This window comes from Agrobacterium sp. ST15.16.024 (genome assembly GCF_027956545.1).
Lineage (GTDB): Bacteria > Pseudomonadota > Alphaproteobacteria > Rhizobiales > Rhizobiaceae > Agrobacterium > Agrobacterium cucumeris.
Window position 1 is genome coordinate 112,686 of sequence record NZ_JAQKGO010000003.1, and the last position, 57,426, is coordinate 170,111.

Genomic DNA, 57,426 nt, shown 5'->3' on the forward strand with positions numbered 1-57,426 from the left:
GAACCCACCGATACCATTATCCATGGCCATGGCGGCAATATGTTTGTCCGGGCAGATCGCGCCAGCCTTGATACGGTTCTCGCCGGCAAGCTCCACCTGGCCGAAACCCTTGGCAGACAGGCGGACGACGACGCCCGGAATACCACCATCACGTACCAGAAGGTTCGAGCCGACGCCGACCACGGTCAACGGCACGTCTTCCGGCAGAATTTTCAGAAAGGCAATCAGATCATCCGTGTCGTGCGGCTGGAACATGACTTCCGCCAGACCGCCGGCTCTGAACCACGTCACGCGGTCCATGGGCGCATCCGGTGTCAGACGTCCCCGCAATTCCTTTACCCCGTCGCCGAGCCTCCCCAGCAATTTTACCCCATCGACCTGTCTCATTCAGACTTTCCTGATATGCTCTTCAATTCCGAAGGCAGCACCGCTGCCCATTGCGTGATATTTCCAGCCCCCAAGAGAACCACGAAATCACCCGGTTTCGCAATGGCTGCAACCTGTGACGCAAGGTCCTCCCGCTTTTCGAGAAAACGGGCGTCGCGGTGGCCGGCGGCCTTGATGGCCGAAACCAGCGCTTCCGAACTTGCGCCTTCGATCGGATCTTCGCCCGCGGCATAGACCGGAGCAAGGATAATCGTGTCGGCATCGTTAAAGCAATGCGCGAAATCGTCAAACAGGCTGGAAAGGCGGCTATAGCGGTGCGGCTGGTGCACGGCGATGATGCGGCCCTTGCAGGCTTCCCGCGCAGCCGCCAGCACAGCCTTGATCTCAACCGGATGATGACCGTAGTCGTCGAAGACCTGCACGCCATTGGCTTCGCCCGTCAACGTGAAGCGACGCTTGACCCCGGCAAAGGAGGCAAGCCCCTTCTTGATGTCGGCTTCCGAAATACCCAGGCGATTGGCAACGGCAATCGCCGCCGTCGCATTCGACACATTGTGACGGCCGGGCATCGGCAGAACGAGATCCGTGAAAGAGAATATCTTGCCGGTGCGGCGACGGCGGATTTCCACATCGAAAATGGACCGCGTGCCGTCAATGCGTACATTCGAAAACCGCACATCCGCCTGAGGGTTTTCGCCATAGGTGATGACCTTGCGGTCCTCGATCCGGCCAACCAGCGCCTGAACCTCGGGATGGTCGAGACACATGACGCCGAAGCCGTAGAACGGCACATTCTCGACGAATTGCCGGAACGCGGCGCGCACGGCATCAAAATTGCCGTAATGGTCAAGATGTTCAGGATCGATATTGGTAATAACGGCCACATCGGCCGGAAGCTTCAGGAAGGTACCGTCGGATTCGTCGGCCTCCACCACCATCCACTCGCCCTCACCCATGCGGGCATTGGTGCCATAGGCATTGATGATGCCGCCATTGATGACGGTCGGATCGAGATTGCCGGCTTCCAGCAGGGTCGCGACCATGGAGGTCGTCGTGGTCTTGCCATGGGTGCCGCCAATGGCGATGGCATTGCGGAAACGCATCAGCTCGGCCAGCATTTCGGCACGGCGAACGATCGGCAGGTGCTTTTCCCGCGCCGAGATCAGCTCCGGATTGTTCTTCTTGATGGCGGTGGAAACAACCACGACTTCGGCGTCACCGAGATTGTCAGCCGTATGTCCGACGAACACCTCGATGCCCTTGTCGCGCAGGCGCTGCACATTGGCGCTGTCAGCCTGATCCGACCCCTGTACGCGATGACCGAGATTGTGAAGCACTTCGGCAATGCCGCTCATGCCGATCCCGCCTATGCCGATGAAATGGACAAGGCCTATGGCTTTCGGCATCTTCATGCCCCAACTCCTTCATTCTTCTTTTTAAATTCCTGTACGGACCGGCCTTCGGCAATCGCTTCCACCAGATCGGCCAGCACATCCGCCGCATGCGGTTTTCCGGTTGCCTTGGCAGCCGCTGCCGTCGTCGAAAGCCTATCCGGCTCCGAAAGTGCTGAAGACAGCAGGCTCGACAGTTTCTGCGGCGACAGTTCCGACTGTTTGATGACGCTTGCGCCGCCGGCAGCCGAAAGTGCGGCCGCATTGGCCGCCTGATCGTGATCGAGCGCGTGCGGATAGGGCACAAGGATCGACGGACGACCGATCACCGAAAGCTCCGACACCGTCGAAGCGCCGGAGCGGCTGATAACAAGATCGGCCTCAGCGATGCGCGAGGCCATGTCACCGAAGAAGGGCGAAACGTCAGCCTTCACACCGAGCTTCTGGTAGGAGGCTATCACGCTGTCCTTGTCTTCGGGTCGGGCCTGCTGGGTCACGACGACGCGCTTGCGCTGCTCGTCCTTCATCAGGCAGATCGCCGCCGGAACGGCGCTCGAAAAGAACTGCGCACCCTGGCTGCCGCCGAAAACCACCAGCTGGAAAGGCTCCCCCGTCTGCGACGGCGTATAGGGAATTTCCGAGGCCGCCAGCACGGCCGGGCGCACCGGATTGCCCGTCGCCACCGTCTTGTCGGAATATTGGCCGTTGGCGGGCGGCAGAAAACCGCCGGCAATTGCCTTGACGCGGGCAGCCAGCGCCTTGTTGGCGCGGCCCATCACCGCATTCTGCTCGTGAATGATTGAGGGAACGCCAAGCCCGGTGGATGCCAGAAGCGGCGGCACGGTGGGATAACCGCCGAAGCCGACAACCGCGACCGGCTTCAGTTTCGTAACCAGCCTACGCGCTGCGCGAAGACCCACCCACAGCTTCCAGAGCGAACGCACGACGGAAATCGGGTTTTTCGAGCCGATGGTGGCTGATGGCACGACATGGATTTCATCGGCCGGAAATTTGCCGGCATAACGCTCGGCGCGGCTGTCGGTGACGAGATGCACCTGATAACCGCGCGCCGTCAGCGTATGCGCGAGCGCCTCTGCCGGAAACACATGGCCGCCGGTTCCACCGGCGGCAAGAAGAACAATACCCTTGCTCATGATCGTTTACTCCGCTGGAACGCCGGAACCGACGCGGAAGAAGCTGCGCTCCTGCGCCCGCTTTTCAGGTCTGTGGCGTGTCAGCGCCAGAAGGAAGCCAGCCGTGACGCAGATCGCCATCATCGACGAACCACCATAGGAAATCAAAGGCAGCGTCATGCCCTTGGCGGGCATCAGCTCCAGATTAACGCCAATATTGATCATCGACTGCATGCCAATCTGCAGCACCAGACCAGCCACCGCGAAGCGGCAGAAATCATCCTTTTCCTTGAAGGCGTGCGACAGGCCGCGCAGCACGATGAAGGCGAAGATCGCAACGAGGAACATGCAGAACACGATGCCGAATTCTTCAGCCGCAACCGAGAAGATGAAGTCGGTATGGCTGTCGGGAATGATGCGCTTGACGATGCCTTCGCCCGGGCCGCGCCCGAACCAGTCGCCGCGAATGATCGCCTCACGCGCCGTATCCACCTGGAACGTATCGCCTTCGCCGGTCCAGAAGCGGTCGATACGGCCGGCGACGTGTGGCAACATCAGATAGGCGGAAATGATGCCGCCGACGCCGACGCCACCGAGCATGATGATCCAGAACCACGGCACGCCGGCCATGAAGAACATGCCGCCCCAGACAACCGAGGTCAGGATCGTCTGGCCGAAGTCCGGCTGGGCGATCAGGAGTGCCGCCACGATGCCGAAAGTGATGATGGCGAAGAGATTGCCGGGAATTTCAGGATGGCGCGCCCGTTCGGCGAACAGCCAGGCGCAGACGATCACAAAGGCAGGCTTCATGAATTCCGACGGCTGGATCGAGAAGGTGCCGATGGAAATCCACCGTCGTGCACCCTTGACCTCGATGCCGAAGAATAGCGCGAAGATCATCATCAACAGCGAAGCGATCAGCATGATGACCGCAACACGCCTGACCTGACGGGGCGACAGGAAGGAAAGGCCGACCATGATCGCCAGCGACGGCACCATGAACATCGCCTGACGTTCGACGAAGAAGAAGCTGTTGAGACCGATACGCTCGGCAACCGCAGGCGACGCCGCAAAGGACAGCATCAGGCCGATGCCCATCAGTGCGACGAACGCCGCCAGAAAGAAACGGTCGATAGTCCAGAACCACTCTGCGACCGGACCGCGATCAACTCGGCTTACCATGGCCTTCAGCCCCCTTTTCCAGAGTGAACGAGCATCGTCATGCCGTCGAGCGCCGCGACCTGCGCGACGAACGAATCACCTCTGATTTCAAAGTTCTTATATTGATCGAAGCTTGCGCAAGCCGGGGATAACATCACGACATTGCCGGCCGTCGCATCTTTTTCCGCATCGGCTGCCGCATGCTGCACTGCCTTGTCCAGCGTGCCGGATATTTCATAAGGCACGGCCTCGCCAAGCGTCGCGGCAAATTCCGCCGCCGCTTCACCGATCAGATAGGCTTTGGCGATGTGAGGAAACAGCGGCGACAGGCTGGTTATGCCTCCCGCCTTGGGAAGACCGCCGGCGATCCAGTAAATCCGCTCATAGCTCGAAAGCGCAGGTGCCGCGGCATCGGCATTGGTCGCCTTGCTGTCATTGACGAAGGTGACGTTACCGCGCCGGCCGACCGGCTGCATGCGATGCTTGAGGCCGGGGAACGACTTGAGACCGGCGCGAACCTCGTCTTCGGAAACCCCGACAGCAAGGCAGGCAGCGATTGCCGCCGCCGCGTTCTGCGCATTGTGGCTGCCACGAAGCGTCTGGATACCGTCGAGATCGACCAGCAGCGAAGACGTGCCGCCATGTGCCCGCAGGATGCGGCTGCCTTCTGCATAAAGACCTTCGGAAACGATGTTGCGCTTGGAAATGCGCTCCACCTTGACGCCGGCGCGCTCGATACGGTCGGCAATCAGCGTCGAATGGCTGTCATCCACGCCGACGATCGCAGTGTTGCTGCCAGCGACCAGCCGCTCCTTGACGTCGGCATAATGCTGCATGGTGCCATGCCGGTCGAGATGGTCAGGCGTCAGATTGAGCAGGATACCGGCAGTCGGATTGATCGTCGGTGCCAGATCGATCTGGTAGGACGAGCATTCGACCACGTAAAAACGTTGCGCTTTCGGCGGATCGAGGCTCAGCACCGCCGTGCCGATATTGCCGCCGAGCTGCGTATCGCGGCCGGAGGCCTTGAGAATATGGGCGATCAGCGCCGTCGTCGTGGATTTGCCGTTGGTGCCGGTAATCGCGATAAACGGGCAATCCGGCGCATGGGCACGACGTTCGCGAATGAAAAGCTCGATATCGCCGATGACCTCGACGCCCGCTGCTTTCGCAAGGTCTACAGACCAGTGCGGCTTTGGATGTGTCAGAGGCACGCCGGGCGCCAGCACGAAGGAAGAAAACGAGGGCCAGTCTATCGTTCGAAGGTCCGCCGTTACGATGCCCTCGGCCTCAGCCTTGGCAACGCTGTCAGGATTGTCGTCGAAAGCGACGACTTCCGCACCACCGGCAACCAGCGCCCTGGCCGTGACAAGACCTGAACCGCCAAGCCCGAAAAGGGCGACTTTCTTACCTTTGAACGACGTGACCGGGATCATCGCTCACCTCAGCTTCAGGGTGGCGAGGCCAAGCAGCGCGAGACCCACGGAGATGATCCAGAAACGGATGACCACCTGGCTTTCCGTCCAGCCTTTTTTCTCGAAATGGTGATGGATCGGCGCCATGAGGAAGACGCGCCGGCCGGTGCGCTTGAACCAGAAAACCTGGATGATGACCGACAGCGTCTCCATGACGAACAGGCCGCCGACGATGACCATGACGATCTCATGCTTGGTGGCAACTGCGATGGAGCCGATAAGACCACCAAGCGCCAGCGAACCCGTGTCGCCCATGAAGATGGCGGCGGGCGGCGCATTGAACCACAGGAAACCGAGGCCCGCGCCGATGACCGCACCGACGATGACCGCAAGTTCGCCGGTGCCGGGCACGAAATTGATCTGCAGGTAGTTGGCAAACACCGCGTTACCGGCGAGATAGGCAATCACGCCAAAGGTAGCGGCAGCGATCATGACCGGCACGATGGCGAGACCATCGAGGCCATCCGTCAGGTTCACCGCATTGCCGGCACCGACGATGACAAAAGCACCGAACAGCACGAAGAAGTAGCTCAGATTGATCACGAATTCCTTGAAGAAAGGAAAGGCGATGGAGCTGCCGAGCGTGCCGCCATGCGGTGCGGAGGCGAGCGCCATCTTCATCATGAAAAACACGGCAATCGCCGCAATCACGAATTCGATGCCGAGACGGGCCTTGCCGGAAAAACCCTTGTCGCTCTGCTTCGTCACCTTGAGATAATCGTCGTAAAAGCCGATTGCGCCGAAACCGAGCGTCACCATCAAAACGGCGACGACATAGACATTCGACAGGTCACCCCAGAGCAGCGAACCACCGAGAATACCCGCAAGGATCATCAGCCCGCCCATGGTCGGCGTACCGGCCTTCTTGAAATGGGTCTGCGGCCCATCGGCGCGGATCGGCTGGCCTTTGCCCTGGCGAACGCGCAGCGAGTTGATGATTGCCGGTCCGAACAGGAAGACGATCAACGCAGAGGTGAACATTGCGGCGCCCGCCCGCAAGGTGATGTACCGGAAGAGGTTGAAGACTTGAACTTTATCCGACAGTTCGACGAGCCAGATCAGCATATTTGCCCTTTCAAAAGGCTATTTCAGACTTGGCGTTCCGTCTCGGGGAATGCCGGATACTTGTCAAGCAGGGCGGCGACAATCTTGCCGAAACCAAGCCCCAGTGACGATTTTACCATGAGCGCGTCTCCCGGTTGCACCCATTGCAGGGCGAAATCGGTGAGTTCCGCCGTCGTCGGGAACCAGATGACGGTGACGCTGTCCGGCAACGCATCGCGAAGAGCGGCCATCGCCTCTCCCGCCAGCCAGACATGTTCGATACCCGCCGCAAGCAGCGGCCCGGCCAGCTCTTCATGCAGCTGCGCGGAAAATTCACCCATTTCCAGCATGTCGCCGAGAACTGCAACGCGTCGGCCGTGGCCCTGCGTTTCGGTTTCCGCCAGCACGGCAATCGCCGCCCGCATGGAAGCCGGGTTGGCATTATAGCTCTCGTCGATGAGCAGGAAGGAGCCGCCGTCGATCGTCAGGCGGTGGCGCTGGCCGCGCCCCTTCACCGCTTCGAGTGTTCCAAGCGCTTCAAAAGCACGGTCGAGATTGGCGCCGGTCACGGCAACAGCGCCAAGCACGGCCATGGCATTATCGGCGATGTGACGACCGGGAACGTTCAGGTGCAATTCGCTGGTCTCGCCGTTCAGGATCGCCCAGATGGTTGAACCCGACGGTGTGCTTTCGAAATCGGCTAGCCGGAAATCGGCTTTCGCATGCTGCCCGAAGGTCAGAACATGCTCTATGCCCTGCTCCTGTGCGACCTCTTCAAGCTGCTCGAACTGGGCATTGTCGCGGTTGAGGATGACGGAGCCGCCCTCCTCCAGACCTTCGAATATCTCCGCCTTGGCAGCAGCGATCTCTTCGATGTTCTTGAAATTGCCGAGATGGGCGGCAGCGATGGTGGTGATAATCGCCACATGCGGGCGCACCATCTTCACCAGCGGCCGGATTTCGCCGGAATGGTTCATGCCGATTTCGAACACACCAAATTCGGTATCGGCGGGCATGCGCGCCAGCGTCAGCGGCACGCCCCAATGGTTGTTGAAGGAAGCGACCGCCGCGTGAACCCGACCCGACGGCTCCAGAGCCTGCCGCAGCATCTCCTTCGTCGTCGTCTTGCCGACCGAGCCGGTCACCGCGATGATGCGCGCCGAGGTTCTTTCCCGTGCTGCAATGGCGAGCTTGCCGAGTGCGGCGAGAACATCCTCCACCACGATCATCGGCACGGTCAGCCGGCCGAGAGCCGGCAGCTTGCCTTCGGCCACCACCAGAAGACCGGCGCCATTGGCAACGGCAAAGCTGGTATAATCATGGCCGTCGACCCGATCACCCTTGATGGCGAAGAAGGCCTCTCCGGGTTTAACGGTCCGGCTGTCGATGGAAATGCCGGTGATTCCGGTCGGCAGGTTGCCCACCGGGCGTCCTGCCGTGATGGCGATCATGTCGGCGACTGTCCATAACCAGCTCAAATCTTCAATCCTTCCAGCGCAGCGCGCACCTGTTCATGATCGGAAAACGGCAGCGTCACAGAACCGACGATCTGCCCCTCTTCATGCCCCTTGCCCGCGACGATCAGCGTATCGCCATTTGAAAGCAGCGACACCGCATGGTGGATCGCCTGCGATCTGTCGCCGATTTCCATGGCACCCGGCGCCGCCGCCATGACCTCGGAACGGATCGTTGCGGCATCTTCCGAGCGCGGATTGTCATCGGTGACGATGACGATGTCAGAAAGCCGCGTTGCAACCTCACCCATGATCGAGCGCTTGCCCTTGTCACGGTCACCGCCACAGCCGAAGACGGTGATGATACGGCCGGAGGTGAAGGGTCTTACTGAGGTCAGCACATTTTCCAGCGCATCCGGCTTGTGGGCATAATCCACATAGGCAAGCGCCCCGTTTTTCGTCTGGCCTACGAGTTCCAGACGACCGGCCGCACCGATCAGCTTTTCAAGCGCCTTCATCGCCACAGTGGCGGAAACGCCCGTGGACATGGCGAGACCGGCTGCCACGAGCGCGTTGGCCACCTGAAAATCGCCGGCAAGCGGAATATCGACTTCGTGAATCACGCCGTCATGATGCACTTCGATCATCTGTTTATGACGGAAATGCTCCACCCGTTTCAGCGTCAGGTAATCGCCCTTGCGGCCAACAGTGCGAACATCAAGGCCCGCATCACCAGCGGCGCGGATGGCCTGCTGCGACCAGGGATCGTCAGCGAAGATCACTGCCGGTGCACCCTTTTTCATCAGCGTATCGAACAGCCGCATCTTCGCGGCCATATAGTCCTCAACGGTCGGATGATAATCCATATGATCGCGGCCGAGATTGGTGAAACCGGCCGCTGCAAGCTTCACGCCATCGAGGCGGCGCTGGTCAAGGCCGTGGCTCGAAGCCTCCATCGCCGCATGCGTTACGCCTTCGTCGGCAAGCTCGGCCAGAAGTGCATGCAATGTCACAGGGTCGGGTGTCGTCAGCGCGCCATAATCCTCGCGGCCGGGCGCAATGACACCCGTCGTGCCGATCTGTGCGGCGGCATGGCCGGCAAAGGCCCAGATCTGCCGCACGAAGGAGGCGACGGACGTCTTTCCAGCCGTGCCGGTCACAGCAACCATGGTTTCAGGCTGTTTTCCGTAGAACCGGGCAGCGGCAAGGGAGAGATAGAGACGCGGATCGGTGACAGCGAGAACCGGTACATCGGCCTCCACCGCATGTGCGGAAACGATCGCAACCGCACCCTTGGCGACCGCGTCCTTCACATAGGTCGCGCCATCCGCCTTGGTTCCCGCCACCGCCACGAACAGGCTGCCTGGCGCAGCCTTGCGGCTGTCTGCGGTTATTCCCCCGATTTCGATCGCCCCGATCTCAGACAGGAGCAATTCATTCAATTCCGGAAACGCGTTTCCGGATATATCTCGCAAATTCATCGACTGTGTCCGTCTTGTCCCCCCGGCGCGAATCGCCGGAACATCATAAGCTCTAACAATCAATAAGACACGAGCAAGGCCGAGCCATCCTTGCCGAACTTCGGCTTCACGCCCAGCACCGCTGCGGTGCGGGCGATGATATCGCGCACCATCGGCGCTGCGGAGGTGCCGGCGAGTGCTGCGCCATTGCCCTTGTCCGTCTTCGGTTCATCGATGAAGGTCAACACCACATATTGCGGGTCGTCGATCGGGAAAGCCGACAGGAAGGCGTTGAAGTTCTTGTCACGGACATAGCGGCCATTAACTACCTTGTCCGCCGTGCCGGTCTTGCCGCCGACATTGAAACCGTCGACGCGCGCATTGCGGCCCGATCCGTTCACACCATTCCACTCGAACAGGAAACGCATGTCCTTGCTGGTGGTGGGTTTCAGAACCTGCTTGGCCACCAGATCCGCCTGTTCGCGGGTGCGCGGCAGGAAGGTCGGCTCGATCAGCTTGCCGCCATTAACGAGCGCCGCGCCGGCAACCGCCGTCTGCAGCGGCGTCGTCGAAACACCGTGACCGAAGGAAATGGTGATGGAGTTGATCTTCTTCCATTCACGCGGCTGCGATGGCAGCGCCACTTCAGGCAATTCGGTCTGCATGCGGGTCAAAAGCCCGAGCTTCGTCAGAAACTCCTTGTGACCTTCAGTGCCGACAGTGTCGGCGATCTTGGCCGTACCGATGTTGGACGAAAACTGGAAGATTTCCGGCACCGACAAAACGCGGTTCTTGCCATGGAAGTCCTTGATGGTGAAACCGCCGATCCGGATCGGATAACGGGCATCGAAACTGTCACCCAGACGCACACGACCCGAATCGAGGCCCATGGCGATGGTGAAGGACTTGAAGGTCGATCCCATTTCGAACGTGCCGTTCGACATGCGGTTGAGCCAGCCCTCCTTCGCACCTTCGGCCGGGTTGTTCGGATCGTAATCCGGCACCGAGGCCATGGCGAGAACTTCACCCGTATGCACGTCCAGCACCACGGCGCCGGCGCCGATTGCCTGGAATTTGGCGATCGCGGAGGTTACGACCTCACGCACGATGGACTGCACGCGCAGATCGATCGAAAGTTTTACCGGCTCCAGCGGTTGATCGCTGGTCATGCCCAGTGCCGTCAGATCGGCAAGTCCCTGATTGTCGACATACCGCTCCATACCCGCCACGCCGCGATTGTCGATGTTCACATGACCGACGACATGGGCAGCCGTTGGCCCACCCGGATAGAACCGGCGTTTTTCCGGACGGAACCCCACACCGGGAATGCCGAGTGCGAGAATCTGGCTCTGCTGCTTGGGCGTCAACTGACGGCGCAGCCACTGGAAACGGGAATTGGAGGTGAGCTTCTGATAGGTGCCGCGCTGATCGAGATCAGGCAGAACGGTGCGCAGCTTCTCGATCGCCTCGTCGATATCGACGATGCGATGCGGCTCGGCAAACAGCGAGACGGTGCGGATGTCTGTGGCGAGAACCTCGCCATTGCGGTCGAGAAGGTCCGGGCGCGACGCCATCAACCGGTCTGCGGGCGCGATGCTCGAAACGGTTTCCTGTTCCGCCATGCCATATTGTACGAGACGCCCACCAACGACGGCATAAAAGGCCACGAAACCGAAAATGATCAGGCCAACCCGGCTTTTCGCCTGGGCAGCACGCTTCTTGCGGGCTCCCTCGAAAGCCGCATGATCGGTATAAACACCGGTGGTGCTGGCGGAAAAATGAGCCTTGCTCTTCAAAACCATGACGCGGGAGAGAAAAGACATCAGCGGTTCACCGATCCTGTTATCGTGTCATCCATGTCATCGGTTTCATCACCGGCGACGGCGGAGACGGCCGAAGCCGCTGGGGGACGGGAAACGCGGGCCCTCGGCGTCGGAACCGGGGCGCCATTGGCGGCTATCTGGCCTGCCGGCGGCGATTTCTTTTTGGTGGCTGCGCCAAGCGTCGCGCCCGGCTTGGAACCGTTGACGGCGGCGGCAATCACATCCTCGACGCTCATGCCTTCCGGCTCAGGCGGCTGCGGCAATTGCGAGCGCAGCATGGGCAGTTCACGCGGCTGCGCCAATTGCGTCGGCAGCGTCGGCGAAAGGCCAAGCTCGTCCTGATAGGCATTGACGAGGCGATGCAGACGATTCGGCTGCGTCAGGAGCGCCCAGTCGGCCCGCAACAGATCGATCGTATCCTTCTCGAGCTTGATTTCGGCCTCGAGCTTGCGGACCTCTTCGAGCTTCAGATCGGCCTTGTGTTTGATCGAATAGGTCACGACGGCCGCAGCAACCATGACCCCCATCAAGATGACATCGAAAGTGCGCAGCATATCAGCCTCCCATCTTTTCAAGGCTGGCGAGATCGGGAAGCTCGAAGATCGAAAAATCCGCCGCGCGCGCTGGCGCGGTCGTGCGCAGACCGGCCCGCAGCTTGGCTGAACGGGCACGCGGATTGAGCTCCGCCTCCGCGTCGCTGGCGGCGATCATCGGCTTGCCGATATTGTCGAAAATGGCCGGCTTGTCTTCGACCATCGGCAGATGCCGGGAACCGGCAGCCTTGCCGGAACGGTCGGAGAAGAATTTCTTGACGATGCGGTCTTCCAGCGAATGGAACGTGACGACAACCAGGCGACCACCGGGCTTCAGGGACCGCTCTGCAGCGAAAAGCGCCTGCGCCAACTCGCCGAGTTCATCATTGACGAAAACCCGAAGCGCCTGAAACACCCGAGTCGCGGGATGAATCTTGTCCTTCGCCTTGCGCGGCGTGACGATCTCGATGAGACCGGCGAGATCACGCGTGGTGCGGAAGGGCTCTTCCGCCCTCCTCTTCTCGATGGCGCGGGCAATGCGGCCCGGCTGCTTTTCCTCACCGAGAAAACCGAAAATACGAATCAGATCGCCGACCTTGGCACGATTGACGACATCCGCCGCCGAAACGCCGGACGCGGACATGCGCATATCAAGGGGACCGTTCTTCTGAAAGGAAAAGCCGCGCTCTGCCTCGTCGATCTGCATGGAGGAAACGCCGATATCAAGTACGACGCCGTCAAGGCCGCCCTCGGGCGCGTGCCTCGCCAGATCGGAAAATTGTGATTGAATGAGGTTTAACCTGCCGCCATTGGCGGCAACCATCGCCTGACCGCCAGCTATCGCGGTCGGATCGCGGTCGAGCGCGATGACATTGGCACCCTGATCGAGAATGGCCTGGGTGTAGCCGCCGGCACCAAAAGTGCCATCAAGGATGATCTTTCCGGATGCGGGTTCAAGCGCGGTGATAACTTCGCGAAGCAGGACAGGGATGTGACGCTGAGGTCCGCCATCGGCATCAGAAGATCGCCCACCAGAATTCGCCGCCATTCCGTGTCCCCGTCCTATGCGGGGCGAGCAGCCGAAAAACCGCGCCCCGCTCTTGCTTCCGCCTGCGCGCCCAAAAACGCCTGCGGTTGCCAAAGCTGAAAATGATCCGCCCGTCCGACGAAGGTGACCTCGGTGGATATGCCGGTAAATTCCCGCACGAAATCCGTCACCATCAACCGACCTTCCTGGTCGAGCTTCATGAAGACACCGCCGCCGTGAACCAGCAGCGACATCGCGTTCGCCTCCGGCGAGAAGGCATCCATCGATGCAATCTGCCGCTCGTAGCGCTCCAGCAAATCCGGACCGCCGATACTGATTGCCGGGAAAGCGAAATCCTGAAGGCAATAAAGCTCCTGGATACCGCGCCTCACCAGCACCGAACGAAACGGAGACGGAACCGAAACGCGCCCCTTGGCGTCGATCCTGTTCGTCACGTTCGATAAAAAGCGGTCCATTACTCAACTCGCCCAAACCGCAATCCGCCAGGCGAACCATCCGCCCCACAGACAACACCGGTACGCACGACACATCGCCAAGCGCCAGGGCAACATGCCCTGCAGCAGCCCCTTGCAGGCTCCTCACTCGTTTCAGCGATTGCGGGTCAAAAACACGACCCAGTGTGGTGTGTATTTGGGATATCATGGGACACTATGGGCGTCAATGGGAGAAGCCGGCACGATACCGACTTCGCATCGGAAATTCATAAGCCGTTAAGTTTAACGAATGGTTTACTTCGGGCGCACAGATGCGCTTTCACGGCACAAGAAAATGCGGTGAAATTGGCGTTTTTCTTTTTTGAAACAAGGAAATGGCTAGGCCGATGCCAAATACGCGCTTAATCCAGCCAATTGTCCAAATCGCGAGGGCCATAGACAATGGCGACAATGAAGATGCCGTAGGCCGTGGGTTCGTAAATGATAATGTAGCGCCCCTCGATCAAAATCCGCGCGGTGGGGCTCAACTCCGGTCGGCTTGCGCCCATGAAAGGATGGTCGGCGGCCAGCTCCACCTTGTCGAAGATTCGACGCAGCAATGCATCTGCAGCCGGTTCATTACGATGGGCAATATCACGCCAGATTTTGCGCAAATCTTCTTCAGCACCGAGGCTGAAAATATACTTAGCCACGCGAACGCGCTTCCGCTTTCAATTCGGCCAGAAACGCATCGGCCTTGATTTCGCGGCCTTCACCACTTGCCATACCGTCTTCATAAGCCTTCTTGAGGTGGGCAATTTCAATCTGGCGAATTTCCTCACGCTGCTCGAGCAAACGGAGGCTGTCGCGCATGACTTCACTGGCGCTGGCATAGCGCCCACTTTCCACCAGTGCGCGGACAAGACCTTCATAATGAGGACCAATATTGTAGCTGGATGGCATGGCAGCACCTTTCGTCAGACACATATTATCAGTTTTTGATAATCAGGCCAGCCAAAACCGAGGAAACAGACGAGGTCGCGCATCCTCGCCTCGCCACGCAAACCACATTACAAACACAGGAAAATTCGCCAGTTGGCCTGTAAGCCGGGTTCTGTATGGCCCCGGTTTGACCCGGAACGTGGCAGCCATTCATCTGGGACGGCATTTGCATGCCGCCTCTCGCAACCCACCCGGATGACGGACCCGGAAACCGGCTGTAAACGGGCTTTCGCCCATCCCGTGTCATCCCTATTCGGTCTTGCTCCCGGTGGGGTTTACCTTGCCACCACTGTCACCAGCGGCGCGGTGGGCTCTTACCCCACCCTTTCACCCTTACCATGCAAAGCATGGCGGTTTGCTCTCTGTGGCACTTTCCCTGGGGTCACCCCCGCCGGACGTTATCCGGCACCGTATTTCCGTGGAGCCCGGACTTTCCTCACCTTACCGTCTTTCGACATTGGTAAAGCGCGGCTGCCCGGCCAACTGGCATGGGCTGCATAACCATGTTCCGGAGCGAAAGCCACCGAAAAGCGTAATCAAGGATCAAAGAAATGCCGGCGTGAAATCCGTCGTGAAAGCACGATCGGCGATTTTTCCATCCCGCAGCAGTGCAGCACCCAGCCGCCCGATCTCATCGGAACTCTTCGCCGCGGTGCCATTGCCGCCGGTGAGAACCGCGATACGCGGTGAGGCGGTAAAACCGATGGCGGGATAACCACTCCGGGTTTTGGAGACGACGCAGGCGGCCATCGACACACGCGAAAGATCGACGGAAGGCACCAGCGTTTCGACGATGGCCGACAGATGATCCCGCACGCTTTCACGTCCGCCGGACCGGAACCATTCCCGGATTTCCGGGTCGCTGCCGACCGCCTTGTCGTCGGGATCACCGCCGATTTTCAGATAGAACTTGCCATCGGGATAACGCACCGGCGGCAGAAGATAGATATGTTTCGTGGTGTCGCGCGGCTCGTAGATCAGCGACGGCATAGCCGCATATTGCCCAAGATCGGCTTCATCAATCTCGAAGAAGGCGACGGTCCGCGCATAGACATTGAGCGCGACCGGCTGCGGCAGCAGGTCTTTCGTGATCGAGAAACCGCCGGCCGCCACCAGCACCCGGTCTGCGGTATAAACCGCACCGGAAGTCGTCCGCACCGATGCCCGGCCATCCTCTTCCCGCGTCGAGACGACGATATCGTCGATCAGCGTAACGCCGGCCTTTTCCGCCAGAACCGCCTGCGCCTTCACCAGCGCACGTGGATTGACGTATCCGGCATTGTCCCTTTCGAAGACGCCTTCGCAACCGGGTTCAAAGGAGAAATAGGGAAACCGGCTTTTCAGGTTTTCGCCATCCAGCAATTCTGTCGAAACACCGAGCCGCGACGCCGCTTTGGAGACATCATCGATAAAGGGATTGTCGCCGCCCCGCTGAGGCCCCACCATCAGGCAACCGACCGGCGCGTAAAATTCCACGCCGCTTCTCGCGGCAATATCGGCATAACGCGTAATCGAGCGGTTGGCGAGCAGCGCCCAGTCGGCATCACCATCGATGGTGCGGGTAATCCGCGCTTCATCATAGTGACTGGCGAAAACGCCCTGATGTGATTTGATATCGGCAGGTTCTCCGGGGCCGATCAGCGCCACGCCATCCACCGTTTCCGCCAGATGGCGGGCGGCGGCGGCGCCCATCATGCCGCGACCCACGACGATATAGTTGAAATGTCCCGACATGCTGCCCTCTTCATCCGCCCTGTTCAGTAGCAACCTTGTAGCCGCTTAATAGAAGGATGTCAGACGAAAACCGGCGACATTTCGGCCGCGAATTCATCCTCGGTCAGTTGACCACTCGCAAGCAGCACTGCGCCCAGCCGCCCGATCTCATCCGAAGACTTGGCGGAAACGAAATTGCCACCCGTCAGAACTGCGATATTGGAGGATTGTGTATAGCCTATATAGGGATAACCGCTGCGGGTAATGGATGCGACACAGGAGCCGGAAGTCACGGGGCAGCCGGCAAGTTCGGGCATCAGCGACAGGGCCTTCCTCGTCAGGAATTCCACCTCACCCGGTGTGCCGTCGGAATGGAACCAGTCCACCGCCTCGGCCAGTGTCTCAAGCCTGCCCTTCTCGCTTTCGCCGCCGATCTTCAGATAGACCTTGCCATCGGGATACCGCACCGGCGGCAGGATGTAGACGATGTCATCCTCCGTCTCCGCCAGCACGATGGTCGATGGCATGGCGCCGAATATCGCCTGCCTTGCCTCATCCAGCTCGAAAAATACAATGGTGCGACCAGTGGCCGCCATGTCGACCGGGGAAGGCAAAAGCTCAGCCATGTTGGTGAAACCGCCTGCGGCCACGATGACCTTTTCAGCGGTATGAACAGTACCTTCCCGCGTTACCACCTCAACACCGTGGGAGGTATCGCGAACATGCGCTGCGGTCTCGCGCACCAGATGCGTACCCTGCGCCCCGGCAATCGAGCACTGCGCCTTTACCAAGGCTCGGGGATTGATGTGGCCGGCATTACGGGCCTCGAAGCTGCCACCGTGATCGGCGGGCAGCGAGAACATCGGAAACCGGCCAGCCAGCGCGTCGGTGCCGAGCGTTTCCACGCCAAGACCGAGACGGTTGGCAGAGGAGAGCGCCCGCGACACATAATCTCCGGCAAGCCCCTTGCCGTTCCCGGTGAACAGGCAGCCCGATTCGGTAAAGAAACGGATGCCGCTTTTGGCTTCGATCTCCGCATAACGGCGGATCGAACGTTGCGCCAGTTCCGCCCAGACCGGATCACCGTCAAACCCACGGGTGATGCGCGCTTCGTCGTAGTGGCTCGAAAACACGCCTTTATGGGTCTTGCGATCGGCGGGCTCGGCGGGCCCGATCAGCGCAACGCCATCCGTTTGCGCCGAAAGGTGCCGCGCCGCGGCCGCACCCATCATCCCGGCCCCGACCACGATATATTTGAAATCCGGCATGACATGCTCCGTATCAGATTTATTCCTGACTACAGCATGCCCGCACGAACCGGAATCGCTTTTCGCAAAAGCCGTGGGCGTTGCCGGATTTCCAGGCGGAAAAATCGGTTTCGCCTTTCCAGGAAATGCTTCCTGAAAAGATCCGCGCAGACCTCAGCTGGCCAGCAGCGCCTGCACCTTGCCGCAGTAACGCTTGGACACCGGGTTCATCCGTGTGGCGCCATGGCCGGCATTGTAACGCAGGATCGTGCTGCACACCTGCCCGCCGCCAAGCTGGTGGGCGGTCGCCAGATATTGCATGCCCCAGCGAATATTGGTCTCGGGATCGTAGAGCGCTTTTGTCGTGCCGCGAAAGCCCATCATGCGCGCTGTTGCCGGCTTGATCTGCATCAGCCCGATCTCGCCTGCGCTGCCGCGAGCCTTGGGGTTGAACTTGCTTTCCACCGAAACCACGGCATGTGCCAGATTGGTGGGAACGCCATAACGCTTGGCATATTTGACGATCAGATCGGAATAGTCGTTCTTCAACGACGCAGGCAGACTCTTTTCCGGAATGGGATAACCGGGCTTGCGGAAGAAGGTCTCCAGCGTCACGGTTTTGGTCTTCACGTCCTCGTCTTTGGCAAAAGCAATCCCCGCCTGTGAAGCGAGCATAACAACGCCCGCCGCAACAGCAACAACAACCCTGTTCATATGTAGAAAAAGTCTCCAGATCGGATGACTGAACCAATGAAGCGACACAAATATTCAGCGTCCGGAAAGTCGATCGCGACCTTCCGCAGTCCAGTCTCCTTGATTGATATTGACGGCTGGTTCCCCTGAAGAACGACACCGCATGCAGTGCTGCTCTTAAACTTCCTCAATGCGGATTAACTGTGGCACATCAAAAAAAGCGACTTGAACGCCCGGAAAACAGGGAACTATTTTCCAGAATTCGCGTTCAGGCGGCCGAAAATTTCGGCAGGCTGGCAATCAACCGGTGAAGCGTGTCGATGGTGGAAAAATCCGCGATGCCATCCACCAGAGTCGGGCGGAAATGCCGCTGGAAGGCAGCAACGGCACCTTCGGTCTTTTCGCAGTAAGCGCCTGTTATTTCAACGCCATATCCGTAAATGGACAGCATCGACTGAAGTGCTTCCACCGGCTGCCCATGGTCACCGCGCTGGAAAAAGCGCCCGCCGCGGATCGGCGCAGGCTCCACCCAGTGGCCGACGCCGTTCTGCGACAGGATGTCCCACGGGAATTTTTCGCCCGGATCGACCTTGCGGACAGGCGCTACGTCCGAATGGGCAAGCACCCGTTCAGGCGCGATATTCCAGCGCTGGCCGCAATCGCGACACAATTCGATGACCGCAGCCACCTGTTTTCCAGGGAATTCCGGCAGGCCGCCGGGATGACCCTGATTGGCGATTTCGATGCCGATGGAGCGGGAATTGATGTCTTGATCCCCTGCCCAGGTGCTTTTGCCCGCATGCCAGGCGCGACGGCCTTCCGGCACCATCTGGATGACGCGGCCGTCCTCGAAGACGAAGTAGTGGCTGGAGACCTGGCTTTCGGGGTTGCGGAGCCACGACAGTGCGCCGTCCGCCGTCGTCATGCCGGTATAATGCAGAAGAATGATATCGGGACCGGCCACATCGAGTCTTTCGCCATGGTTAGGCGACGGCGCAACGGCTGCGCCCGGAAAATCCGGGGTAAAATCCGGCAGACATTCACTCATGCGACGCGGCGTTCTTTCTCGATGGCCGCATAGGCGGCATTGAGAGCCGCCATACGCTCATTGGCGGCAGCATGCAATTCCATCGGCACGCCGCGTGCAATCAGCTTGTCGGGATGGTGTTCGGCAACCAGCGAACGGTAACGCTTGCGAATATCCAGGAAGTCGTCCGAGGGCGAAACGCCAAGCACGCGATAAGGATCGCGCCCGTCCATATGGACATGCCGCGCCATGATCGTTTCGAAGTGGTCTTCGGTGATATGGAATATCTCGGCGATGCGGCCAAGGAAGGCCAGTTCCCGCTCGTGGATCAGCCCATCGGCCTTGGCGATATGGAACAGTCCGTCGATGACGCTTTCCAGCATCTCGCAATTGTCGTGCCCGGAACCGCAGAGACCGGCCAGCCGCTCGGCATAGGCTTCGTAACCGGCAACGTCCTGACGGGCGAGATTGTAAAGACGGGCAACGTTTCGCGCTTCTTCTTCGGGAAAATCGAAGATTTGCCGGAAGGCACGCACCTCGGCGTCGTTGACGACGCCATCAGCCTTCGCCATCTTGGCGGAGAGTGCGATAATCGCTACGGAAAAGGAAACCTTGCGCCGCGTCTCCGGGTCTCCCTCAAAGAGGGTGCGGATGGCTTCAACCACGCGCCCAAGCGCACCACCTGCCGCGTCGCCGATTGCGCCGAGCAGCCGCTCCCACAGGGATGAAATTTGCAGACAGGCAAAATCGAACATCATGCCGTCAAGCATGACGGGATATTGCCGTGAATGCAATATGTCCGGCAGTGCGGCGGCATTAACTTTTATTCATCTTTGCGACAGTTTTGCTTCAGGAACAAGAGCGGGGCAAACAGCACGCCCGGGGTTTTCCACAGGTGCCGCAAGCGGATACAGGCAGCTGGTGGCCTCGATGCGGATTGAAACGATTATATTCGGCCAGTTTCCTCAAGCCGCTGAAAAGCCGCGAGAAATCGGCGTTTTTCTTGATAAATTCACTTTACACCTACACGCGGCTGTCGCATCCATTTGCCAGACATGTCTTTGAGTTTATGCAAAAAGGAGAGCCATGATGGCCAAACAGAAAGTCGCAATGCTGACCGCGGGTGGCCTTGCGCCCTGTCTCTCTTCGGCCGTCGGCGGCCTGATCGAGCGCTATAGCGACATTGCGCCTGAAATCGACATCGTGGCCTACCGCTCCGGTTATCAGGGCGTGCTTCTGGGCGATCGCATCGAGATCACCAGGGACATGCGCGAAAAGGCCCCTTTGCTGCACCGTTATGGCGGCTCGCCGATCGGCAACAGCCGCGTCAAGCTTACCAACGCCGCCGACTGCGCCAAGCGCGGCCTGGTCAAGGAAGGCGACAATCCGCTTCGCGTCGCCGCCGAACGGCTGGCCGCTGACGGCATCACCATTCTTCACACCATCGGCGGTGACGACACCAATACGACGGCCGCGGACCTCGCCGCCTATCTCGGCGCCAATGGTTACGACCTCACCGTCGTCGGCCTGCCGAAGACCGTGGACAATGACGTGGTGCCGATCAAGCAGTCTCTCGGCGCATGGACCGCTGCCGAAGTCGGCGCAGCCTTCTTCGACAATGTCAGCAACGAACAGAGCGCTGCGCCGAAGACTTTCGTCATCCATGAAGTCATGGGTCGCCATTGCGGCTGGCTGACGGCGGCAACCGCCCGCGCCTATATCCAGAAGACCAGCGGCAATGAATATGTCGAAGGTCTGATGATGAACACGCAGATGAAGAACATCGACGGCATCTACCTGCCGGAAATGGCCTTCGACATCGAGGCGGAAGCCGAGCGCCTGAAGGCGATCATGGACAGACACGGCTACGTCACGCTGTTTGTTTCCGAAGGTGCCGGCCTTGATTCGATCGTTGCCGAACGGGAAGCCTCGGGCGAAGCCGTCAAGCGCGACGCCTTCGGCCATGTGAAGATCGACACCATCAATGTCGGTGGCTGGTTCCAGAAGCAATTCGCCGGCCTCATCGGCGCAGAACGCTCCATGGTGCAGAAGTCAGGCTATTTCGCCCGCTCCGCGCCCGCCAATGGCGATGATCTGCGCCTCATCCAGGGCATGGTCGATCTCGCCGTCGAAAGCGCGCTCAACAAGGTCTCCGGCGTCACCGGCCATGATGAAGATCAGAACGGCAAATTGCGGACCATCGAGTTTCCGCGTATCAAGGGTGGAAAGCATTTCGACCTTTCTGCAAAATGGTTTACCGAAGTGATGGAACACGTCGGTCAACCGTTCACAGCGGCCTAATTTTACGATAGGCTAATTAATGCGGTGACAGGGAGGGCAAGGAGGAAGAGAATGTCTGGACAGGCCTGGCTGATTTTTTGTGCAGCATGTGCCGTTGTGTTCGCACTTCCCTCCCCACTTGTATTCTCTGTCGCCTCCTATGCCACCATCCGCGGCAAAAAAACCATCTTCGCCTCCGTCAGCGGCGGGGCGCTCGGCATCGTCACGGCCATGACGATTTCGGCCATTCCAGTGGCCGGTCTGGCTTATCTGCCGCAATCCTTCCTGGGCATAGTGCAATGGGCCGGCATCGGCTGGCTGATGCTGTTTCTGTTGTGGACTTTTGCGACACCCGCCGCCCAGGCGGCTAATGCCGATAACGACAATCTGCCGGGCAAATCATGGAGTGGCATTTTCCGCGATTGTTACGCCATTGCCGCGTTGCGCCCGCGTTACTTCACATTCTTTCTGGCGCTGTTGCCGCAATTCATTTCCACCTCCGGTAACGCCGTGGAAACACTGACGGTGGCGCAGGCCGCAATCCTGCTTCTGGCACTTGCCGTTCTCACCGCACAGGCGCTGTTTGCCAGCTCAACGCTGGCGCTGGTGCGCCGCATGTCGGGCGAGAAAAAAATCCGGCCGAAGTACCGCACCCACTTCATTTCCGGCCGCGCCGTCAGCGCCGGATACAGGCGCATCGCAGCCTGAAAAACCGGGACGCCACGTGCCGGCTTGCCGCTATCCTTACAATAGGTTAATGAAGGCTCGACGGGACACTGCCTGCTTCGCTTGACGCGGGGGTATCGAGAGACAGGCATAACGAAGGCGGCAACATGCGAAATTCGGGCAAATTCCGCGGAAGAAGTGCACTTCTTCTGTCTTCCACCGTGGGTCTGGCATTGGCATTAAGCGGCTGTACCAGCGTCGAATATACCGCGAAGGAAGGTCCGAACGGCCCGAAAATCGCAACAGTCAGCCCCGCTACGGCACCCGCCCAGGCATCGACGCAGACGGCAGCAGCCGAAACGGTACCCGGCGCAACAGCCGCCACATCGGCGACCCAGACCGCTGATGCAGCAACCTCTTCCCAGCCTGCAGCACTTCCCACCGCAGTCGCCGTCAAGGGCGGACGCGTGGCGCTGCCGCCGGCCTCTGAAATTGCAGCGGCGGCCGCGATCAGCGCGCAGATGCAGCCGCAGCAGAATGAAGTGGCTCAAGCCGCGGTGATGACATCCGCGCCGACCACGGTCGCGGCTCTCGCACCGACAGGCGTCACGCCAGCAGCAGCCGCGATTGAAACCGCTGGTGCAGCGGCACAGCCGACCGTCCACAATGCCGCAGCCGATCTGCCGCAGGTCGTTGCCGTGAAGGGCAGCTTCCCGCCCGCACCGCCGCCGCCCGGCACGCCCTCCATCGGCACCGAATTGACGGCGGAGCGAAAAGTCATTCCGCTGCCGAAGCCCGACAGCACGGTTCTCGCCTACGCCTCTGGCCCCACAAACGCTGCCCTTGCCGCCATCCGGCAGAACGAAGCGATGACCACGCCGCTTAAAGCGGCACCGGCCGGGCGCGAAAAGCTGAGCGGGCTGATTTCCAAATATGCCGTCATGTATAATGTGCCGGAAGATCTGGTTCACCGCGTGGTGCAGCGTGAAAGCATGTATAATCCCGGTGCTTATAACAGCGGCAACTTCGGCCTGATGCAGATCAGGCACGCCACGGCCCGCTCCATGGGCTTTGATGGCCCCGCCTCCGGTCTGTTCGATGCCGAAACCAACCTAAAATACGCCGTCAAATATCTGAGCGGCGCATGGGTGGTGGCCGATAACAACCGCGACAACGCGGTCCGTCTTTATGCCCGCGGTTATTATTATGATGCCAAGCGCAAGGGCATGCTGCACGTTCTGCGGAAGTAATAGCTCTGGCTGCATTGGGAATGCCGTCTGAATTCATTCGGCTTCTCGAGGCCGGCGACAAAAGCGCCTGAAATTTTGTCTCCGTCTTCCTCGGGTCAAGCCCGAGGATGACGTCGTGTGTCACGAGGTTTCGTTGGCAACTTAGATGCCGATGGTTTCCCACAGTCTCTTTGCTTCGTTGCCTTCACCCACAGCCCCTGTCATCAAACTGTAGCGTCACGGCTGTAGACGCCTCTCAATCGACTGAGAGGTGAACATATGACGAGTGCGGCACCCAAGACCGGCTTCAGCAAAAACACGAAACTGAAGTCCGCATTGCTCCAGCACAAGGCACTCTCGAAAAGCGGTCTTTCCGAACGGTTCTTCGGAGTCCTGTTTTCCGGTCTCGTTTATCCGCAAATCTGGGAAGACCCGGAAATCGACATGGAAGCGATGGAGCTTGGCGAAGGCCACCGTGTTGTCACCATCGGTTCGGGCGGCTGCAACATGCTGGCCTATCTCTCCCGCAACCCTGCCAGCATCGATGTCGTGGATTTGAACCCGCATCATATTGCCCTCAACAAACTGAAGCTCGCCGCCTTCCGCCACCTGCCTGCCCATCAGGACGTCGTGCGTCACTTCGGCCGCGCCAATACGCGCAGCAACAGCCATGGCTACGATCGCTTCATCGCCGACCATCTCGATGATACGACCAAGGCCTACTGGTCGAAGCGTACCCTCTCCGGCCGCCGCCGCATTTCGGTGTTCGACCGGAACATCTATCGCACCGGCCTGCTCGGCCGTTTCATCGGCGCCGGCCATCTGATGGCGCGCCTGCACGGCGTAAAACTCACCGAAATGGCCAAGACCCGCACGCTGGACGAACAACGCCAGTTTTTCGACAGCAAGGTCGCCCCCCTGTTCGACAAGCCGGTGGTGCGCTGGCTGACGAAGCGCAAAAGCTCGCTGTTCGGCCTCGGTATTCCGCCCCGTCAATATGACGAACTGGCGAGCCTTTCCTCGAACGGCACAGTTGCCGCCGTGCTCAAGGAGCGGCTGGAAAAGCTTGCCTGCAACTTCCCGCTCAGTGACAATTATTTCGCCTGGCAGGCCTTTGCGCGCCGTTATCCCGAGCCGCATGAGGGCGCCCTGCCCGCCTATCTGAAGCCGGAATATTACGAGACGATCCGCAACAATACCGCTCGCGTCGCCGTGCACCACGCCACCTATACCGAGCTTCTTTCCAAAAAGCCGGCAAGCGGTGTCGATCGCTACATTCTCCTCGACGCGCAGGATTGGATGACGGACGGGCAGCTCAACGAATTGTGGTCACAGATCAGTCGCACCGCCGCTCCCGGCGCACGCGTCATCTTCCGCACCGCCGCCGAAAAGAGCGTTATCGAAGGCCGGCTTTCCACCGACATCCGCAACCAGTGGGTCTATCTCGAAGAGCGGTCGCAAGAGCTGAACGCCATGGATCGATCGGCCATTTACGGCGGTTTCCATATCTACCAGAGGGCTATGGCATGAAAACCATCGGCGAGAATGTAGGTCTTGCAGACAGCGCGCATGCGGGCCTGATGGACCGCATGTATCGCCACCAGCGGCATATCTACGATATAACCCGCAAATATTATCTCCTGGGCCGCGACCGGACCATTTCCGGTCTCGATGTGCCCAATGGCGGCACGCTGCTCGAAGTCGGCTGTGGCACCGGCCGTAATCTGCTTTTGGCCAGCCGGAAATTTCCGCAGGCAAAACTCTTCGGCCTCGATATTTCATCCGAAATGCTGCTGACCGCATCGGAAAACTTTGCCGGCAAGGCCGAGCGTCCCATTCTGCGTGTGGCCGATGCCACCGCCTTCCGCGCCGCTGAATTCGGCCAGCCCGACGGTTTCGATCGCGTCATGATCCCCTATGCACTCTCCATGATACCGGAGTGGGAAAAGGCAATCGAACAGGCGCTCATGGCGCTCAAACCCGGCGGCTCCCTGCATATTGTCGATTTTGGCCAGCAGGAACAATTGCCGAAGTGGTTCCGCAGCCTCCTGCAGGCTTGGCTCACCCGTTTCCACGTCACGCCGCGCGCCAATCTTCGTTATATCATGGCGAATATGGCTGGCCGCTTTGACGGTAATCTTGAATTCGAAGAGATCGCCCGCGGTTACGCATGGCGGGCCGTCATCACGCTTCCGGTCGCCGAAGTGCAGCCGAAAATCAGCCGGATGCTGGCGGACGCCTGATTCTCGAAAGAGATTCCGGCACCTTGGCAAGAGTAAGGTGTGGCCCCGCCAACGCGACTTCCCCTTTGCGGCGTTTTGCCGTTATTCCCGCCACCGCACCACAAATCGCTTCGAATACAGCGACTTGCGAAGCCTAAAAGGGCCGTTGCCCCTTGCCATATCAGTTTGTTTACCATGTTATGGGTAAATCGGGAGATGCGCCGCACCATGTTGCGGCTGCGGGATGGGCAACAACACTTTCATCAGGGTTCCAATGCGGCTGCGTTTATCGGCACTATTGTCGGCTTTGCTATTGATCGGCGGCTGCACGTCCACGAGCTACGACCTGCTTGAAACCGCGTCCGTTTCCAAGCCGAAATTCGCGGATACCGACCCGCAGGATTTCGGCATGAACAACCCGCATCGCCACGAGGTGCACGGTATCGACGTGTCCAAATGGAATGGCGATGTCGACTGGCAGACCGTGCGCAAGTCAGGCGTTTCCTTCGTCTTCATCAAGGCGACGGAAGGATCGGACCGCATCGATCCGAAATTCGGCGACCATTGGCGCAGCGCCGCAGCGGCGGATATCCTCCACGCGCCCTATCACTTTTATTATTTCTGCTCGACGGCCGATGCCCAGGCCGACTGGTTCATTCGCAACGTGCCGAAGGACGCCGTCACCCTGCCGCCGGTTCTCGACGTCGAATGGAACCCCGCCTCCCCCACCTGCAAGACAAGGCCTGCGCCGGGCATCGTGCGTGCCGAGATGCAGCGTTTCCTTGATCGCCTGGAGGCGCATTATGGCAAACGCCCGATCATCTACACGTCGGTCGATTTCCACCGCGACAATCTCGTCGGCCAGTTCAAGAATTACCATTTCTGGGTGCGCTCAGTCGCAGCCCATCCGGCCAAGATCTACGAAGAACGCCAATGGGCCTTCTGGCAATATACGGCAACCGGCGTTGTGCCCGGTGTAAACGGCCCAACCGACATCAATGTTTTTGCCGGCAGCGAGAAAAACTGGCGCAAATGGGTCGCTTCCGCCAAATAAACACGGCCAAGAAGCAACACATTCTAAAAATCGGCGTTCTCCAGCATCGGCAGATCGCCCGACCCGTTTTTTTGTCGCAAACATGTGGGTAAAGCGGGCCTACAACCCATTGAGGAAATTCCCATGTCTACCTTCCGGTCGCGCAGCATCATTTTTGCCGCCGCTTTGTCGCTCCTTTCCACTGGCTCCGCCCTTGCCACTCCGCCCGTTGCCTCGCCTGACGATCCCAAGCAGGTCGCCTGCGGCGGTGATCTCAGTGCATTTCTCGAGGGCGTGAAAGCCGATGCGCTGGCCAAGGGCATTCCGGCCGACGCGATCCAGAAGGCGCTTGCCGGCGCCCAGATCGATCCGAAAGTGCTTTCGCGTGACCGGGCACAGGGCGTCTTCCGCCAGACCTTCCTGGAATTCTCCCAGCGCACCGTCAGCCAGGCCCGTCTGGATATCGGCCGCAGGAAGCTGCAGGAGCTCTCCTCCACCTTCGCCCGCGCCGAAAGTGAATATGGCGTACCGGCTGGCGTCATCGCCGCCTTCTGGGCCATGGAAACCGATTTCGGCGCCGTTCAGGGTGACTTCAACACCCGCAACGCGCTGGTGACCCTCTCACATGATTGCCGCCGCCCGGAACTTTTCCGTCCGCAGTTGCTGGCGCTCATTGAAATGGTTCAGCATGGTGATCTCGACCCTGCCACCAACACCGGCGCATGGGCCGGTGAAATCGGCCAGGTGCAGATGCTGCCCAAGGATATCATTGCTTTCGGCGTTGATGGTGATGGCAACGGCCACATCAACGTCAAGGATAGCGCCCCGGATGCCATCCTGACGGCTGCGAAATTCATCCAGCATCTCGGCTTCAAGAAGGGCGAGCCGTGGATTCAGGAAGTCTCCCTGCCGGAAAACCTGCCATGGGAAAAATCCGGCCTCGGCGGTCCGCTCACCGCCGGTGAATGGTTCGCTCTTGGCGTGACGCCGCGTGACGGCAACAAAAACTTTGCCTCCCTGCCCGCAGCCCTCATCATGCCGCAGGGCCGCAAGGGGCCGACCTTCATCACCTATCCGAATTTCAACATCTACCTGGAATGGAACCAGTCGTTCATCTACACGACTTCGGCCGCCTATTTCGCCACCCGCCTGATGGGTTCTCCCGTCTACAACAAGGGCAATCCCGAGCCGGGCTTTGATGACGCGACCATGAAGCAACTTCAGACCAAGCTTGAGGCGCGCGGACACAATGTCGGCAAGGTCGATGGCATCCTGGGTTCCGGCACCCGTGTCGCCATCCAGAAGGAACAGCAGCGCCTCGGCATGCCCGCGGATGGCTGGCCGTCAGCTGCACTTCTGCAGGCGCTTTAAGCAATCTTAACGACGCCGTCCGGCCTTTAATCTGTCCGACGGAATCAAGGCGAAATCGTTAATCTCGACTGGATGACTGGGGATAACACCCCGGTCATTTACTTTTTTTAAACGTATGAAGCACTGCGTGAAAGAGAAATAATCTTTCATTTTCAGACGATTACAGAATCTTCTTTTTTATGCCGCCTCAAAGCGTGCTGCACTGCATCACAGAAACCGCTTTTCAACTGCCACAAAACGGTCATATTATCGAACCTGTCAACAACAGGAGGCACCCATGGGACTTACAAAATCTCTCAATGCCTTGGCAGTCGGTTTGGCGTTTTTGTTCGTAGCGATGATGCTTTTCATCTGACGAGACGTGAAGACCAAACGCAGATAAGAACCGTAGATGACACGAATTTAAAAAGCGCAGATCCTTTCGGGTCTGCGCTTTTTTCATGTCGAAAATAGAGTTTTAAAAATCAGGCGGCGCTGCGGCGCAGACGTTCCAGCCCGAGATTTTCCAGCACCGCTTCAACCAGCGGCGCGCGGTTCATGGTGTAGAGATGGAATTCGTTCACGCCGCGCCGCTGCAGATCGGCGATCTGCTCGGCGGCAACTTCGGCAGCCACGCGGGCGCGCCCTTCTAGGTCTTCATCGTAACCTTCGAAACGCTCATCCAGAAAACCGGGAACGCTGGTGCCGCAACGACCGGCAAAACGCTTGAGCTGGGTAAGGTTCTGGATCGGCATGATGCCCGGCACCACCGGAATGGTGATACCAGCCGCCGTCACCCGCTCCATATAACGCTCAAACACGTCATTATCGAAGAAGAATTGCGTCAGCGCGCGGGTCGCGCCATTATCCGCCTTGCGCTTCAGCATGTCGATATCAACCGCCTCGCTCGCGCTTTCAGGATGCTTCTCCGGATAGGCCGATACGGAAATCTCGAAATCGCCGATCTCGCGCAGACCCTTTACCAGTGCAGCAGCGTTTTCATAACCCTCCGGATGCGGCTTGTAAGCCGTGCCGATGCCGGTGGAGGGGTCGCCGCGCAGCGCCACGAAATGGCGAACGCCGGCATTGCGAAACTCTTCGACAACCTGATGCACATCATCACGGCTGGCATCCACACAGGTCAGATGCGCGGCGGTCGGCAAATGACTGTCGCCGATCATCCGGCGCACCGCGTCCAGCGTCGGCGCCTTGGTGGAACCGCCCGCGCCATAGGTGACGGACACGAAATCCGGGTTCCATTTTTTCAGCTCGGCAACCGTTTCCCAGAGATGGGTCTCCATCTCGGCATTCTTGGGCGGGAAAAACTCGAAAGATAACCGGATATCGCCATCACGGCGCGCGGTTTCCGACCTCAACATATCATGCCCTCCGGGAGCCAAGTAAAACCGCCTCTTGCACCACATCGTCTGCCATCAGCAGCCGCTGGTCGCGGGCAACCCATATCGTCACGTCCAGAGACTCCTCGGACGCCCTTTCAGAATGAAGATCGACGGCGCGGTCAGGCGCAAGCCCGGCCTTTTTCAGCCATTCTTCCATCAACGGATGCGAAAAGCCGAGCCGCACATGCGCATGCTCGTCACGCAGATATTCAAAGGAATGCGGTGCGAGATCGATGACGATCAGCCGCCCGCCGGGACGCAGCATACGCGCGGCCTCGGAAAGCGCGATTTCCGGCTGGTCAAGAAAATGCAGCACCTGATGGATGACGATCAGATCGAAATCCTGTCCTTCCAGCGGCAGGTTGAGAATATCACCATGGCGGACGGACGCATTGACCACACCCGCCTTGTCGAGATTGGCGCGCGCCACAGACAGCATGTCACGGCTGGCATCAACGCCGATCGCCCGGCGATAGATGCCGCTCAGAAGCTGGAGAATGCGGCCCGTGCCCGTACCGAGATCAAGCAGCGAATCGACGGGCGTGGTGCCGACCAGCTTCAGCAACGCGCCTTCCACGGCTTCATCGCTCACATGCAGCCGGCGCAACTCGTCCCAGGCGGACGCGTTGCGGCTGAAATAATCCTGCGCCCGCTCCGCCCGCACCCGCTTGACGGTAGAAAGCCGTTCGTTGTCACGCTGGAGGACGGCATCGGAGGGCGATGCAGCGCCAAGCAGCTGCCTGACCACAACGGCGGGCTCACCATCCTGCCGCAGACGGAAATAGGCCCATGCGCCTTCCTGATAACGCTCGATCAGCCCCTCTTCCGTCAAAAGCTTCAGATGACGGGAGATGCGCGGCTGCGACTGGCCAAGGATTTCGGTAAGATCGGTAACCGTCAGGTCACCGGCAGCCAGAAGCGCCAGCAACCGAAAGCGCGTCGGTTCACCCGCCGCCTTCAAAAGATCCACCAATTTGTCTAAACCGAACGCCACTCTGCCGCGCCTCGCAAGCTAATCAACATATAAAGATATCTTTATGTCGATGTGGTGCTCGATGCAAGCGCAAACTGTGGTGCGCCGCCATCAAGTCCACTTATTACATGAGAAAAGGCCCGCTTTGCGGCGGGCCTTTCTGAAGCGATGTGGAAAAGGATTAGCGCGTCAGGCGCTTGTAGCTCACCCGGCCGGGCTTGATGCTTTCCGGGCCGAGGCGGCGGACCTTGTCCTTTTCATAGTCTTCGAAGTTGCCTTCGAACCATTCCACGTGGCTGTCACCCTCAAAAGCGAGGATGTGGGTGGCCAGACGGTCGAGGAACATGCGGTCGTGGCTGATGATAACGGCGCAGCCGGCGAAGGCTTCCAGCGCTTCTTCAAGCGCCGCCAGCGTTTCCGTATCAAGGTCGTTGGTCGGTTCGTCGAGCAGCAGCACGTTGCCGCCGGCCTTCAGCATCTTGGCAAGGTGAACGCGGTTGCGCTGACCGCCGGAGAGATTGCCGACCTTCTGCTGCTGATCGCCGCCCTTGAAGTTGAAGGCGCCGCAATAGGCGCGCGAATTCACTTCGAACTTGCCGAGCTTGATGATGTCGTTGCCGCCGGAGATTTCTTCCCACACGGTCTTGTCACCCGCCAGCGTATCGCGGCTTTGGTCGACATAACCCAGCTGCACCGTTTCACCGACAGTCACCGAACCGCTATCGGGCTGTTCCTGACCGGTGATCATGCGAAACAGTGTGGTCTTGCCCGCACCATTCGGGCCGATGACGCCGACAATGCCGCCCGGAGGCAGCTTGAAGGTGAGGTTTTCGATCAGCACCCGGTCGCCATAGGACTTGGTGAGGTTTTCCGCCTCGATAACGACACGGCCCAGACGCTCGGCGACGGGGATGACGATCTGCGCGTCGCCGGGACGACGGTTTTCAGCGGCTTCCACCAGCTCGTCATAAGCGCGGATACGCGCCTTGGACTTCGTCTGGCGAGCCTTGGGGCTGGAAGCGATCCATTCCTGTTCGCGGCTGATAGCCTTTTGGCGCGAGGCGTCCTCGCGGGCTTCCTGCTGCATACGCTTGGCTTTTGCCTGAAGATACGCGGAATAGTTGCCTTCGTAAGGAATGCCGCGGCCACGGTCGAGCTCGAGAATCCAGCCGGTTACGTTGTCGAGGAAGTAGCGATCGTGGGTGATCATCATCACGGCGCCGGGATAGTCGCGCAGATGCTTTTCCAGCCACGCGATGGTTTCGGCGTCCAGATGGTTGGTCGGTTCGTCGAGCAGCAGCAGGTCGGGCTGCGAAAGCAGCAGCTTGCACAGCGCCACGCGGCGGCGCTCACCACCCGAAAGGCCGGTCACGGGCGAATCGCCAGGCGGGCAACGCAGGGCGTCCATGGCCATTTCGACCTGATTTTCCAGATCCCACAGGTTCTGGCTGTCGATCATGTCCTGAAGCTTTGCGCCCTCATCCGCCGTTTCGTCGGAATAGTTCATCATCAGTTCGTTATAGCGGTCGACGATCGCCGTCTTGCTCGCCACGCCTTCCATGACGTTTTCCATCACGGTCTTGTTTTCGTCGAGCTTCGGCTCCTGCTCGAGATAACCGAGCGTCGCACCTTCGGCGAGCCAGGCTTCACCGGTATATTCTTTGTCGAGGCCGGCCATGATTTTCAGAACGGTCGACTTACCAGCGCCGTTCGGGCCGAGAATACCGATCTTGGCATCGGGGTAGAAGGAGAGATGGACGTTCTCCAGAACCTTCTTCGCGCCATAGGACTTGTTCAGCCCAGCCATGTGATAGATGAATTGACGTGCCATTGTAGCGAATGCTCCACATCGGATTTTTAAGAGTACGTATCGGGAAATTTGCCGCTATGTAGGGTAAATAGGACCGTGGGGCAACCTCTGGCACGATTATGACCCCATGATTATGACAAGCTGCGTGATGACACGATGGGTGCTATGATGAATGAGACGACCGATAACTTCGCGTTCAGCCAGATCCAGAGACTGGACGCTCCTTCCGGCGCATCCATCGCCTTTCGCCACCAGCCTTCCGCCCTTGTCCCGGCCCGCGGTGTGCTGATGATCTGCCATGGCCTGGTGGAGCATGCGGGCCGTTACCGGCGTTTTGCCGACGTCATGTCGCAGCAGGGCTTCGAGGTCTATGCTCACGACCATCGCGGCCACGGCCGCACGAAAGCGGCGGATGCGCCGATCGGCCGCTTCGCCTGGAAGGATGGCGCGGAAAAGGTCGTTGCCGACGTCATGGCGATGCGGGTCATGGTCGGAGAAAGACATCCCGGCCTGCCGGTCATCCTGTTCGGCCATTCCATGGGTGGCCTCGTGGCACTCAACACCGCCGTGAGCAATCCGGATGCCTTCGATGGCCTGTCGATCTGGAATTCCAATCTCAATCCCGGTGTCATGGGCCGCCTCGCGCAGGTGGTGCTGCGGCTTGAAAAAATGCTGAAAGGCTCCGATGTGCCAAGCGCCATCCTGCCGAAAGCAACCTTTCGCGCCTGGAATGCAAAAATGCCGGAAAGGCGCACCCATGCCGACTGGCTGAGCCATGACAGGCTGGCAGTGGACGCCTATGTGCAAGACCCGCTCTGCCAGTTCGAGGCCAGCGTTTCCCTGTGGCAGGACGTCTTCGAACTCTCTTATCGCGCCCCGAAACTCATCGAGCGCCTGCCGAAGACATTGCCGCTTTTACTGGTCAGCGGCGATCAGGACGCCGCCACCAATGACGGCAGGGAGATCGTCTGGCTCGCAGAGCGGTTTCGGGAGGCAGGTTTCAGCCATGTCGAACACACCATCTACAAGGGCATGCGGCACGAGACCCTGAACGAGATCGGCTGGCAGGCGGTAGCGGCGGATTTCGCCGCCTGGTGCGGCCGCGTCGTGGATGACAGTAAAACGCCCTCCCCGTCATTCCGGCCTTGAGCCGGAATGATGGAATTAGGGGACTCTCAAAACACAACGAATATCGAAGCTGCCGTGTCAGCCCCAGTTTAGTGCCGTTCCAAAACGGAATAAGTCCATGAGATAAAATCACATGCGGCGGGGCAAGGCGCGGTCTATAACCGGCAGGCACAAAAGACCGGGGGACAGATGACCGACATGCCGAACAGGAAACCGCCACTATCAGGCATTCGCGTCATCGAGCTTGCGCGTGTTCTGGCCGGTCCCTGGGCGGGGCAGATGCTGGCCGATATGGGCGCTGACGTCATCAAGGTGGAAAACCCCGAAGGCGGCGACGACACCCGCACATGGGGACCGCCCTTCGTTGAAGGCGCGGAAGGCGAAAACCTCTCCGCCGCCTATTATCACGCCACCAATCGCGGCAAACGCTCCATCATTGCCGATCTGAAGACGCCTGAGGGCTGCGAGCTGGTGCGCCGGCTGGTGCGCACTGCCGATGTCGTCATCGAAAACTTCAAGCGCGGCGGGCTTGCCAAATATGGCCTCGATTACGAGAGCCTGAAGGTGCTCAATCCGAAGCTGATCTATTGCTCCATCACCGGTTTCGGCCAGACCGGTCCCTATGCCGATTTCGCCGGTTATGATTATATCGTGCAGGGCATGTCGGGCTTCATGTCGATAACAGGCGAACCGGATGGCCAGCCGATGAAGGCTGGCGTGGCTGTTGCCGATATCTTCACCGGCATCTATTCCGTGACAGCCATTCAGGCCGCGCTGATCCACGCCATACGGTCAGGCGAAGGCCAGCATATCGACATGGCGCTTCTCGATGTGCAGTCGGCCGTGCTCGCCAACCAGAACATGAATTACCTGATTTCCGGCAAGCCGCCCATCCGGCTTGGCAATGCCCATCCGAATATTTCCCCCTATGAGGTGGTGCCGACGGCCGATGGCTTCCTGATCCTCGCGGTTGGCAATGACGGCCAGTTCCGCCGCCTCTGCAATATCCTCGGCATAGGCGCGATAGCGGATGACGAGCGTTACGCGACGAACAAGACCCGCGTGGCGCATAAGGTCGAAGTCCGGCAGATCATTTCCACCGAAACGCTGAAATGGCAGAAGCGCGATCTTCTGACCGCTTGCGAAAAGAATGCCGTGCCGGCCGGGCCAATCAACTCCATCGAGGAAATGTTCGCCGATCCACAGGTTCAGGCACGCGGCCTGCGTGTTGATCTCGAAGCTCAGGATGGCACGGTCATCCCCGGTGTGCGAACACCGATTATAATGTCACAGACGCCGCTGCACTATGAACGCCCGAGCCCGAAGCTCGGCGAACATCAGGCGCAGGTGCTGGCCGAACTGGAAAACATCGAAAGGACCACGACGCCATGAAAAGAACCGGTGGGCAACTGATCGTCGAAGCGCTGAAGGCCAATGGTGTCTCCCGCGTTTCCTGCGTTCCGGGCGAAAGCTATCTGGCGGTGCTGGACGCGCTTTATGAAAGCGGCATCGAAACCGTGGTCTGCCGCCAGGAAGGTGGCGCCGCCATGATGGCCGATACCTGGGGCCGGCTGACGGGTGAACCCGGCATCTGCATGGTGACCCGCGGTCCGGGTGCCACCAACGCCTCGGCCGGCCTGCACATCGCACGGCAGGATTCCATTCCGATGATCCTGTTCATTGGCCAGGTGCAGCGCGAAGCCCGCGAGCGCGAAGCCTTTCAGGAAGTGGAATATCGCCGCGCCTTCACCGAATTCGCCAAATGGGTGGGCGAGATCGATGATGCCCGCCGCATCCCCGAATTCGTCACCCGCGCCTTCACTGTCGCCACCTCCGGCCGCCCTGGCCCGGTGGTTCTGACGCTGCCCGAAGACATGCTGGTGGAAGAGGTAGAAGCGCCCGAGGCAAAGCCCTACACATCAGTCGAAGCGCATCCCGGCCCGTCACAGATCGCGGCCTTCGCGAAAATGCTGGGCGAGGCAAAACGGCCGATCTTCATTATCGGCGGCACGCGCTGGTCCGAGGAAAGCGTGGTGAGCTTCAGGGCATTTGCCGAAAACCACAAGCTGCCCGTCGGCTGTTCCTTCCGCCGCCAGATGCTGTTCGATCATCTGAGCCCTTCCTATGCAGGCGATGTCGGCATCGGCATCAACCCGGCGCTGGCAAAGGAGATCAAGGAATCCGATCTCGTGGTCCTGCTCGGCGGCCGCCTCTCCGAAATGCCGTCTTCCGGTTATACGCTGCTCGACATCCCCTACCCGTCGCAGAATCTCATCCACATCTATCCGGAAGCCGAAGAGCTTGGACGCGTTTACCGTCCCGATCTCGCAATCTGCGCCGCGCCGGATGATTTCGTCGCCGCCCTGTCCTCCATCTCGCTTCCGGCAAACGCCGCATGGGCCGAGCGCACCGCCGCCATACATGCGGCTTACCTCAACTGGTCCACGCCGCCGCAGACCGGCCCAGGCGCCGTGCAGATGGGTCCGATCATGGACTGGATCGAGGCCAATGTGCCTGAGAACGCCATCTTCACCAATGGCGCCGGCAACTATGCCACCTGGGTGCACCGCTTCCACCGCTTCCGCCGCTTCAACACGCAATCGGCGCCAACCTCCGGCTCGATGGGTTACGGCCTGCCGGCAGCGGTTGCCGCAAAGCACCTGTTCCCGGAGCGGGAGGTGATCTGCTTTGCCGGCGATGGCTGCTTCATGATGCACGGACAGGAATTCATCACCGCCGTGCGCTATGGCCTGCCGATCATCACCGTGCTGGTGAATAACGGCACGTATGGCACCATCCGCATGCATCAGGAACGGGAATATCCCGGCCGTGTGAGCGGCACCGATCTCGTCAATCCCGATTTCAACGCTTTTGCCAAAGCCTATGGCGGCCACGGCGAAACGGTGGAAAGAACGCAAGACTTCGCCGCTGCCTTCGAGCGGGCGCGTGCGAGCGGCAAGCCGGCGATCATCGAGGTGAAGCTGGACCCGGAAGCGATCACGCCAACGCGCACGCTGACACAGATCAGGACAAAAAGCTGACATGACGCATGGACATGCCTCCGGCATGGTGTAAATCCTGACGCTCGCTTGACGTCATCCTCGGGCTTGTCCCGAGGATCCAACCACGTCGCGCTAAATCGATCGGTTGCCGATGCACGGGACAGACCCGGGCATGACGTGGAGACGTTTTACGCTTCTCTCAGCATCCACTAACTCAGGATAAGACATGCCGGACGTTGCCCCTCCCGTCATCACCCCACGCGGCGCGAAGATCGAGCCTTCGGCCGGCGCACCTTTCGAGGCGGTGCGCGTGGCCCGCGATGTGCTGCACACATCCCGCACGGCGGCGCTCGCCACGCTCGATCCGGTCAGCAGCTATCCCTATACGACCGCCACCAATATCGGCATCGAGCCGGATGGCACGCCGTTCTTCTTCGCGGCCGGGCTGACGCTGCACGCCCGCAACATGGAGGCCGACCCGCGCATCTCGCTGACGCTCGCGCCCTTCGGCAAGGGCGATGCGCTGACGCTGCCGCGGCTGACACTGGTGGGCAAGGTGGAACAGCTCGGCCCGGATGAGACGCAACTCGCCATCAGGCGCTACGTTGCCCGTTACCCCAAAGCGAAGCTTTATCTCTCGCTTCCCGACACAAGGCTTTACCGGCTGCGGACGGAAGGTGTGCAGATCAATGGCGGCCCGGCCCGCAATGCCAGCAACATCACCCCGGCCGACCTGCGCACCGATCTCTCAGGCGCGGCGGAACTGATGGCTGCGACGGAAAGCGAAGCTACCCGCCTCAACGCCATCAAGGGCGAAATATCGCGGTTGGCAGTTCTCGCCGGCGCAAAGGCCGGCCGCTGGACAATCACCTCCATCGACCCGGATGGTATCGATCTCGCCTCGGTAAATGATCTGGCGCGGCTGTGGTTTGCGGAGCGGGTGGAGACGTTGAAGCAGTTTGAGAAGGCGCTTGCTTTGCTTCTGAAATGAATGGCGCAAACGATTCACAAACCTGGGACAATCGTCTCTCTTCCGTCATGCTCGGGCCTGTCCCGAGCATCTGCCACCTGTCAAGTTGTGATACGTGAGTGGATCCTCGGGACAAGCCCGAGGATGACGAAACGAGCGTTTCGAATTTCCCATCAAAAAAGGCCGGGCCGCATTCCGCGACCCGGCCTTTTCTTAAAAACTCAGACGGATGCTCAGAGAGCAGCGGTCACGATGAACTCAACCTTGTAATCCGGCGTTGCCAATGGTGCACCGCTGGTGGCGCGGGCCGGCGGGTTTGCCGGGTCGATCCAGCCTTCCCAGACGGCGTTCATTTCACCGAAGGTGGACATGTCGGAGAGATAGATGATGGTCTGCAGGATCTTCGACTTGTCCGAACCGGCAGCAGCCAGCAGGCGGTCGACTTCAGCGAGAGCAGACTTGCTCTGTTCCGTAACGCTGGTGCCTTCGCCAACCTGGCCGGCCAGATAAACGGTGTTGCCGTGAACGACGGCGCCGCTCATGCGCTTGCCCGGCTCGATACGCTTGATGGTCATGGAGAACTCCTGTTGATTGGCATTTGAAAACAAAATGAAGCGCGAAAAATCAGCCGCGCAGGTGATGGGTCTTTTCGTAGATCGCCGTCGAGCGCGCGCCCGAACGGCAATAGCCGAGCATCGGGCGCTGCAATTCGTCCAACGCATCCACCATGCCGGCAACGGCATCAGCATCGACGCCATAACGGCCGACAGGCACATGCATGATGGTAATACCGAGCTGCTCCGCGCGCTCGGCAATATCGGCGAAAAGCGGCTGGCCGTCTTCTTCACCATCAGGGCGGTGGCAGACGATCGACTTGAAGCCGAGTGCCTTGACCTCATCCAGATCGGCGACGCTGATCTGTCCCGTTACCGAATATTCGTCGTCTATGCGCCTGATATCCATCTTATGCCTCCGCTGAAATCGGCATCCGCGCCGCTGGCACGCTCTCGCCACCCTTAGAAATCCGCATCCGATGTAAGGGCTCAAAACCCATGCGTCAATGATACGGTGTCCTCATTCGGTACGGCATTCAGAGGATGGAAAAGCGCAGGCCGAAGGAGCGGCTTTCACCGGGCTGGATAATGTTGAATTCGCCTGCAGCCTCAAGTTCGCTCCGCCCCACCCAGCGATGCGAAACCGGCTCGATGCCGAGCACATTGGCGGGCTCCTGCTGGTTGCGCCACATCTGCAGATAGGGCAGCGTCTCCGTGCGAAAACGCACGGTCAGCGTCTTCCCGCCAATGGCCGCGACGGGACCAAGCTTCAATTCCGCCCAATCATCATTACCGGAGGGAACACAGAAAACATTGCCCGGCTCCTCGCCGAAACGCCAGCCATGGCCGCCGCCATCCAGCATTGCGCCTTCCAGCCGCACCGCATCGTCAAACAGACGGGCACCGACATTCATGTGGTACATCAGAAACACCGGCATCGGCCGGTCTGACGTATTGACGACCCTGTCCTCAAGGCTGACTTCGCCGCTTTCGCCATCAATGCGCCATGTCCGCTCCAGCAACGCAGTGCCGCCATCGGCAAGCTTTACGGGAACCTCGACGCGCGCCAGTGCATTGGTCTCATGAACGTCGAAGGCGACTATCTTTGCCGGATGCGAGGAAAAGGACCCATGCAACGGATATCGACGCCCCTCACCGTCACCATCAATCGGTTCGGGATGGCGGATATGATCGGGACCGCAGGTGAAGAGAAAGCCTTCCAGCGAATGATCGATGCGCGCATCGCCATCATCGGGAATGGCGCGGCCGGGCGCGATGTCGATGCCATCGACAATGCACGAACCAATATCGAAAACAGAGGTTTCATCGAGGAAAATACGGGGCGATCTGCCGGCCTGAAACGAACGCAAGACAACCTCTCCTGTGGCAGTAAAAACGCATGAATCACGGAAACGCTACTAGTCGTGACGGAAATTAAGATTGCATTAACCGCGAATTCACCTTTTTCACAATAGGGTCAAGATTGCGGTGTGTTTATGGGCGAACGAAGCAAGGATAGCAGAATCGTGAAACAGTTTCTTAACGCAGCTCTGGGTCTGACAGTCGCGGTAGTGGCAGCTTTCGCCCCGCTACAGGCTGGCGCGCAGCAGCGTTATGGCGACCAGCAGACGATGCTGGTGACACCTGACGGTCGCGTGCTCGACTTCATGCCAGAGCGCGGCGATATCGTTATCAGCCGCGATACCATGGGTCGCACGGTGTTTTACGACCAGTACGGCAATCTGCTCGCCACCGAAATGCCCTCCGGCTATCAGCAGCGGCAGCAGGCGCGCCAGCAGCGCGACACCACCTATTATCCGCCCGCCCCCGGCGGCCAGTATCGCGAACCACAGCGCGACTACGGCTATCAGGACAATGGCAGCGTGCGTGATTATCGCGAATATCGCGGTGATGGCTCCGATGACAATATCTATACCGGCTCCGTTCCCGGCCCCGGCGCGGTGGAAAGCGGGCCGCTCGGCCAGCCCATGCCCGGCGAAAGCACCACCGCCGCCGTTCCACAGCCGGATCACCTGATCGAGCGCCACACACCGGTGACGACACCGGTCAACCGTTCCCGTCAGGAGATCGTCGCACTGCAGACTTTCCTTGACCGTGAAGGCATCTCGCCCGGCGTTATCGACGGCAAGATGGGTGACAACGTCAACAAGGCCATTGCCGCCTGGCAGGACATGACCGGCGAAAAGCTGGACCCGAACAATTCCGACGATATTCTGGAACGCCTGCGCTCTTCCGGCGGCATGCCGATCGTCGACTACACCATCACCGCCGCCGATGCCGCCGGCCCCTATGTCGCCTCCATTCCGGACGACTATGCCGAGAAGTCGCAGCTGCCCGCTCTGTCCTTCACCTCCACGTCCGAGGCACTGGCCGAGCGCTTCCATATGGATGAGAACTATCTGAAGGAACTGAACCCCGGCATCGACTTCACGGTGCCCGGCACCATCATCAAGGTGGTCAATCCGGGCGAGACGAAAAAGGGACAGGTGGCCCGCATCGTCGCGCATAAGGGCATCAAGCAGGTCTTCGCCTATGGCCAGGACGGCAATCTGATCGCCGCTTATCCCGCCACCATCGGTTCCACCGATACGCCTTCGCCGAGCGGCACGCACACGGTCGAGCGCATCGCGCTCAATCCCGGCTACACCTATAATCCGAAGATCAACTTCAAGCAGGGCCAGAACGACAAGATCCTGCAAATCCCGCCGGGTCCGAACGGCCCGGTCGGCACGGTCTGGATTGCCCTGTCGAAGCCGACCTACGGCATTCACGGCACGCCGGAACCTTCGAAGATCGGCAAGACAAACAGCCACGGCTGTATCCGCCTCACCAACTGGGATGCAACGGAACTGGCAAAGATGGTCCGCCCCGGCGTTGTGGTCGAATTCGCCGAATAGGATCGACCGGAATAAAAGAGAAAAAGCCCGGCGGTTTGGTCCGTCGGGCTTTTTTCATTTAGTGGTGTTTCAGTCGCGCTTCTCGGTCAGGAAATACAGCAGGGCGGCCACCGGCAAGGCGAAACCGATCCACGAGGCGGCTTGCCATTCGCCGACAGCATAAGCCCAGCCGCCCACGGCGGAACCGATTGCGCCGCCCATGAAAAACGTCGCCATATAGATGCCGTTCAGACGGCTGCGGAATTCCGCCCCCAGCGTGAAGATGGCGCGCTGGCCAAGCACCAGATTGGTGGTGACACCGAAATCCAGAACGATGGCTGCGACCACCAGAATGGCAAGCGCCAGATGCGAGCCTTCGGGCGCAAGATGCGTGACGGCGAAGGAGAGCGCCACCGCCACCAATGCCAGGAAAGTCGCCGCACGGGTCCAGCCGCGATCGGCCATCCGCCCGGCAATTGGCGCAGCCACGGTGCCCGCAGCACCGGCAAGCGCAAAGAGCGCGATCTCACCCTGGCTCAGGTTGAAATGCGGCCCGCTCAGATAAAGCGGCGTCGTGGTCCAGAACAGGCTGAAAGCGGCAAACAGGAAGGCATGGTAAATTGCCCGCCGCCGCAGGATCGGCGTGTGGAGGGCAAGTCTGCCCATCGAGGCCATCAGCGAGCCGTAACCCAGCCTTGCCTCCGGCATGCGCGGCGGCAAAAGCCGGAAGAGCACGACGGCAAGAAGCGCCATGACTGCCGCCGACGTCAGGAAGACGCCGCGCCACGAAACGACTTCCGATAACAGGCTGGAGACCGGCCGCGCCAGCATGATGCCGGCCATCAGCCCGCTCATGACATTGCCGACCACCCGGCCACGAATGGCGTGCGGCGCCATGTGCGCGGCATAGGGAACGATGACCTGCACTGCCACCGAACTGACGCCGACCAGGAAGGCCGCAATCAGAAACGGGGCCGCATGCGGCGCGAATGCCGCTGCCACAAGGGAAAGCACCGCCATCGAGACGGAACCGACCACCAGCTTGCGGTTTTCAACGAGATCGCCGAGCGGCACGACGAACAGCAGGCCGACACCGTAACCGATCTGCGTCAGGGTCACGATCAGCCCAGTGGCACCGGCGGAAAGACCAAGCTCCGCCCCGATGATGCCGGCAAGCGGCTGGGCATAATAAAGATTGGCGACAATCAACCCGCAGGCAGTCGCCAGCAGAAAAGTCAAAGCCGGGGAAAGGGATGTTGCATCAACATCCTCCCCTTCAATTACACGCGTCGTCATCATTTTCTCCAATATGGAAACGAACGTTTCCTAAATAGACATAAAATCACTCAGCAAGCCTCATGGCGATATCCACCACGGCCACCATGTCCTTGAGGCTGCGCCCTGTCTTTCCCACCACGCGCATGCCGTACATCATGCACAGCATCGCCCGGGAAAGATCATCGGGATCGGCCTTGGAATTCACCGAACCATCCTTCTGCCCCTCGGCAACGAGGCGGGCGACGATCCGCTCCCTCGCCTTCACGGCCCGTTCGACCACAACGGCAATGTCATCATCCAGCGCCGCCAGATCGGCAGCGGCACCAACAACCAGACAGCCATCAGAGCCAGCACCGCCATGCGACCGTTCCGCGTAGAACATCAGCCCTGCCCGCAGGCGTTCACGACCGGTATCGTAACCGGCCACCGCCGCCTCGAAACGCTCGGTCTGTACAATCCTGTAGCGCTCCATCGTGGCGATGAAGACGGCCTTCTTGTCCTTGAAGGCCTTGTAAAGACTGCCCTGCGCCAACTCCATCGCATCGGTAAGGTCACCGACGGAAGTGGCGTGATAACCGCGCCTGGAAAAAACCCGGATCGCACCATCGAGCGCGCGGTCGATATCGAACTCGCGCGGCCTGCCGCGATGGCGCTGTTCCTCGGACTGGTTGTGGCTGGCATTGCTCATGGCCGGAATATAGGAAATGATCATTTCCAAATCAAGCGAATAATGAAGCCATCGCTGAAAAGCGACTGCTGACACGCCGGCAAGCCTGATGGCCGCCGATGGTCCGAGGCAGCATCATCCGTCTGCGGTTATGACCGCCGCAGACGGATCGAAAGTTGAAAGCAATATTTCAGGCGGCTTTACGGGTGAAAAGGCGCGCGGGTGGCGTACCGAGCCGCAACAGGCGTTTCGGCAGCAGGCCAAGCACTTCGCCCGCGAATGCTCTCGCATTCTCGACCGCCTTGTCGATATTGCTCACCTTGGTCTTATCGAGACAGAGAAGCGTGCCGCCAAGGTCGAAAATATCGCGATAGGCGGCTCTCTCGACGATCGGGGTGTTGAGAACCGAGACATTTTTCTCGGCCAGCAGCATCTTGACCAGCAGCAGCGAACGCGTCGCCACCATGGCGTTCACCCGTGTCAGCACGATGGAATGAGCAATCTCCTTGCCCATCTTGCGGTTCAAAAATTCGATATGGTCCAGAACCTCGGCGGCCCCGCGCGCATCCATGGCGCAGCCCTGAACCGGGATCAGCACATGATCGGAAATGCCAAGAGCCATGGTCAGAAGCGGGGTCTTCGCTCCCGGCAGATCTATGATGAAACAGTCGGTGCTGGTTTTATTCTCGCGAATATGGCCCTCAAGCGACGCCATCGTCACATGCGAAATCACCGAAAGATTTTCGATATCGCCTGATAATTCGTGCCAGCGGGAAATCCACAATTGCGGATCGGCATCCAGAACCGTCACGCGATGACCGCTGCGGGCCAGTTCGGTTGCCAGAAGCAGCACGGCCGTGGTTTTTCCGGCACCGCCCTTGGTATTGGCGAAAGTGATGACTGACATGATACCCCCTGTTGGTCAGAGCCGTTTCATGCTCATTCACGCACCGAAGCAATTCATGGTGCTTTCCATAATCTTAACGAACAGGGTTAATAAAAGGCTAAGAACGGTTATGCCGGGCAACGAAAAGCCCGCGACCGGGTCGTCGCGGGCTGGATTAGAGATCGTACGTAGCTCGCTCCCGGTGCAGGGCACGACGTTGCCATTTGTTTCTTCTCCCCGCCGGGGAGAAGGTGGCCCGAAGGGTCGGATGAGGGGGCAACGTTGCCGGAATTCGGAGAGCTTGCCCCCTCATACCGCTGCCGCGGACTTCTCCCCCTCGGGGAGAAGAAACAAGCAGCACCCTCTCAACCTCTCACAATCCTGATGAATAAAGGTAGCTCCTTAAAAGCAAGCCTCAAAAAGCGCCTTGGTATTTTCCAGCGTCATCGGCACCGGATTGCCACCGCAGCTCGGATCCTTGATCGCTTCCGCCGCCAGTTCGTCGATACGATCCGGCTTGATGCCCATGGCGGTCAAGTTTTCCGGTACGCCGAGTTCTTTGCGAAGTTCCAGCACGTAATCATAAAAACCGTCGAAACCGCCGGAGATACCGAGATAGGCGGCCGCGCGGGCAATCTTGTCTTCGATGGCAGGGCGGTTGAAGCGCAGCACCGCCGGCATGACGACGGCATTGGTCATGCCGTGATGGGTGTTGTAGACAGCGCCGATCGGATGCGAGAGCGAGTGAATGGCACCGAGACCCTTCTGGAAGGCCACCGCCCCCATCGCCGCCGCTGCCATCATATTGGTGCGCGCTTCGATATCCGTGCCGTCCTTGTAGGCGCGCGGCAGGAATTCCTTGACGAGACGCAGGCCCTCCAGCGCCACGCCGGCGCTCATCGGGTGATAGAACGGCGAGGAATAGGCTTCAAGGCAATGGGCAAAGGCATCCATGCCCGTGCCGGCCGTGATGACCTTCGGCATGCCGACCGTCAGTTCCGGATCGCAGATGACGACGCCGGGCAACAGCTTCGGATGGAAGATGATCTTCTTCACATGGGTCTGCGAATTGGTGATGACGCTGGCGCGGCCGACTTCCGAACCCGTACCAGCGGTTGTCGGGACGGCGACAATGGGCGCGATCTTGGAAGCATCCGCCCGGGTCCACCAGTCACCGATATCTTCGAAATCCCAGACCGGGCGGGTCTGCCCGGCCATGAAGGCGATGGTTTTGCCCAGATCAAGGCCAGAGCCGCCGCCGAAGGCGACGACGCCGTCATGACCGCCATCGCGATAGGCTTTCACGCCGGCTTCCATGTTGATCTCGTTGGGGTTCGGATCGACCTCGGCGAAGATCGCCCGGCCGAGGCCTGCCTCTTCCAGCACGTCGAGCGCATGCGCGGTGATCGCCATATTGGCAAGGCCGCGATCCGTCACAAGCAGCGGTTTCTTGATGCCGAGCGTCTTGCAGGCTTCCGCCAGTTCCTTGATCCGGCCACGGCCAAGCTTGACGGCGGTGGGGTAGCTCCAGTTGGCGACGATATTCATTTCGTGACTTTCTTCAGATGGTAGGATTTCGGGCGGGTCAGGTTCTGGAAACCGAGGACGGAAAGTGAACCGCCACGGCCGGTTTCCTTCACACCGGTCCAGCAAAGCGCCGGATCCAGATAATCGGCGCGGTTCATGAACACGGTTCCGGTCTCGATTTCGCGACCGATCCTCGCGGCCCGTGTCGCATCCTGCGTCCAGAGCGAAGCGGTGAGGCCGTATTTGCTGTCATTCATCAGCGCAATGGCTTCATCGTCGTTCTTGACCTTCATGATGCCGATGGCGGGACCGAAAGTCTCTTCAGTCATGAATTCCATGGAATGATCGACATTGACGAGGATCTGCGGTGCCACATAAGCGCTTTCGCCATTATCGGCCGGGAAAAGCTTCTGATCAACCAGCGCCTTGGCGCCCTTGGCAACGGCGTCGGCAATCTGCGCCCGCACCACCTTGGCAAACCGCTTGTTGGCCATCGGCCCGAGCGTGGTTTCCTGCTCGAGCGGATTGCCGAGCTTGTAGTTAGAAACCCACGCCACCGACTTCTCGACGAATTCGTCATAGAGGTTTTCATTGACGTAGATGCGCTCGATACCGCAGCAGCATTGCCCGGAATTATAGGTGCCGCCATCCATCAGCGTATCGACGGCGGCGTCGAGATCGGCATCCTCCATCACATAACCGGGGTCCTTGCCGCCGAGTTCAAGCCCGAGGCCGGTGAAAGTGCCGGCAGCGGCGCGTTCGATGGCACGGCCGCCTTCCACCGAACCGGTGAAATTGACGAAGTTGAACAGGCCCTCGGAAATCAGCGCAGAAGTCGTGCCATGGTCGAGGAAGACGTTGATGAAGACATCGTCAGGCACCCCAGCCTCGACAAAAGCCCGCACCATGCGCTCGCCCACCAGCAACGTCTGCGCCGCATGTTTGATGACCACCGTATTGCCGGCCATCAAAGCGGGCGCGACGGTGTTGATCGCCGTCATGTAAGGATAGTTCCACGGCGCGATGACGAAGACCACGCCATGCGCCTCGCGCTCGATGCGACGTTCGAAATTGCCGCTTTCCTCGATGACGAGCGGCGCCAGCGCATCAGCCGCAATCGACGCGACATAATTGGAGCGCTCGTTGAAGCCCTTGAACTCGCCGCCGTAACGCACCGGACGGCCCATCATATGCGCCAGTTCCGGCACAACGTCCGCCACCATTTCGTTGAGGCGCGCCACACCCTTCAGAACCAGCTGAACGCGATCCTCAAGTGGACGTCGAGCCCAGTCTTTCTGCGCCTTGCGCGCTTTCGAAACGGCGGCCCGCGCCGCCTCCAGTGACATCGCCTCCCGCTCGGCATAAACCGAGCCATCGATGGGCGAGATATTCTGGATCATGGTCATGATATTTTCCCGTAATGATTAGGCTCGTTCGAAACCGCGCGCCACTTCCCAGTCGGTCACGCGGCGGTCGTATTCTTCCTGTTCCCACCGTCCGGCATGAACGTAATGATCAATCACATCGTCGCCGAAAGCGTTGCGCAGCATTTTCGATCCGTCCAGAAAGGCAGTGGCGTCACGCAGGGTCTTGGGTATCTCGCGCACATCCTTGCCGCCATAGGCGTCACCGACAAAAGCGGGTTCAAGTTCAAGTTTATTTTCGATGCCGTCAATGCCCGCCGCGAGAAGAGCCGCCATGGCGAGATAGGGATTGAGATCGGATCCGCCGACGCGGCATTCGATGCGGATGCCCTTCGTGCCCTCGCCGCACAGGCGATATCCGGCCGTGCGGTTGTCGAGGCTCCAGATCGCCTTGGTCGGCGCAAACGTGCCAGCCATGAACCGCTTGTAGGAATTGATGTAGGGCGCCAGAAAATAGGTTATCTCGCTGGCATGGGCCAGAAGCCCGGCAACATAATGCCGCATCAGCTCCGACATGCCATGCTTGGCATCCTTGTCGAGGAAGGCCGGCGTCTTGCCATCGAGGCTCCACAGCGACTGGTGGATGTGTGAGGAGCTGCCGGCGGAGTTATAGTTCCACTTGGCAAGGAACGTCACCGCCTTGCCCTTGGACCAGGCGATCTCCTTGGTGGCGTTCTTGATGATGGCGTGCCGGTCGGCCATGGTCAGCGCTTCGGCATAACGAACGTTGATTTCCGCCTGGCCGGGAGACGCCTCGCCCTTGGAGTTTTCAACCGGAATGCCAGCGCCTTGCAGGCCCTTGCGCAGCGCCCGCATCACGTCCTCTTCCTTGGTGGTCTGGAAGATATGGTAATCCTCGTTGTAACCACTGGCGAGGTTCAGCCCCTTGTAGCCGCTGGCGCGCGCCGCATCGAAGGTCTGGTCGAACAGGAAAAATTCCAGCTCGGTCGCCATGAAGGCTTTCAGCCCCATGGCCTCCAGTCGCGCCACCTGCTTTTTCAACAGCGCGCGCGGCGAATGCGGCACTTCTTCATGGGTGTGATGATCGAGTACATCGCACAGCACCAGCGCCGTGCCTTCCAGCCATGGCACCCGTCGCAGCGTCGAAAGATCGGGTTTCAGCACATAATCGCCATAACCCTTTTCCCAGCTGGAGGATTTATAGCCGGGAACGGTCTCCATCTCCATGTCGGTGGCAAGCACGTAATTACAGCTATGGGTTTCCTCAAAGGCGCTTTCAACGAAGAATTCGGCCTGAAATCTCTTGCCCATCAGACGCCCCTGCATGTCGACAAGGCAGGCCAGAACCGTGTCGATGCGCCCCTCGGCGACATCCATCTTAAGCGCGTCGAATGTGTAGCTCGTCATTTTGTCCGTTCCCTTTATTGTCTTGGCCGGGCGGCCGGATACGGCCGCCCGTTTGTTTGGGCATCAGGCCTTTGCAGCCGCCGCCGCCATGGCAGCCTGCTTGTGCTCCAGCGCAAATTCCTCTTCCGGCGACAGGATGAGGCGATGGCGTCCGATAAAGGCGAAATAGGCGATCGCCACGGCAAACCAGACCGCTACCCACAGCACGCCCTTGCTGAAGTTGGGGTCCTGGATCTGGTAAAGCAGCGTGACGATGGCGATGATGATCGTCAGCACCGCACCCGGAATGCCGAAGGGCGAACGGAACGGCCGCTCGATATGCGGCAGGTTCCTGCGGAGCAGAATGAAGGAAATCGCCTGCAGGATATAGGAGAACATCGCACCGAAAACGGCCATGTTCAAAAGCACGCTGCCGATGATGCTGCCGCCCTGTTCCGCGCCCAGCGAGAACCAGATGACCAGCATGACCGCCAGACCGACAAGCGCACCGGCGATGTTGGCCACAAAAGGCGTGCGGTATTTCGGATGGGTAATCGACAGTACGGTCGGGAAATAGCCCGCACGCGACAGCGAATAGATCTGCCGACCCTGCGCATAGAGGATCGTATGGAAGCTGGCGATCAGGCCGGTGAGCGCCACGAGACCAAGCAGCACCACGCCGCCATCACCGTAAATCGCCTTGAAGCCATCCAGCAGCGGTTCGAGCGAAGAACCGAGATGGAAGGCGCCGACACCCGGCAGCGACGGGTTGAGCAGCACGATCATGAAGGCCGAAACCATCAGTGTGATGACACCGAGAATGATGCCCTTCGGCATATCGCGTTTCGGATCGACCGATTCTTCCGCCGCCAGCGGCAGCTGTTCAATGGCAAGGAACAGCCAGACCGCAAAAGGCAGCGTGGCGAGAACGCCCGAAAAACCGAAGGGGAAGAACGAACCGCCACCCTCCGGCAGTTCCACGGCCTTGCCGTCGGGACCGACGCCGATGTTCAGCGCGAAACGCGAGAAATCCATGTTCGGAATGGCGCTGATCCAGAAGAACACCAGAACACCAAGCGAAATCAGCGTGATGACCAATGTGACCTTGAAGGAAAGCTCCAGCCCGAAAACGTTGAGCGCAAGGAAGATCACATAAAAACCTATCCACACAAATGGTGAATAGGCCGGATCGAGCCCCAGAATGGAATTTATATAGGCCGTGATGAAGGTGACGATGACCGCCGGCGTCAGCACATATTCGACATTCTCGCAAAGTCCGGTGACGAAGCCGCCCCAGGGACCCATCGCGGTGCGGGCGAAGGAATAGGCCGCACCCGTATGCGGCAAGGCCGGGCTCATTTCCGCGATCGAAAATGTCAGCCCGAGATACATGATGGCGATGATGATGCCCGCCACCAGCATGCCACCCCAGCCGCCGGTGGAAAAGCCGAAATTCCATCCGGAAAAATGCCCTGAGATGACCGCCCCGACGCCGAGCGCCCAGAGCGACCAGACGCCCGCATAACGGGAAAGTCCGCGTTTTTCGAAATAGGATGCATCAGCCTTCTTATAGCTGACGCCTGACGATGAACTGTCCATGCCCTTCTCTCCTGAATAAGAAAAAAACAAGCCAGTCAGCCGTTATTGGCCGATTGTGCCCCAGTTTTCAGCACCTGCGGAAGGTTTCCGCGCTGTGCCGCACGCACTTGCTGTTCCCTTGCCGCTTCATGCCTTTCCGGCTTTTCTTGAATGTCGGCAGTCTCGTTTGGTGGCCGGCCCCGGTGTTTTCACCATTGGCCAGCCCTTGCTCCCTCACTCATCGATTGATGAGAGCGCCTTCCCCATAAGCTCGTGGAGGAACCCGGCAATTGCCGCCTGCTCCCCTTCATTGGTAACAAGATCGTTGCGGATCTCGATCATGACGTTCAAAAGTCCGTCCGGCAGCGCATGCAGCCTCAGCGTATGCGTCACGCCATCTTCCGGGCCGTAAGGATCGTTGCGTTTGACTGTGAGCGCCGACCCCTCGGCACCCGCCAGCATCGCATCAGCCAGACGGCTGTCGCTATCATGCAGGATACCGATCTGAACGGCGCGAAACTGGCCGTGATAGACCGGCGTGAAACTGTGGATCGTCACCACGACCACCCTGCGCCCGGAGGCCTGCCGCTCGGCGATGATCTCGCTGACGCGGTCGTGAAATGGGACATAGAGCGCAGAAGTGCGGGCAAATCGCTCCGCTTCGGAAAGATCGAGATTGCCCGGAATATCATAAATCTCGCTTTTCACCGGCATGGCGGAAGGCGATTCGGGTGGCCGGTTGCAATCATAGACCAGACGCGAAAACCGTTGATGGACAAGTGTTGCGTCAAGGCTCTGCGAAAGCAGCAGCGCCACGGCAAGGGCACCTGGATCCCAGGCCGCATGGCTCGAGAGAACCTCCGGCGAAAGACCAAGCGTACCGTATTTTTCAGGGATGGTGGCGGAAGCGTGTTCGCAGACGAGAAGGACGTCGCCCTTTCCCGCAGCGTTCTCGACGCCAACCGCCTGTCCTTCCATTTCTGTGAAAAACCGTGAACGCACCGTCATGCACGAACCCCACCCGGAAACCCGCTGTTCCGTCAACGACGAAAAGAATTCTTCACATTATTGCCAGTGTCAAATGGAATTTTGAAATTTTCTCTTCATTTTTCCCATTGACTCGATCGCCGACACAGATGTTTATTTTAGTGGAAGCACCGGCAAAAAGACCGGAAGGGGAAAGATTTGCGCAGCACGACGGCGACCGTGTCGGATGTCATCCATGCCCATTACGATGCGCTGACCCGTTCGGAAAAACGGCTGGCGGAAAGCCTGCTCGGCAACTATCCCGTCTCCGGCCTCGGCAGCATCACCACCATCGCCGAAAATGCCGGCGTTTCGACGCCGACGGTGGCGCGCATGGTGCAGAAACTCGGCTACAAGGGTTATCCGGAATTTCAGGCGCATCTGCACCAGGAGCTTGAAGCGACAATCTCCGGCCCCGTTGCCAAGCACGACCGCTGGGCCACCAATGCGCCGGGGTTGCATATTCTCAACCGCTTTGCTGATGCCATTACCGGCAATCTGCGCGACACGTTGAGCGACCTCGACACCGCCGTCTTCGACAATGCCGCGGCCCTGCTTTCTGACCGCAAGCGCAGCATCTATTTCGTCGGCGGCCGCATCACCGGCGCCATTGCCGAATATTTCTTCACCCATATGCAGGTGATCCGGCCGAAAACGACGCTGATGTCATCAAATTCCAGCGCCTGGCCGCAATATATGCTGAATATGAGCGCCGGCGACGTGCTGGTGATTTTCGACATCCGCCGTTACGAACACGATATGACGACGCTCGCCGAAGTCGCGAAAGCAAACGGCGTGCAGATCATTCTCTTCACCGATCAATGGACATCGCCGGTGGCGCGCCACGCGCTGCACACTTTCCGTGTGAAGATCGAGGCGCCCTCGGCCTGGGATTCTTCGGTCGTCACATTATTCGTGGTCGAAGCGCTGATCGAAGCGGTGCAAAGCGGCACCTGGGATGAAACCAAGCAGCGCATGAACGCGCTGGAGGGCCTGTTCGAGCAGACGCGGCTGTTTCGCCGACCGGACAGGACATGAGAAATTATATAGCCGGCAACTTGCTTGACGAGAATGCCGCACGCTGATTGGATACCTGTGATCGCTACCAGCACGAAAAACAGGGTACATAACCAAGCTGGGGAACAGATCTGGCCAATAGGATGATGAGGGGATTATCCCGCAATTGCAGGCAAAAAGCCTGACGATGGCGGAAAATGGGCGTAAAGTGGCGGAATCCGGATAAATAAATTGTAATCCAGCCGTCACATTAGCTTCATCTAGAATCCGTATCAGCGTCCGCAATATGAGAACACGAAGAGGAGAAAAAAGTGATCTCTCACTGCCGCCGACTGCTTGCTACGACCACTGCACTGGTCATCGCCTCCACCGCGATCGCCGCCGCTGAACCGAGCGCCGAACTGATCGCTGCCGCCAAGAAGGAAGGCATGCTGACAACCGTTGCGCTGCCGCACGACTGGTGCGGTTACGGCGACGTCATCGCCGCCTTCAAGGCGAAGTACCCGGAAATCACCGTCAACGAACTGAACCCCGACGCCGGCTCCGCCGACGAAGTGGAAGCAATCAAGGCAAACAAGGACAACAAGGGCCCGCAGGCTCCTGACGTCGTCGACGTCGGCCTTGCTTTCGGCCCGCAGATGAAGGCCGAAGGCCTGCTGCAGCCCTACAAGGTTTCCACCTGGGACGAAATTCCTGACAACGTCAAGGATGCCGACGGTTACTGGTATGGCGACTATTACGGCGTCATGTCGATGTTCGTGAACAAGGACCTCGTCACCAACTCTCCCAAGGACTGGGCCGACCTGCTGAAGCCGGAGTATTCCGGTCAGGTAGCACTCGCAGGCGATCCGCGCGCTTCCAACCAGGCAATCCTTGGCGTTCTCGCCGCTGGTCTTTCCACCGGTGCGAAATCCGGAAAGGAAGCTGGTGAAGCTGGCCTGAAGTACTTCGCCGACCTCAACAAGGCCGGTAACTTCCTGCCGGTTATCGGCAAGGCCGGTACGCTGGCACAGGGCGCAACTCCGATCATCATCGCCTGGGACTATAACGCCCTGTCCTGGAAGAAGACGCTGAACGACAACCCGCCGACAGAAGTCGTCGTCCCTGAGAAGGGCGTTCTGGCCGGCGTTTACGTTCAGGGCATCTCCGCTTACGCGCCGCATCCGAACGCCGCCAAGCTGTGGATGGAACACCTCTATTCCGACGACGGTCAGCTCGGCTGGCTGAAGGGCTATTGCCACCCGATCCGCTTCAACGCCATGGTCAAGGCTGGCAAGGTTCCGCAGGAACTGATCGACAGCCTGCCGCCGGCAGCAGCCTATGAAAAGGCGATCTTCCCGACACTCGAGGAAGTTGACGCCAACAAGGCCGCCGTTACGGCCGGCTGGGACAGCGTCGTCGGCGCAAACGTGAAGTAATTGTTGAAAACGCACCCCGGCTGATCAAAAAGCCGGGGTGTTTCTCTGATAATAAAGACCTTAATAGACAGACCGTTCGAAAACGGCGTTTGGGGACAAGGCATGCCATCAACCAACACCGGCGGACCATCCGACGCGGGCAGAAAGTTGCCGCTGCACTGGATAGGCGTCGTACCTTTTGCCGTCTTTGTTCTGCTCTTCCTAATCCTGCCGACGATGAAGATCGTCATCGGCGCGTTTCAGCATGCCGATGGCAGCTTCACGCTGGAAAACATCGGCGGGCTTTTCACACCGTCCATTCTTTCGGCCTACTGGATTTCGATCAAGATCAGCCTCGCCTCGGCGGTTCTCGGCTGCCTGATCGGTTTTGCCGTGGCCGCCGCCGTGGTGCTGGGCGGTCTGCCGCAGCGCATTCGCGGGCCGCTTCTGACCTTCTCGGGCGTCGCCTCGCAATTTGCCGGCGTGCCGCTCGCCTTCGCCTTCATCGCCACGCTTGGCCCTGTCGGCTTGCTCACCGTCTTCCTGAAGACGCAGATCGGCATTGATCTTCGGCTCCTCGGCTTCAACATCCTGTCCTTCTGGGGCCTCACGGTCACCTATCTGTTCTTCCAGATACCACTGATGATCCTCATCATCACGCCGGCACTGGACGGGCTGAAGCGCGAATGGCGCGAGGCTGCGGAAATTCTCGGCGCAACCGGCCTGCAATACTGGCGCATGGTGGCCTTCCCCATCCTGCTGCCGTCGCTGCTCGGCACCATGTCGCTGCTGTTTGCCAATGCCTTTGGCGCCGTGGCAACCGCCATCGCGCTCACCGGCTCCTCGCTCAACATCGTGCCGATCCTGCTCTTCGCGCAGATCCGCGGCGACGTTCTCGGCAATCCGCATCTTGGTTACGCACTCGCCTTCGGCATGATCGTCGTCACCGGCATCGCCAATGCGCTGTATATCTGGCTGCGTGCCCGCAGCGAAAGGTGGCTGAAATGAAGCGGTTTTTCGCCTGGGGCGCGCTGATCTTCGGCCTCCTGTATTTCGCCCTGCCGCTGATCGGCATGACCAACTTCTCGCTGAAAATGCGGCGCGGCGAATATTCCTTCGACGCCTATGGCAAGGTGCTGACCGATCCACGTTTCCAGGAAACCTTCAGCTATTCGGTGGTGATGGCGCTGTTCACCATCGTTTTCGGGGTCCTGCTGGTCGTGCCCACCGCCTATTGGGTACGGCTGAAACTGCCGGGCCTGCGGCCCTATATCGAATTCATCACGCTTTTGCCGCTCGTCATTCCGGCCATCGTCATCGTTTTCGGTTATATCCGGCTTTACAACACCTCCAGCTGGCTGCCGCTGACCGGCACCACCTCCGGCACCAACCTGCTCTTGATGTTCGGTTATGCCACGCTCGCTTTGCCCTATATGTACCGCGCCGTCGATACGGGCCTCAGAACCATCGATGTCTCGACGCTGACGGAAGCCGCCCAAAGCCTCGGTGCCGGCTGGACGACCATCCTGTCGCGCATCATCCTGCCCAATGTTCTGGTCGCCGTGCTGTCAGGTGCGTTTTTGACCTTCGCCATCGTCATCGGTGAATTCACCATGGCGGCGCTTTTGAACCGCCCGGCCTTCGGCCCCTACATGCAGCTGCTTGGCGCCAACCGCGCCTATGAACCGGCAGCCCTTGCCGTGATTTCCTTCGGCATCACTTGGGGTTGCCTTGGTCTGATCCAACTCGTTTCACGTTACCAGAAGGGCGCGCCTCCCAAGGCCTGAGGACAAGATTTTCATGAGCTTTTTGACACTTAGCAACATCAAGAAATCCTTCGGCGCCGTGCAGGTCGTGCATGATTTCAACATGGCCATCGAAAAGGGCGAATTCGTCTCCTTCCTCGGGCCATCGGGCTGCGGCAAGACCACCGTGCTGCGCATGATCGCCGGCTTCGAAATCCCGACCGGCGGATCGATTGTCATCAACGGCAAGGACCAGACGACGCTGCGCCCCAACCAGCGCAATATCGGCATGGTGTTCCAGGCCTATGCGCTGTTTCCGAACATGAATGTCTACGAAAACGTCGCCTTTGGCCTGAAAGTCGCCGGCAAGCCGAAAGCCGAGATAGACGCCCGCGTGAAGGAAATGCTCCAGCTCATCCATCTGGAACATCTGGCGGACCGTTATCCCTACCAGATGTCGGGTGGCCAGCAGCAGCGCGTGGCGCTTGCCCGCGCTCTGGCGCCGAAACCGGAAGTGCTTCTGCTGGACGAGCCGCTTTCCGCGCTCGACGCCAAGATCCGCGTATCGCTGCGCGAGGAAATCCGCCAGATCCAGCAAAAGCTCGGCATCACCACCATCTTCGTAACCCACGATCAGGAAGAAGCGCTGTCGATCTCCGACCGTATCGTCGTGATGAATTCCGGCCGCGCCGACCAGATCGGCACGCCCTTCGACATCTACAACAAGCCCGCGACCCGTTTCGTCGCTTCCTTCGTCGGCACGCTGAACCTCATCGACGCCACGGTCATGGACTCCTCCACCAACACCATTCGTGTCGGAGAGCAAAACGTGACGCTGCACAAACCGGTCGAAGCCGCAAACGGCGAAAAAGTCACCCTCGCGCTTCGCCCGGAAGCGGGCTCGCTCGGCAACGACGCGAAAGGCGATGTCGCCATTTCCGGCACCGTCACCTCCAGTCAGTTCCTCGGCTCCGTCATCCGCACCCGTCTCGATCTCGGCGGCTCGACCCTGTCTTTCGACATGTTCAATGATCCCGGCACCGCGCCGCCTGCCCTTGGCGAACAGGTGACGCTCAAATTCGCAGCCGGCGATCTGATGGTGATCAAGGACTAAACCGCTTTTCTCCATTGGGGGAAGAGGCTAGAGCAGGTATTGAACTCGAACCTGCATGCCAGCGATATGAGGCCATGATGCGCGCGCTTTTTTACGAACGATTCGGCGAGACCCCTGTCGTTGCATCCCTGCCCGATCCGGAACCGACCGATAGTGGCGTGGTCATCGAGGTAAAAGCGACAGGCCTCTGCCGCAGCGACTGGCATGGCTGGATGGGGCATGACACGGATATCCGCCTGCCGCATGTTCCAGGCCATGAATTCGCCGGCGTCATAGCCGCGGTCGGCAAGAACGTCACCCGTTTCAAGACAGGCGACCGTGTTACGGTGCCTTTCGTTTCCGGCTGCGGCCACTGCCATGAATGCCGCTCCGGCAACCAGCAGGTCTGCGAGGCGCAGTTCCAGCCGGGCTTCACCCATTGGGGTTCCTTCGCCGAATATGTCGCCATCGACTATGCCGACCAGAACCTCGTGCATCTGCCTGATACGATGAGCTACGCCACTGCCGCCGGCCTCGGCTGCCGTTTTGCCACCTCCTTCCGCGCCGTGACCGATCAGGGACGGCTAAAGGGTGGCGAATGGCTGGCGGTGCACGGCTGCGGCGGCGTCGGCCTCTCCGCCATCATGATCGGCGCAGGTCTCGGCGCGCAGGTCGTCGCCATCGACATTGCCGAAGACAAGCTCGAACTCGCCCGACAGCTCGGCGCGACAGCCACCATCAACAGCCGCTCGGTCGCCGATGTTTCGGAAGCGGTGCGCGATGTGACGGGCGGCGGTGCGCATGTGTCAATCGATGCGCTTGGCCACCCGCAGACCTGCTGCAATTCCATCAGCAATCTGCGCCGGCGCGGACGGCATGTGCAGGTCGGCCTCATGTTGGCCGATCATGCCATGCCCGCCATCCCCATGGCCCGGGTCATCGCTCACGAGCTGGAGATTTATGGCAGCCACGGCATGCAGGCGTGGCGTTACGAAGATATGCTGGCCATGATCGAAAGCGGCAAGCTCGCACCGGAAAAACTGATCGGCCGCCACATCAGCCTCTCCGACGCCATCACGGCCCTGCCCGCCATGAACAGTTTCCAGGAAAGCGGCATCAGCATCATCGACCGGTTCGAGTAGTGCAGGCTCCCGCAACCACCTGATTCGCGAATTGCGTCCAGGTCAGGCACCCCTGCGCCCGAACGCCCGGACCGGAGCGGCTCCCGGGGCAGATGCATGGACCGACGATGCTGCCGGGATACGCGTCACGTGATCCGTCTGGCTACCGCTCCACTGACGGTTTACCAGCTGTTTCGTGCGGACCTCAAGCGGGTCGGGGACGTCCTCCTCCTGCTGCTGCTTACTTCCGGTGACTGCGGAGGTCGTCGCCAATCGCGAAACCCACCGCACGAGCTGCATGCCCTTGTGAACAAGCACAAAGATGCCAATAATTGCGACCGCTATGATAATCACGAGGTTCCAGGGCGCGTCACTGTCCCTCGCCGCCCGCTCCATGCGATCTTTTGTCGTCGGATCAAAACCAAGCGTCGCCTTCAGCCTGGCGATGTCAGCATCGCTGAGCCTGCTGTAACGCTCGTCACGATACAGCACATAACCGCTCCTATCCCCGCTGTTGAGATAACCAACGTCGAATGCTTCACCGTCGCGAAGAAAAGGCTCGCTGTCCGGCAGATCATAAACGAGATCGATGGTCTCGCCGCCACCGAATCCGGGGATGGCAAAAAACCGAGACTTCCGCGCCTCAGCTTCGCCCACGAATATCGCGGAAAATAGAAATACGACCGAAAAAAGCGCAATATGCTTCATTCACTCTCTCCAACAACAACGAGAATGATGACAACTGGCATTACTGAATTAATTTGAATTATATACTTACGATAACATCTTAAATTCAAGATAT

Annotated in this window: 53 protein-coding genes and 1 other RNA gene (1 of these 54 cut by a window edge); 19 read left to right on the forward strand and 35 right to left on the reverse strand. The window is 59.6% G+C overall.

The window, feature by feature from the left end:
* The 20 genes from murB to PL640_RS12585 form a co-directional block, all read right to left on the reverse strand.
* Window positions 1–387 carry the start of a UDP-N-acetylmuramate dehydrogenase gene (gene murB, locus PL640_RS12490; protein WP_046798066.1) on the reverse strand. Its footprint begins 579 nt before the window's first position, so 387 of the gene's 966 nt are visible here — the first part of the coding sequence; its start codon is at window positions 385–387; its stop codon lies beyond the left edge, outside the window.
* On the reverse strand, window positions 384–1,799 hold the full coding sequence (gene murC, locus PL640_RS12495) for a UDP-N-acetylmuramate--L-alanine ligase (RefSeq protein WP_142840271.1): 1,416 nt from the start codon (window positions 1,797–1,799) through the stop codon (window positions 384–386). The genes murB and murC overlap by 4 nt, the downstream gene beginning before the upstream one ends.
* Complete coding sequence (gene murG / locus PL640_RS12500) at window positions 1,796–2,932, reverse strand: undecaprenyldiphospho-muramoylpentapeptide beta-N-acetylglucosaminyltransferase (protein ID WP_269703154.1); 1,137 nt, start codon at window positions 2,930–2,932, stop codon at window positions 1,796–1,798. The genes murC and murG overlap by 4 nt, the downstream gene beginning before the upstream one ends.
* Before the next feature lie 6 nt (window positions 2,933–2,938).
* On the reverse strand, window positions 2,939–4,093 hold the full coding sequence (gene ftsW / locus PL640_RS12505; RefSeq protein WP_142840273.1) for a putative lipid II flippase FtsW: 1,155 nt from the start codon (window positions 4,091–4,093) through the stop codon (window positions 2,939–2,941).
* 5 nt (window positions 4,094–4,098) lie between these two features.
* Window positions 4,099–5,508, reverse strand: a complete 1,410-nt coding sequence (gene murD / locus PL640_RS12510; protein WP_271362164.1) for a UDP-N-acetylmuramoyl-L-alanine--D-glutamate ligase — start codon at window positions 5,506–5,508, stop codon at window positions 4,099–4,101.
* A 3-nt stretch (window positions 5,509–5,511) separates the two neighbouring features.
* The gene (gene mraY, locus PL640_RS12515) at window positions 5,512–6,612 is read right to left on the reverse strand and encodes a phospho-N-acetylmuramoyl-pentapeptide-transferase (RefSeq protein ID WP_271362165.1); all 1,101 of its coding nucleotides are present in this window, start codon (window positions 6,610–6,612) and stop codon (window positions 5,512–5,514) included.
* 23 nt (window positions 6,613–6,635) lie between these two features.
* Window positions 6,636–8,069 (reverse strand): UDP-N-acetylmuramoylalanyl-D-glutamyl-2,6-diaminopimelate--D-alanyl-D-alanine ligase, encoded by a 1,434-nt coding sequence (locus PL640_RS12520; protein ID WP_142840275.1) that lies wholly within the window; start codon window positions 8,067–8,069, stop codon window positions 6,636–6,638.
* A complete protein-coding gene (locus PL640_RS12525) occupies window positions 8,066–9,526 on the reverse strand; it encodes a UDP-N-acetylmuramoyl-L-alanyl-D-glutamate--2,6-diaminopimelate ligase (protein WP_271362166.1) in 1,461 nt (486 codons plus the stop codon). The genes PL640_RS12520 and PL640_RS12525 overlap by 4 nt, the downstream gene beginning before the upstream one ends.
* A gap of 59 nt (window positions 9,527–9,585) precedes the next feature.
* Window positions 9,586–11,328, reverse strand: coding sequence for a peptidoglycan D,D-transpeptidase FtsI family protein (locus tag PL640_RS12530; RefSeq protein WP_142840277.1), 1,743 nt, complete (start codon window positions 11,326–11,328; stop codon window positions 9,586–9,588).
* Window positions 11,328–11,882, reverse strand: coding sequence for a cell division protein FtsL (gene ftsL / locus PL640_RS12535; RefSeq protein ID WP_271362167.1), 555 nt, complete (start codon window positions 11,880–11,882; stop codon window positions 11,328–11,330). Before ftsL ends, PL640_RS12530 begins: the two co-directional genes overlap by 1 nt.
* 1 nt (window position 11,883) lies before the next feature.
* Entirely contained in the window at window positions 11,884–12,909 is a 1,026-nt protein-coding gene (gene rsmH, locus PL640_RS12540; protein ID WP_271362168.1) for a 16S rRNA (cytosine(1402)-N(4))-methyltransferase RsmH, read from the reverse strand.
* Between the two features lie 14 nt (window positions 12,910–12,923).
* On the reverse strand, window positions 12,924–13,364 hold the full coding sequence (mraZ, locus tag PL640_RS12545) for a division/cell wall cluster transcriptional repressor MraZ (protein WP_110760178.1): 441 nt from the start codon (window positions 13,362–13,364) through the stop codon (window positions 12,924–12,926).
* A 380-nt stretch (window positions 13,365–13,744) separates the two neighbouring features.
* Window positions 13,745–14,035: a type II toxin-antitoxin system RelE/ParE family toxin gene (locus tag PL640_RS12550; RefSeq protein WP_271362169.1), complete on the reverse strand. Its 291-nt coding sequence runs from the start codon at window positions 14,033–14,035 to the stop codon at window positions 13,745–13,747.
* Window positions 14,028–14,285, reverse strand: coding sequence for a type II toxin-antitoxin system ParD family antitoxin (locus PL640_RS12555; protein ID WP_271362170.1), 258 nt, complete (start codon window positions 14,283–14,285; stop codon window positions 14,028–14,030). Before PL640_RS12555 ends, PL640_RS12550 begins: the two co-directional genes overlap by 8 nt.
* A 124-nt stretch (window positions 14,286–14,409) precedes the next feature.
* Window positions 14,410–14,811: RNase P RNA component class A (rnpB, locus tag PL640_RS12560), an RNA gene on the reverse strand.
* A 56-nt stretch (window positions 14,812–14,867) separates the two neighbouring features.
* Window positions 14,868–16,058 (reverse strand): NAD(P)/FAD-dependent oxidoreductase, encoded by a 1,191-nt coding sequence (locus tag PL640_RS12565; RefSeq protein ID WP_271362171.1) that lies wholly within the window; start codon window positions 16,056–16,058, stop codon window positions 14,868–14,870.
* Window positions 16,059–16,117: 59 nt separating this feature from the next.
* The gene (locus PL640_RS12570; RefSeq protein ID WP_271362172.1) at window positions 16,118–17,305 is read right to left on the reverse strand and encodes an FAD-dependent oxidoreductase; all 1,188 of its coding nucleotides are present in this window, start codon (window positions 17,303–17,305) and stop codon (window positions 16,118–16,120) included.
* 153 nt (window positions 17,306–17,458) lie between these two features.
* Entirely contained in the window at window positions 17,459–17,998 is a 540-nt protein-coding gene (locus PL640_RS12575; protein ID WP_271362173.1) for a lytic transglycosylase domain-containing protein, read from the reverse strand.
* Between the two features lie 247 nt (window positions 17,999–18,245).
* Window positions 18,246–19,025 (reverse strand): N-acetylmuramoyl-L-alanine amidase, encoded by a 780-nt coding sequence (locus tag PL640_RS12580; protein WP_271362174.1) that lies wholly within the window; start codon window positions 19,023–19,025, stop codon window positions 18,246–18,248.
* A complete protein-coding gene (locus PL640_RS12585; RefSeq protein WP_035220735.1) occupies window positions 19,022–19,762 on the reverse strand; it encodes a J domain-containing protein in 741 nt (246 codons plus the stop codon). The genes PL640_RS12580 and PL640_RS12585 overlap by 4 nt, the downstream gene beginning before the upstream one ends.
* 37 nt (window positions 19,763–19,799) lie before the next feature.
* On the opposite strand from PL640_RS12585, the gene PL640_RS12590 reads away from it, so the two are divergent.
* The 8 genes from PL640_RS12590 to PL640_RS12625 all read left to right on the forward strand — a co-directional run bounded on the left by PL640_RS12590 (window position 19,800) and on the right by PL640_RS12625 (window position 27,805).
* Entirely contained in the window at window positions 19,800–20,069 is a 270-nt protein-coding gene (locus tag PL640_RS12590) for a hypothetical protein (RefSeq protein ID WP_269703200.1), read from the forward strand.
* A 24-nt stretch (window positions 20,070–20,093) separates the two neighbouring features.
* Entirely contained in the window at window positions 20,094–21,305 is a 1,212-nt protein-coding gene (locus PL640_RS12595; protein WP_142840286.1) for a pyrophosphate--fructose-6-phosphate 1-phosphotransferase, read from the forward strand.
* 51 nt (window positions 21,306–21,356) lie between these two features.
* Window positions 21,357–21,992: a LysE family translocator gene (locus PL640_RS12600; RefSeq protein ID WP_271362175.1), complete on the forward strand. Its 636-nt coding sequence runs from the start codon at window positions 21,357–21,359 to the stop codon at window positions 21,990–21,992.
* A 125-nt stretch (window positions 21,993–22,117) separates the two neighbouring features.
* Complete coding sequence (locus PL640_RS12605; RefSeq protein ID WP_271362176.1) at window positions 22,118–23,200, forward strand: transglycosylase SLT domain-containing protein; 1,083 nt, start codon at window positions 22,118–22,120, stop codon at window positions 23,198–23,200.
* A 258-nt stretch (window positions 23,201–23,458) separates the two neighbouring features.
* On the forward strand, window positions 23,459–24,709 hold the full coding sequence (locus PL640_RS12610; RefSeq protein ID WP_046798044.1) for a DUF3419 family protein: 1,251 nt from the start codon (window positions 23,459–23,461) through the stop codon (window positions 24,707–24,709).
* Complete coding sequence (locus PL640_RS12615; protein ID WP_271362177.1) at window positions 24,706–25,422, forward strand: class I SAM-dependent methyltransferase; 717 nt, start codon at window positions 24,706–24,708, stop codon at window positions 25,420–25,422. Before PL640_RS12610 ends, PL640_RS12615 begins: the two co-directional genes overlap by 4 nt.
* Before the next feature lie 253 nt (window positions 25,423–25,675).
* Entirely contained in the window at window positions 25,676–26,455 is a 780-nt protein-coding gene (locus PL640_RS12620) for a glycoside hydrolase family 25 protein (RefSeq protein WP_271362178.1), read from the forward strand.
* Window positions 26,456–26,578: 123 nt separating this feature from the next.
* Window positions 26,579–27,805 (forward strand): lytic murein transglycosylase, encoded by a 1,227-nt coding sequence (locus PL640_RS12625; protein WP_271362179.1) that lies wholly within the window; start codon window positions 26,579–26,581, stop codon window positions 27,803–27,805.
* A gap of 464 nt (window positions 27,806–28,269) precedes the next feature.
* On the opposite strand, the gene metF is transcribed toward PL640_RS12625, so the two are convergent.
* The 3 genes from metF to ettA all read right to left on the reverse strand — a co-directional run bounded on the left by metF (window position 28,270) and on the right by ettA (window position 31,988).
* Complete coding sequence (gene metF / locus PL640_RS12630; protein WP_161991240.1) at window positions 28,270–29,163, reverse strand: methylenetetrahydrofolate reductase [NAD(P)H]; 894 nt, start codon at window positions 29,161–29,163, stop codon at window positions 28,270–28,272.
* Between the two features lies 1 nt (window position 29,164).
* A complete protein-coding gene (locus PL640_RS12635; RefSeq protein WP_142840290.1) occupies window positions 29,165–30,178 on the reverse strand; it encodes an ArsR/SmtB family transcription factor in 1,014 nt (337 codons plus the stop codon).
* Window positions 30,179–30,338: 160 nt separating this feature from the next.
* The gene (ettA, locus tag PL640_RS12640; RefSeq protein WP_046798039.1) at window positions 30,339–31,988 is read right to left on the reverse strand and encodes an energy-dependent translational throttle protein EttA; all 1,650 of its coding nucleotides are present in this window, start codon (window positions 31,986–31,988) and stop codon (window positions 30,339–30,341) included.
* A 147-nt stretch (window positions 31,989–32,135) separates the two neighbouring features.
* Here ettA and PL640_RS12645 point away from each other — a divergent pair, with 147 nt between their 5' ends.
* The 4 genes from PL640_RS12645 (at window position 32,136) to PL640_RS12660 (ending at window position 37,088) form a co-directional block, all read left to right on the forward strand.
* Window positions 32,136–33,116: an alpha/beta fold hydrolase gene (locus PL640_RS12645; protein WP_271362180.1), complete on the forward strand. Its 981-nt coding sequence runs from the start codon at window positions 32,136–32,138 to the stop codon at window positions 33,114–33,116.
* Window positions 33,117–33,284: 168 nt separating this feature from the next.
* On the forward strand, window positions 33,285–34,487 hold the full coding sequence (locus tag PL640_RS12650; protein WP_271362181.1) for a CaiB/BaiF CoA transferase family protein: 1,203 nt from the start codon (window positions 33,285–33,287) through the stop codon (window positions 34,485–34,487).
* Window positions 34,484–36,136 (forward strand): thiamine pyrophosphate-binding protein, encoded by a 1,653-nt coding sequence (locus tag PL640_RS12655; RefSeq protein ID WP_271362182.1) that lies wholly within the window; start codon window positions 34,484–34,486, stop codon window positions 36,134–36,136. Before PL640_RS12650 ends, PL640_RS12655 begins: the two co-directional genes overlap by 4 nt.
* Window positions 36,137–36,323: 187 nt before the next feature.
* Complete coding sequence (locus PL640_RS12660; RefSeq protein ID WP_271362183.1) at window positions 36,324–37,088, forward strand: HugZ family pyridoxamine 5'-phosphate oxidase; 765 nt, start codon at window positions 36,324–36,326, stop codon at window positions 37,086–37,088.
* A 212-nt stretch (window positions 37,089–37,300) separates the two neighbouring features.
* Here PL640_RS12660 and PL640_RS12665 read toward each other — a convergent pair whose 3' ends face one another.
* The 3 genes from PL640_RS12665 to PL640_RS12675 form a co-directional block, all read right to left on the reverse strand.
* Complete coding sequence (locus tag PL640_RS12665) at window positions 37,301–37,642, reverse strand: RidA family protein (protein WP_003494829.1); 342 nt, start codon at window positions 37,640–37,642, stop codon at window positions 37,301–37,303.
* 49 nt (window positions 37,643–37,691) lie between these two features.
* Window positions 37,692–38,030 carry a TIGR01244 family sulfur transferase gene (locus PL640_RS12670; protein WP_065113791.1) on the reverse strand — a complete coding sequence of 113 codons (339 nt, stop codon included), beginning with the start codon at window positions 38,028–38,030 and terminating at the stop codon, window positions 37,692–37,694.
* 127 nt (window positions 38,031–38,157) lie between these two features.
* Window positions 38,158–38,991: an aldose 1-epimerase family protein gene (locus PL640_RS12675; RefSeq protein ID WP_271362184.1), complete on the reverse strand. Its 834-nt coding sequence runs from the start codon at window positions 38,989–38,991 to the stop codon at window positions 38,158–38,160.
* 156 nt (window positions 38,992–39,147) lie between these two features.
* Here PL640_RS12675 and PL640_RS12680 point away from each other — a divergent pair, with 156 nt between their 5' ends.
* Complete coding sequence (locus tag PL640_RS12680; protein WP_271362185.1) at window positions 39,148–40,539, forward strand: L,D-transpeptidase family protein; 1,392 nt, start codon at window positions 39,148–39,150, stop codon at window positions 40,537–40,539.
* A 69-nt stretch (window positions 40,540–40,608) separates the two neighbouring features.
* Here the strand turns inward: PL640_RS12680 and PL640_RS12685 are convergent, their stop codons facing one another.
* The 8 genes from PL640_RS12685 to PL640_RS12720 form a co-directional block, all read right to left on the reverse strand.
* Window positions 40,609–41,814 carry an MFS transporter gene (locus PL640_RS12685; RefSeq protein ID WP_271362186.1) on the reverse strand — a complete coding sequence of 402 codons (1,206 nt, stop codon included), beginning with the start codon at window positions 41,812–41,814 and terminating at the stop codon, window positions 40,609–40,611.
* Between the two features lie 46 nt (window positions 41,815–41,860).
* Window positions 41,861–42,508 carry a TetR/AcrR family transcriptional regulator gene (locus PL640_RS12690; RefSeq protein ID WP_271362187.1) on the reverse strand — a complete coding sequence of 216 codons (648 nt, stop codon included), beginning with the start codon at window positions 42,506–42,508 and terminating at the stop codon, window positions 41,861–41,863.
* Between the two features lie 145 nt (window positions 42,509–42,653).
* Window positions 42,654–43,370 carry a ParA family protein gene (locus PL640_RS12695; protein ID WP_065113795.1) on the reverse strand — a complete coding sequence of 239 codons (717 nt, stop codon included), beginning with the start codon at window positions 43,368–43,370 and terminating at the stop codon, window positions 42,654–42,656.
* 381 nt (window positions 43,371–43,751) lie between these two features.
* On the reverse strand, window positions 43,752–44,897 hold the full coding sequence (locus tag PL640_RS12700) for an iron-containing alcohol dehydrogenase (protein ID WP_034498788.1): 1,146 nt from the start codon (window positions 44,895–44,897) through the stop codon (window positions 43,752–43,754).
* Complete coding sequence (locus PL640_RS12705) at window positions 44,894–46,282, reverse strand: aldehyde dehydrogenase family protein (protein WP_271362188.1); 1,389 nt, start codon at window positions 46,280–46,282, stop codon at window positions 44,894–44,896. The genes PL640_RS12700 and PL640_RS12705 overlap by 4 nt, the downstream gene beginning before the upstream one ends.
* 18 nt (window positions 46,283–46,300) lie before the next feature.
* Window positions 46,301–47,668 carry a glutamine synthetase family protein gene (locus PL640_RS12710; RefSeq protein WP_142840302.1) on the reverse strand — a complete coding sequence of 456 codons (1,368 nt, stop codon included), beginning with the start codon at window positions 47,666–47,668 and terminating at the stop codon, window positions 46,301–46,303.
* A gap of 63 nt (window positions 47,669–47,731) precedes the next feature.
* Entirely contained in the window at window positions 47,732–49,246 is a 1,515-nt protein-coding gene (locus PL640_RS12715) for an amino acid permease (protein WP_142840303.1), read from the reverse strand.
* 213 nt (window positions 49,247–49,459) lie between these two features.
* Window positions 49,460–50,233: an N-formylglutamate amidohydrolase gene (locus tag PL640_RS12720; protein ID WP_271362189.1), complete on the reverse strand. Its 774-nt coding sequence runs from the start codon at window positions 50,231–50,233 to the stop codon at window positions 49,460–49,462.
* 177 nt (window positions 50,234–50,410) lie between these two features.
* On the opposite strand from PL640_RS12720, the gene PL640_RS12725 reads away from it, so the two are divergent.
* The 6 genes from PL640_RS12725 (at window position 50,411) to PL640_RS12750 (ending at window position 56,645) form a co-directional block, all read left to right on the forward strand.
* A complete protein-coding gene (locus PL640_RS12725; protein WP_046798027.1) occupies window positions 50,411–51,289 on the forward strand; it encodes a MurR/RpiR family transcriptional regulator in 879 nt (292 codons plus the stop codon).
* A 290-nt stretch (window positions 51,290–51,579) separates the two neighbouring features.
* Window positions 51,580–52,686, forward strand: coding sequence for an ABC transporter substrate-binding protein (locus PL640_RS12730; protein ID WP_271362190.1), 1,107 nt, complete (start codon window positions 51,580–51,582; stop codon window positions 52,684–52,686).
* Between the two features lie 102 nt (window positions 52,687–52,788).
* Window positions 52,789–53,673, forward strand: a complete 885-nt coding sequence (locus tag PL640_RS12735; RefSeq protein WP_142840306.1) for an ABC transporter permease — start codon at window positions 52,789–52,791, stop codon at window positions 53,671–53,673.
* On the forward strand, window positions 53,670–54,452 hold the full coding sequence (locus PL640_RS12740) for an ABC transporter permease (RefSeq protein WP_065113804.1): 783 nt from the start codon (window positions 53,670–53,672) through the stop codon (window positions 54,450–54,452). The genes PL640_RS12735 and PL640_RS12740 overlap by 4 nt, the downstream gene beginning before the upstream one ends.
* A 13-nt stretch (window positions 54,453–54,465) precedes the next feature.
* Window positions 54,466–55,524 (forward strand): ABC transporter ATP-binding protein, encoded by a 1,059-nt coding sequence (locus PL640_RS12745; protein ID WP_271362191.1) that lies wholly within the window; start codon window positions 54,466–54,468, stop codon window positions 55,522–55,524.
* Window positions 55,525–55,601: 77 nt separating this feature from the next.
* Window positions 55,602–56,645, forward strand: a complete 1,044-nt coding sequence (locus tag PL640_RS12750; protein WP_271362192.1) for a zinc-dependent alcohol dehydrogenase family protein — start codon at window positions 55,602–55,604, stop codon at window positions 56,643–56,645.
* A gap of 42 nt (window positions 56,646–56,687) precedes the next feature.
* Here the strand turns inward: PL640_RS12750 and PL640_RS12755 are convergent, their stop codons facing one another.
* Complete coding sequence (locus PL640_RS12755; RefSeq protein ID WP_271362193.1) at window positions 56,688–57,332, reverse strand: hypothetical protein; 645 nt, start codon at window positions 57,330–57,332, stop codon at window positions 56,688–56,690.
* Window positions 57,333–57,426 lie beyond the last annotated feature (94 nt).

Excerpts from the sequence above, each read along its gene's own strand:
- murC (WP_142840271.1), bottom strand. The coding sequence starts at position 1,799 with ATGAAGATGCCGAAAGCCATAGGCCTTGTCCATTTCATCGGCATAGGC.
- murG (WP_269703154.1), bottom strand. The coding sequence starts at position 2,932 with ATGAGCAAGGGTATTGTTCTTCTTGCCGCCGGTGGAACCGGCGGCCAT.
- ftsW (WP_142840273.1), bottom strand. The coding sequence starts at position 4,093 with ATGGTAAGCCGAGTTGATCGCGGTCCGGTCGCAGAGTGGTTCTGGACT.
- murD (WP_271362164.1), bottom strand. The coding sequence starts at position 5,508 with ATGATCCCGGTCACGTCGTTCAAAGGTAAGAAAGTCGCCCTTTTCGGG.
- mraY (WP_271362165.1), bottom strand. The coding sequence starts at position 6,612 with ATGCTGATCTGGCTCGTCGAACTGTCGGATAAAGTTCAAGTCTTCAAC.
- PL640_RS12525 (WP_271362166.1), bottom strand. The coding sequence starts at position 9,526 with ATGAATTTGCGAGATATATCCGGAAACGCGTTTCCGGAATTGAATGAA.
- PL640_RS12530 (WP_142840277.1), bottom strand. The coding sequence starts at position 11,328 with ATGTCTTTTCTCTCCCGCGTCATGGTTTTGAAGAGCAAGGCTCATTTT.
- ftsL (WP_271362167.1), bottom strand. The coding sequence starts at position 11,882 with ATGCTGCGCACTTTCGATGTCATCTTGATGGGGGTCATGGTTGCTGCG.
- rsmH (WP_271362168.1), bottom strand. The coding sequence starts at position 12,909 with ATGGCGGCGAATTCTGGTGGGCGATCTTCTGATGCCGATGGCGGACCT.
- mraZ (WP_110760178.1), bottom strand. The coding sequence starts at position 13,364 with ATGGACCGCTTTTTATCGAACGTGACGAACAGGATCGACGCCAAGGGG.
- PL640_RS12555 (WP_271362170.1), bottom strand. The coding sequence starts at position 14,285 with ATGCCATCCAGCTACAATATTGGTCCTCATTATGAAGGTCTTGTCCGC.
- PL640_RS12565 (WP_271362171.1), bottom strand. The coding sequence starts at position 16,058 with ATGTCGGGACATTTCAACTATATCGTCGTGGGTCGCGGCATGATGGGC.
- PL640_RS12570 (WP_271362172.1), bottom strand. The coding sequence starts at position 17,305 with ATGCCGGATTTCAAATATATCGTGGTCGGGGCCGGGATGATGGGTGCG.
- PL640_RS12575 (WP_271362173.1), bottom strand. The coding sequence starts at position 17,998 with ATGAACAGGGTTGTTGTTGCTGTTGCGGCGGGCGTTGTTATGCTCGCT.
- PL640_RS12580 (WP_271362174.1), bottom strand. The coding sequence starts at position 19,025 with ATGAGTGAATGTCTGCCGGATTTTACCCCGGATTTTCCGGGCGCAGCC.
- PL640_RS12585 (WP_035220735.1), bottom strand. The coding sequence starts at position 19,762 with ATGATGTTCGATTTTGCCTGTCTGCAAATTTCATCCCTGTGGGAGCGG.
- PL640_RS12590 (WP_269703200.1), top strand. The coding sequence starts at position 19,800 with ATGTCCGGCAGTGCGGCGGCATTAACTTTTATTCATCTTTGCGACAGT.
- PL640_RS12595 (WP_142840286.1), top strand. The coding sequence starts at position 20,094 with ATGGCCAAACAGAAAGTCGCAATGCTGACCGCGGGTGGCCTTGCGCCC.
- PL640_RS12600 (WP_271362175.1), top strand. The coding sequence starts at position 21,357 with ATGTCTGGACAGGCCTGGCTGATTTTTTGTGCAGCATGTGCCGTTGTG.
- PL640_RS12605 (WP_271362176.1), top strand. The coding sequence starts at position 22,118 with ATGCGAAATTCGGGCAAATTCCGCGGAAGAAGTGCACTTCTTCTGTCT.
- PL640_RS12610 (WP_046798044.1), top strand. The coding sequence starts at position 23,459 with ATGACGAGTGCGGCACCCAAGACCGGCTTCAGCAAAAACACGAAACTG.
- PL640_RS12615 (WP_271362177.1), top strand. The coding sequence starts at position 24,706 with ATGAAAACCATCGGCGAGAATGTAGGTCTTGCAGACAGCGCGCATGCG.
- PL640_RS12620 (WP_271362178.1), top strand. The coding sequence starts at position 25,676 with ATGCGGCTGCGTTTATCGGCACTATTGTCGGCTTTGCTATTGATCGGC.
- PL640_RS12625 (WP_271362179.1), top strand. The coding sequence starts at position 26,579 with ATGTCTACCTTCCGGTCGCGCAGCATCATTTTTGCCGCCGCTTTGTCG.
- metF (WP_161991240.1), bottom strand. The coding sequence starts at position 29,163 with ATGTTGAGGTCGGAAACCGCGCGCCGTGATGGCGATATCCGGTTATCT.
- ettA (WP_046798039.1), bottom strand. The coding sequence starts at position 31,988 with ATGGCACGTCAATTCATCTATCACATGGCTGGGCTGAACAAGTCCTAT.
- PL640_RS12645 (WP_271362180.1), top strand. The coding sequence starts at position 32,136 with ATGAATGAGACGACCGATAACTTCGCGTTCAGCCAGATCCAGAGACTG.
- PL640_RS12650 (WP_271362181.1), top strand. The coding sequence starts at position 33,285 with ATGACCGACATGCCGAACAGGAAACCGCCACTATCAGGCATTCGCGTC.
- PL640_RS12655 (WP_271362182.1), top strand. The coding sequence starts at position 34,484 with ATGAAAAGAACCGGTGGGCAACTGATCGTCGAAGCGCTGAAGGCCAAT.
- PL640_RS12660 (WP_271362183.1), top strand. The coding sequence starts at position 36,324 with ATGCCGGACGTTGCCCCTCCCGTCATCACCCCACGCGGCGCGAAGATC.
- PL640_RS12665 (WP_003494829.1), bottom strand. The coding sequence starts at position 37,642 with ATGACCATCAAGCGTATCGAGCCGGGCAAGCGCATGAGCGGCGCCGTC.
- PL640_RS12670 (WP_065113791.1), bottom strand. The coding sequence starts at position 38,030 with ATGGATATCAGGCGCATAGACGACGAATATTCGGTAACGGGACAGATC.
- PL640_RS12685 (WP_271362186.1), bottom strand. The coding sequence starts at position 41,814 with ATGACGACGCGTGTAATTGAAGGGGAGGATGTTGATGCAACATCCCTT.
- PL640_RS12690 (WP_271362187.1), bottom strand. The coding sequence starts at position 42,508 with ATGATCATTTCCTATATTCCGGCCATGAGCAATGCCAGCCACAACCAG.
- PL640_RS12695 (WP_065113795.1), bottom strand. The coding sequence starts at position 43,370 with ATGTCAGTCATCACTTTCGCCAATACCAAGGGCGGTGCCGGAAAAACC.
- PL640_RS12700 (WP_034498788.1), bottom strand. The coding sequence starts at position 44,897 with ATGAATATCGTCGCCAACTGGAGCTACCCCACCGCCGTCAAGCTTGGC.
- PL640_RS12705 (WP_271362188.1), bottom strand. The coding sequence starts at position 46,282 with ATGACCATGATCCAGAATATCTCGCCCATCGATGGCTCGGTTTATGCC.
- PL640_RS12710 (WP_142840302.1), bottom strand. The coding sequence starts at position 47,668 with ATGACGAGCTACACATTCGACGCGCTTAAGATGGATGTCGCCGAGGGG.
- PL640_RS12715 (WP_142840303.1), bottom strand. The coding sequence starts at position 49,246 with ATGGACAGTTCATCGTCAGGCGTCAGCTATAAGAAGGCTGATGCATCC.
- PL640_RS12720 (WP_271362189.1), bottom strand. The coding sequence starts at position 50,233 with ATGACGGTGCGTTCACGGTTTTTCACAGAAATGGAAGGACAGGCGGTT.
- PL640_RS12735 (WP_142840306.1), top strand. The coding sequence starts at position 52,789 with ATGCCATCAACCAACACCGGCGGACCATCCGACGCGGGCAGAAAGTTG.
- PL640_RS12740 (WP_065113804.1), top strand. The coding sequence starts at position 53,670 with ATGAAGCGGTTTTTCGCCTGGGGCGCGCTGATCTTCGGCCTCCTGTAT.
- PL640_RS12745 (WP_271362191.1), top strand. The coding sequence starts at position 54,466 with ATGAGCTTTTTGACACTTAGCAACATCAAGAAATCCTTCGGCGCCGTG.
- PL640_RS12750 (WP_271362192.1), top strand. The coding sequence starts at position 55,602 with ATGCGCGCGCTTTTTTACGAACGATTCGGCGAGACCCCTGTCGTTGCA.
- PL640_RS12755 (WP_271362193.1), bottom strand. The coding sequence starts at position 57,332 with ATGAAGCATATTGCGCTTTTTTCGGTCGTATTTCTATTTTCCGCGATA.